Genomic DNA, 57,671 nt, shown 5'->3' on the forward strand with positions numbered 1-57,671 from the left:
GGTCTTTTATTTGATAAAAACTAACCAGATGCCGACAAGCAGCGCGCCGACCGAAAGACCAAAGTAGACGCCAATATAGCTCCAGTAAGCGCCAGGTTCCGCTGCGCGCTGAATTAAGCGCGGCGTTTGCGAACCTTTAACCGTTTTCTCAACGACGCCAGAGCGTAACCCTTTAATACCTTCCCGCAGGGTCCAGGCGACGATCATCAGTACGCCAATCACGATAAAAAGCGTTTTGTCTTCCATGCTTATTTTCCTTGTCTCTTTTGCAGTTCAAGCAATTGTTCCGGCGTTACGGCCGGATAGCCCTGGGCATCGTCGGGAACCTGATGCAGGGAGGGAATTGGCACTAACGGGCCGAGGAAACGGGGTTCACGTTTAAACAGATACAGATCGGCCAGCGCGCCAAAACGTGCGCCAAACTCGCGTACCCGAACCGTCAGCATATCTTTTGGCGACGGCACGGCGTAGCACTGCGCCTGAATCCCCATATGCAACGCGATAAACAGTGCGCGTTCGCAGTGGAAACGCTGGGTAATGATGATGAAGTCATTGGTGTCAAAGACTTTACGGGTGCGGACAATCGAATCGAGCGTGCGGAATCCAGCGTAATCTAACACAATATCGGCAGGATCGACGCCAGCGGCAATTAGATCTTTGCGCATCGTCATCGGTTCGTTATAGCTTTGCAGGGCGTTGTCGCCGCTGAGCAGCAGATAGTTAACTTTGCCGCTGTTATAGGCGTTCAACGCGCCCTGAATACGATAGCGATAATACTGGTTGATCACCCCAGTACGATAATATTTGGCCGTGCCGAGCACCACGCCAACCTGGCGGTAGGGCAGGTCCTGAAGCTCGTCGTAAATATAGGGGGCAGTTTTCCAGCTCATCCAGCGATCAAGGCCCAGCACGATCAACAGCAGCAAGCCGATCAGGACCAACAGGCTGTAGAGGGCGCGCTTTAGCATGAAGAAAACTCTGTCACTGGATGAAATTTCAATCAGGCTACTGTACCCGCTGGCGAAGCGCAAGAAACAGCAGTCTGATTGGGGGGATTTTCAGCAATACGTGAAACAAGCGTAGGTCTGATAAACGTTGCGCCATCAGGTGGTTAGACCGGATAGCGATGAAAACGCCTTATCCAGCCTGTGCGCGGACGCCATCAGACAATTAGCCCAAAAGTACGCGATCGATGTTGCTGCAGCCCAGCGCTTTCAGCGTGGCGGCGGTGGCATCCCACTGGATCAGCGGCGCGTCGGCTTTTTCCGCCAGCACCGCACGCTGAATATCGGCATAACCATAGCCGTTCAGATTCAACATAATCAGCGCGCCCTGTAGCGGTGGGATGGTCGGGTTAAATGCGGCGTTTTCGCCATAGCTTCCGCTAAAGATACGTCCATCTTTGCACTCCAGCGCTACACCGCTCGGTGACTGGCTGTACGGCATATGACTGCGGCTCGCGGCGGCAATGGCCGCTTGCGTCAGCGCATCTCCCTGAGGGGCGAAACCGTGATCCTGTTCGTCCATCAGCAGCGTTTTGATGTCGAGATCTTTCGGTCCAAACGCGTCCGGCAAATAGTCGCGCAGCGTATGCGGTTCCCGACCGGGCAGATGAATGCGCAGATCCAGCCCGCTGTTGAGTTCGTTCATAAACTGGCGGCAGTGGCCGCACGGGGTGTAGTTAACGGTGATTGCGGCGAGACCTTTCTCGCCGCGCAACCAGGCGTGGCTGATGGCGCTTTGTTCAGCGTGAACCGTTTGTTGCATCGTCGCGCCGAGGAATTCCATATTGGCGCCGAAATACCACGTTCCGCTCACGCCGCGCGCAATTGCGCCAACGTTAAAGTTCGACAACGGCGTACAGGCGCAGGCCGCCGCCAGCGGCAGCAGCGCAAATGCCAGTGCGTCTTCGTCCAGTCCCGTTGCGCTTTTAAGCATTGATACCTGCTCAGCCGTCAGCGACGCGGGGAAATGCGTATCTGCCAGAATGGGCGCCAGCGCGGATTGCAGGTTGTCCGCAAGTTGGCTAAACGCAGTGTGAAAACGTGGGTGCATGGCGTTGCCTCATAACAATGTATTGGGATCGTAGTGTACGGGCCTGTTATGGCTATATGTGTGATCTAATTCTCATTGTGTATGCAACTTATGAAACATAAATTAAAAATGCGCGACGTATCGCAAATTTTAGCCCACAACCGCGAGAATAACCGGAAACAGGAACGGGGCGATCAGCGAGGTAATAATCCCGCAAATCACCAGAGCCAGCGAACTGAATGCGCCTTCCTGATAATCCAGCTCCGCACAGCGGGCGGTGCCGAGGGCGTGGGACGCGGTGCCCATCGCCAGTCCGCGTGCGGCTTTGGTTTTAATGCGCATGGCGTTTAACAGGGTATGACCAAAGACGGCACCGAGTATACCGACGAAAATCACGCACACGGCGCTGACCGCCGGAATGCCGCCGATGCTGCCGCCCACGGCCATCGCAATCGGCGTAGTGACGGATTTCGGTAAGACGGAGGCGGCGATTTCAGGCGTGGCGCCCATCAACAGCGCCACTGTGGTGCCGGTCACCATCGCCACAACGCTGCCAACAAAACAGATAGTAATGATTGACTTCCAGCGGGCGCGAATCTGATGCAGCTGTTCATACAGTGGATAGGCCAGCGCCACGACCGCCGGTTGCAGCAGGTCATTCAGCACTTCGCTACCTTTAAAATAGCTGTCGTAGGAGATGCCGGTCAGCAGGAGGAACGGGATAATCACCACCATCGCCACCAGCAGCGGATTCAGTAAAGGAAATTTAAACCGTGTCGCCAGTTTGCGCGCGCCGAAAAAAACCGCCAGCGTCAGCGGTAAAGACCACCAGATTGACGACATCATTCTTTAGATCCTTCCTGACCCACCACTTTCCGTTCACCGTGAACCAGATGTGAACTCCAGCTCACGACCAGAAACACCACCAGCGTACTGATCGCACACGACACCACCACCGGGCCAAACTGCGCGCGCAGCAGATCGAAGTACTGCATCACGCCGACGCCAATCGGCACAAATAACAGCGCCATATAGCGAATCAGCACATAGCAGCCAGGATTCACCCATTTCGCCGGGATAATTTGCAGCGCCAGCAGCACAAACAGGATCAGCATCCCGATGATGCTGCCAGAAATGGCGACAGGCAGCAGGGACGCAATAAAAATGCCTGCATACAGACAGGCATAAATCAGCACGAAAGCGCGTAAGTATTGCCAGATGATATTCAGTGTCTTGCTCATGTTGAAATTCCTCGAAGCGACGGATTCATCATACAATTAAACTTTAAAACGTGCTATCGATCACATCATGAATTCTTAGCATACTGAACATAGACAGCGGGAACATTGGGCAATATCCCCAATACGTGATGCTAAACTTGTGCCAGCAGTTGCAGAAAACGACTCAGCGCGCTGGACGGCGTCTCATTATTGCGCCAGAACACGCCCACGCTGCCTTTTTGTTCAATCTTCGGCAGGTTGAGGATCACCAGCTGTCCCTGGCTGGCATAGCGCTGCGCCAGCCGTAAAGAAAGGATAGAGATCATATCGCTGCTTTGCAGCAGGTTAGTACTGACGTTCATCGATGCCGACTCGATGGTGTTCTCCGGCAACATCACTCCGTTATCGACCAGCGCGTTATCAATGCTCAGGCGGATAGGTGTTCCCGTCGGCCAGACGATCCAGCGCCAGTGCGCAAGATCGGCCCAGCTCAGGGTGTCAAACTTCGCTAATGGATGGTGGGGACGGGCGACAAAGCAAACGGGTTCGGTATACAGCACCTGATAATTGAGCGGAAGCTGCAGTGCCCGCCCACCGACGCGGCCGACCACGACATCCACGGAACCGGCAAGCAGGTCGTGCAGCAGCGGCGTCATGACCTTTTCTTCAATGTTAAGGTGCAGCGTCGGCATCTCCACGAGCAGATTGAGGATCGCCTGCGACACACAGTCGGTCGCCACTGGCGAGCAGCCAATCTTCAGGCTCCCTACCAGCCCGCCTTCTTTAAAGCGCGCCATTTCATACTGTGAACGCTCCATGTCATTGATTAAACGCTGGGCGTGTTGCAGCAGCAACTTGCCGCCTTCCGAGGGGCGCAGGCCTTTACTGTGACGTTCAAAGAGCGTGATCCCCATCTCATCTTCGAGCTGTGACAGCCATTTCGACAGCGCGGGCTGGGTGATATTCATCATTCGTGCAACGTGCGTGAGATTCCCTTGTTCGCCTAGCGCCACCAGCATTTGCAGATGGTGCAGCTTCAGTTTTTGCGCCCAGTTTGCCATCAGCGATAACCTCCAGGTTATGTCTCTGCATGAAATGCCATTGTACATTTTATCGCCCAGTCTACAAACTCGTAACATACCAAAAACAAAACAACATCTGTCCCTACCTGCACCGAGGCATTCACTATGACTCAACGACGTGAACTACAAGCCCTGATCGATGCTGCTCCTGTCAGCAAGACACAGTGGCGGGTGATCATCTGCTGCTTTCTGGTGGTCATGCTTGATGGTTTTGATACCGCAGCCATTGGCTTTATTGCACCCGATATTCGTACCCACTGGCAGTTAACTGCCGGAGACCTCGCTCCGCTGTTTGGCGCAGGTCTGTTAGGACTTACCGCCGGCGCCTTACTTTGCGGACCGCTGTCTGACCGTTTCGGTCGCAAACGAGTGATTGAGCTCTGCGTGGCGTTGTTTGGTGCGCTGAGCCTGATCTCCGCCTTTTCGCCGGATTTGCAAACGCTGGTTATCCTGCGCTTTCTGACCGGTCTGGGCCTCGGCGGTGCTATGCCCAACACCATCACCATGACCTCTGAATACTTGCCTGCCCGCCGCCGCGGTGCGCTGGTCACCCTGATGTTCTGTGGCTTTACGCTCGGTTCAGCGATGGGCGGAATTGTCAGCGCGCAGCTGGTGCCGGTTATTGGCTGGCACGGGATTCTGGTCCTCGGCGGCGTGTTACCGCTGATGCTGTTCTTCGTCCTGCTCGCGGTCCTGCCGGAATCTCCACGCTGGCAGGTCCGTCGCCAGTTGCCGCAGGCAACCATCGCCAGAACGGTCAGCGCGATCACCGGCGAACGTTACGACAATACCCAGTTTTACCTCCAGGAGGCGGCGGCGATAGCCAAAGGCAGCATTCGTCAGCTGTTTGTTGGCCGCCAGTTGCCCATTACCCTGATGTTATGGGTGGTGTTCTTCATGAGTCTGTTAATCATCTATCTGCTGTCGAGCTGGATGCCGACGCTGTTGAACCATCGTGGGATTGACCTGCAGCAGGCTTCCTGGGTGACGGCGGCGTTCCAGATTGGCGGTACGCTCGGCGCGCTGGCATTGGGCGTGCTGATGGATAAACACAATCCCTTCCGGGTGCTGGCTACGAGCTACGCGCTGGGAGCGGTATGCATTGTCATGATTGGCCTGAGCGAAAACGGTTTATGGCTGATGGCGCTGGCGATTTTCGGTACCGGGGTAGGTATCAGCGGATCGCAGGTGGGCCTCAATGCCTTAACCGCCACGCTCTATCCCACCCAGAGTCGGGCGACGGGCGTGAGCTGGTCCAACGCGGTGGGGCGCTGCGGAGCGATTGTCGGTTCGCTTTCCGGCGGCGTGATGATGGCGATGAATTTCTCTTTCGACACCTTGTTTTTCATTATCGCTGTTCCGGCGGCCATTAGCGCGGTGATGTTAGCCGTACTTACGGTAGTTGTCCGCCAGTCAGCCTCTGTCCCTGATGCTATGCCGCACGCAAGCGTCGTGAACGAATAAGGAGAATCCCTATGTCAGACCATAATCAGGATGTTAAAAACAGCCGTCAGCAGTTTTATCAGCATATTTCGGGGCAGAACCTGACCCCGCTGTGGGAATCGCTGCATCATCTGGTACCACAAACGCCGAATCCGACCTGTGCGCCAGCATACTGGAACTACCAGGAAATTCGTCCGCTGCTGCTGGAAAGCGGCAACCTGATTGGCGCGAAAGAGGCGATTCGTCGCGTGCTGGTACTGGAAAACCCGATGCTGCGCGGTCAGTCCTCAATTACGTCAACGCTCTATGCGGGACTGCAGCTCATCATGCCGGGCGAAGTCGCTCCCAGCCATCGTCATAACCAGTCGGCGTTACGCTTTATTGTGGAAGGGAAAGGGGCATTTACCGCCGTGGACGGTGAACGCACCCAGATGCACACCGGCGATTTTATTCTGACCCCGCAGTGGCAATGGCACGACCACGGCAACCCTGGCGATGAGCCGGTTGTCTGGCTGGACGGTCTGGATCTGCCGCTGGTGAACATTCTGGGCTGTGGCTTTGCCGAGGATTACCCGGAAGATCAGCAGCCAGTTTCACGCAAAGAGGGCGACTATCTGCCGCGCTATGCCGCCAATATGCTGCCGCTGCGCCATCAGAAAGGCAATTCATCGCCAATTTTCAACTATCGCTATGACCGCAGCCGCGACGCGCTGCACGACCTGACCCGTCTGGGCGATGCCGACGAGTGGGATGGCTACAAAATGCGCTATGTCAACCCGGTGACCGGCGGCTACCCGATGCCATCGATGGGGACGTTCCTGCAACTGTTACCAAAAGGCTTTACCTCGCGAGTGGCGCGTACCACTGACAGCACCATTTATCACGTGGTTGAAGGGGCGGGTGATGTCACCGTCGGCAACGAGACGTTCCATTTCTCAGCCAAAGATATTTTTGTGGTTCCGACCTGGCACGGCGTGTCATTCAAAACCACCGATGAGACCGTTTTATTCAGTTTTTCGGACCGACCGGTACAGGAAGCCCTCGGGTTGTTCCGCGAAGCCCGCTATTAATTTGGGAGAGAACCATGACTCAGTATGTATTTGCACCACAGGCCCCCGTTACTGTCCCGGTTGTCGGCAGCGATGCGCAGTTCCCCGTCCGTCGCGTGTACTGCGTGGGGCGTAACTACGCCGCCCATGCCCGCGAAATGGGGTTTGATCCGGACCGAGAGCCGCCGTTCTTTTTCTGTAAGCCTGCCGATGCGATTGTGCCGGTTGCCGCAGGCGAAACGTTAGCGCTGCCATACCCGGCGCAAACGGATAACTATCACTATGAAATTGAGCTGGTGGTCGCCATCGGCAAAAAGGGCAGCGATATCCCGTTAGAAAACGCTCATGAGTATATCTGGGGCTATGCCACCGGACTGGACATGACCCGCCGCGATCGCCAGATGGAGATGCGTCAGATGGGACGTCCGTGGGAAATCGGCAAAGCGTTCGATCTCTCTGCGCCCATCGCGCCGCTGCATAAAGCGGATGAAATTGCGGATATCACCTCTGCGCCCATCTGGTTACAGGTGAATGGCGACGATCATCAGCGCAGCGATATTCGCCATCTAATCTGGTCGGTAAATGAAACGATCAGCTATCTGTCCGGCTTCTTCGAACTGCAACCGGGCGACCTGATCTTCACCGGCACGCCGGAAGGCGTGGGTGCCGTAGTGAAAGGGGATGTGATCACCGGAGGCGTGGACGGACTGACGCCTATCGCTGTGAAGATTGTCTGAGGTGATGTATGAAGCTGTACAGTTTTTTTAACAGTTCGGCGTCGTACCGCGTGCGTATCGCGCTGGCATTAAAGGGCATCGACTACCACACGGTGGGCGTCAATATCCGTATTGGGCAGCAAAATGAACTGGCCTACCGGCGGATGAATCCGGTGGGGCTGGTACCAACGCTGGTAACCGATGATGGCGAAGCGCTGGGCCAGTCGCTGGCGATTATCGACTGGCTGGACCGGCATTTTCCGCAATCACGCTTGCTGCCCGTCAGCGATCCGGCGCGCACGCAGGTGCTGGAGATTGTCTATGCCATCGCTTGCGATATTCATCCGGTTAATAACCTGCGGGTGCTGCGCTATCTGAGCGAGGAACTGAAGGTCAGTGAAGAAGAGAAAAAACGCTGGTACGCGCACTGGATCCAGCAGGGGTTAAGCGCCGTTGAGCAGCTACTGCGTCAGAGTCAGTCGCAGAACTTCTGCGTGGGTAATGCACCGACGCTTGCCGACTGCTGTCTGGTCCCGCAATGGGCGAATGCGTTAAGAATGGGGTGCGATCTGAGCGGCTATCCGCGCTGCAAAGCCGTGTATGACGCCTGCACACAGCTCCCGGCGTTCATCGCCGCTGCCCCGGAAAATCAACAAGATAAAATCTCAGCCTGAGAAGGAGAATGACAATGGCTAAAGTGACGAGCGCAATTATTGTCGGCGGCGGAATTGGCGGGGCAGCCACCGCGCTTTCGCTGGCGCGTCAGGGTATCAAAGTGATGCTGCTGGAAAAAGCCCATGAAATTGGCGAGATCGGCGCGGGCATTCAGCTCGGTCCCAACGCCTTCTCTGCGCTGGACAGCCTCGGCGTCGGCGACGTCGCGCGTCAGCGTGCGGTGTTTACCGACCACATCACCATGATGGATGCCGTGAACGCGGAAGAAGTGGTGCACATCGAGACCGGGCAGGCCTTTCGCGACCATTTCGGCGGTCCGTATGCGGTCATCCACCGGGTCGATATTCACGCTTCCGTCTGGGAATCCGTACTGACTCATCCAAACGTTGAGTACCGGACCTCGACCAATGTGGTCGACATTCGCCAGACGGCGGACGACGTAACGGTGTTCGACGAGCAGGGGAATAGCTGGACCGCCGATATTCTGGTCGGTTGTGATGGCGTGAAGTCGGTGGTGCGTCAGAGTTTGCTGGGCGATTCGCCGCGCGTGACCGGACACGTCGTTTACCGTGCGGTGATTGACTGTGCGGACATGCCGGAAGACCTGCGCATTAACGCGCCAGTGCTCTGGGCCGGGCCGCATTGCCACCTCGTGCACTACCCGCTGCGCGGCGGCAAGCAGTACAACCTGGTTGTCACCTTCCACAGCCGCCAGCAGGAGGAGTGGGGCGTGAAAGACGGCAGTAAGGAAGAGGTGCTGTCGTATTTCGCCGGGATCCATCCGCGCCCGCGGCAGATGCTGGATAAACCCACGACCTGGCGTCGCTGGTCAACCGCCGATCGCGAACCGGTAGAGAAATGGGGCACTGAGCGCATCACGCTGGTGGGCGATGCCGCGCACCCGGTGGCGCAGTACATGGCGCAGGGGGCCTGTATGGCGCTGGAAGATGCTGTGACGCTGGGTAAAGCGCTGGAGCAGTGCGATGGCGATGCGGCGAAAGCCTTTGCGCTGTATGAGTCGGTACGCATTCCACGCACGGCGCGCATCGTCTGGTCGACGCGCGAAATGGGGCGCGTGTATCACGCAGCAGGCGTGGAGCGTCAGGTGCGAAACCTGTTGTGGAAAGGTAAATCGCAGGCGGAGTTTTATCGCGGCATGGAATGGCTGTACGGCTGGAAAGAAGATAACTGTCTTCTGCCACGCTGAGAATACAGGCGCTTTGCGTCGTCATCCGGCAAAAGGTTTTGCTCATCGCACAGAGGCGCTATGATAGCGCCTCTTTTTTTGCGGATAACGATATGCGTGTTTTACTGGCGCCGATGGAAGGCGTACTTGATTCACTGGTGCGCGAACTTCTGACGGAAGTGAATGACTACGATCTTTGCATCACCGAATTTGTGCGCGTGGTGGATCAACTCTTGCCAGTAAAAGTCTTTCATCGACTCTGTCCCGAACTGCTCAACGGTAGCCGGACCCCATCCGGCACCTTAGTGCGCGTGCAACTGTTAGGGCAGTATCCTCAGTGGCTGGCGGAAAATGCCGCCCGCGCCGTGGAACTCGGTTCTTACGGTGTTGATCTTAACTGCGGGTGTCCGTCAAAAATGGTCAACGGCAGCGGCGGCGGTGCGACGCTGCTGAAGGACCCGGAACTCATCTATCTGGGCGCGAAAGCGATGCGTGAAGCGGTGCCGGCGCATCTGCCGGTGACGGTGAAAGTGCGTCTGGGCTGGGACAGCGGCGACAAAAAGTTTGAGATTGCAGATGCCGTCCAGCAGGCCGGGGCGAGTGAACTGGTTGTACACGGGCGCACCAAAGAGCAGGGCTATAAGGCGGAACATATCAACTGGCAAGCGATTGGCGAAATTCGCGAGCGACTGTCTATTCCGGTGGTTGCCAACGGTGAAATCTGGGACTGGCAAAGCGCCCAGGAATGCCTGGCGGTCAGTGGCTGTGACGCGGTGATGATTGGCCGCGGGGCATTAAACATTCCCAACCTCAGCCGGGTGGTGAAGTATAACGAGCCGCGAATGCCATGGCCGCAGGTTGTCGAACTGCTGAAAAAGTATACCCGTCTGGAAAAACAGGGCGACACCGGTTTATATCATGTCGCGCGTATTAAACAATGGCTGGGCTATTTGCGAAAAGAATATGAAGAAGCCACGGACGTTTTCCAGTCGATTCGCGCCTTAAATAATTCACCGGATATTGCCCGCGCGATCCAGTCGATTGAAATTTAATATTATTGAGCTGCATATATTCTGCTTGGATATATTTTGCCAGGTGTGACTTTTCATTGCTGAAGATGTTATGCCACGCGTAACTAAAAAAGCGCGCACAACAACGGGTAAGCTCCGCGCACCTTTTCTTATCAGAATATTTTAATGACTCGTTACTCTTTTCACGCGCTGAAAGCGGGCTTTCCGCTGGTTATTCTGCTCGCGGGATGTGCTCCCATGCATGACACTCAACAGACGCTGACTCAACAACTTCCCGCTTCTCACGTAGATTCGGCGCTGCCGTCAGCGTTGAAGAACGGGTGGCCCGGAAGCCAGTGGTGGCAGGATTATCATGACGCACAGTTGAACGAGTTAGTGAAGAACGCACTTTCCCGTTCTCCGGATATGCAGGTGGCGGAACAGCGAATCAGACTGGCCGAAGCGCAGGCTAAAGCCGTTGAAGCCCAGGATGGGCCGCAGGTCGATTTCTCCGCCAATGCCGAACGGCAGAAAATGTCCGCGGAAGGCATCATGGGGCCGTTTGCCCTGAACGATCCGGCCGCAGGCACGACGGGGCCGTGGTACACCAACGGTACGTTTGGCCTGACGGCCGGTTGGGATCTCGATTTATGGGGCAAGAACCGCGCGGAAGTGACCGCGCGCATCGGGGCGGTGAAAGCGCGGGAAGCCGAGCGAGAGCAAACCCGCCAACTGTTAGCCAGCGGCGTGACGCGGCTTTACTGGGAATGGCAGACCGAGGCGGCGCTGAGCAAACTGCTGACCCAAATTGAACGGGAACAGCGCAACATCATTGATAGCGATCGCCAGTTGTACAATAACGGCATCACCTCTTCGGTAGAAGGCGTGGAAACGGATATCGATGACAGTAAAACCCAGCAGCAGTTGAATGAGGTTGCCGGGAAGATGAAGGTGATTGAGGCGCGTCTGAGCGCGCTGACCAACACGCAGTCGGCGGCGCTGAAGCTGCATCCGGTGAACCTGCCAAAAGTGGAAAGCCAGTTACCGACGCAGCTGGGCTACTCCTTACTGGCGCGCAGAGCGGATTTACAGGCGGCGCACTGGGTGATCGAATCGTCAATGAGCAGCGTGGAGGCGGCGAAGGCGGCGTTCTACCCCGACGTCAATCTGATGGCCTTTTTGCAACAGGATGCGCTGCATCTGAGCGATCTGTTCCGCCGTTCCGCCCAGCAGATGGGCGTGACCGCGGGCCTGACGCTGCCGATCTTCGACAGTGGCAGACTGAATGCCAACCTTGATATCGCTCAGGCGCAGAACAATTTGTCGATCGCCCGTTATAACAAAGCTGTCGTTGATGCGGTAAATGACGTGGCGCGCACGGCCAGTCAGGTGGCGACGCTGATGCAGAAAAATCAGCATCAGCAGCAGATTGAACATGACGCCGATCGAGTGGTCAGCCTGGCGCAGGCGCGCTATAACGCCGGGATTATCGCAGGCTCTCTCGTTAGCAAGGCCAGAATTCCCGCGCTGCGCGAGCAGAGTAACGGACTGATTTTGCAGGGGCAGTGGCTGGATGCCTCCATCCAGCTTACCAGCGCGCTCGGCGGCGGTTACCATCATTCCTGATTATTTCGGTTGCTTCGTAGAGAGTTTCTATACTTAAGGCTCAGTTCTGTTGCAACCGGAGGATGATATGGCAAAAGCAGCAATCGTGACGGCTTCCGATTCAGGTATTGGCAAGGCGTGCGCCCTTCAGTTAGCGAAAGCGGGATTTGATATCGGCATCACCTGGCATTCAGACGAGCAGGGAGCGCGTGATACCGCCCGTGAGGTGGAAAGTCATGGCGTCCGGGCGGAGACCCTTCAACTGGACCTGAGCCAGCTGCCGCAGGGTGCACAGGCGCTGGAACATCTGATTGCGCGCTTTGGCCGGATCGATGTGCTGGTCAATAACGCGGGAACGATGAGCAAATCCGCATTCCTGGAGACCTCCTTTGACGACTGGCGGCAGATATTTACGGTCGATGTCGATGGGGCGTTTCTCTGCTCACAGCTGGCGGCCCGCCAGATGGTGAAGCAGGGACAGGGGGGGCGCATTATCAATATTACCTCGGTGCACGAACATACCCCGTTACCTGAGGCCAGCGCCTACACGGCGGCGAAACATGCTCTCGGCGGACTCACCAAAGCCATGGCGCTTGAGCTGGTCCGCCACAACATTCTGGTTAACGCTGTGGCGCCTGGGGCGATAGCCACGCCGATGAATGATATGGATGACAGTGACGTTAAGCCGGGAACCGAGCCGTCAATCCCGCTGGGAAGACCTGGGTCGACGCGGGAAATCGCCAGTCTGGTCGCCTGGCTGTGCTCGGAAGAGGCGGGTTATACCACCGGGCAATCGTTTATTGTGGATGGGGGATTTATGCTGGCCAATCCCCAGTTCAGGCCGGAATAACCCGCTTACCCCACCTGTTTACGGCTGCGGCGTTTCAGCCACCAGCGAACGCCGATCACCAGCACCACTGCCAGAATCAGCCAGATCCAATGTTTGAGATGCTGATCGAGATGATGCAACCATGGCGCGACCACTTCACCTCCTGCATAACCCAGGGTGGTGAAGATCAGCGCCCAGACCAGCGCGCCAAGGATATTCAGCGGTAAAAAAATCTTTGGCGGCAGATGGCTGGCGCCAATCAACAGCGGGCCAATCACGCGAAACCCGTACATAAATCGGGTGCCGATCACGAACAGATACGGGCGACGCTGGATTATCTTCTGCGCCTGACGAATTTTGTCACGATGACGTGCAAAGCGGCGCAGGATCCTGCCACCAAAGCGGCGTCCCAGCAGATAGAGTAACTGATCGCCTATCATGCCGCCTAAGGCCACGGCCACGACCACGAGGGGGAACTTGAGTAATCCCTGATGCGCCGCTACGCCCCCCAGCAGAGTAATGGTTTCGCCTTCCGCCAGACTTCCAACCACCAGCGCGGCATAACCGTATTGCGCAATAAGACTGTTTATATCCATACGTATGTATGACCTCCACAATGGTAAGCATACACCCTCTGAATTCGTGATGCTCAAAAAGGGCCATCAGGCGCGGCGGCATTTCTTTATCTGTACAATAAATAATCGCAAAGCTGAATTATACTTGAAGTGTTAGGTTCACAGCTGACAACAAGGGGGCGGTATGAACCATGTCTGGGGGCTGTTTTCTCATCCCAATCGTGAAATGCAGGTGATCAACAGCGAGAACGAAACGGTTTCGCATCACTACACCCACCATGTGCTTTTGATGGCGGCCATCCCGGTCATTTGTGCCTTCATTGGTACGACGCAAATCGGCTGGAATTTTGGCGACGGCACTGTCCTGAAGCTTTCTCTGTTTACGGGCCTGGTGCTGGCTGTTCTGTTCTATGCCGTGATGCTGGCGGGCGTGGCGATCATGGGGCGCGTGATCTGGTGGATGGCGCGGAGTTATCCGCAGCGTCCGTCTTTGACGCACTGTATGGTGTTTGCCGGTTATGTGGCGACGCCGCTGTTTCTTAGCGGTCTGGTGGCGCTGTATCCGCTGGTGTGGCTTTGCGCATTTGTCGGGACGGTAGCGTTGTTCTATACCGGCTATCTGCTCTATGTGGGCATTCCGACATTCCTGAATATCAATAAGGACGAAGGGCTGAGCTTCTCCAGTTCAACCCTGGCTATCGGCGTACTGGTACTGGAAGTGCTGCTGGCGCTGACCGTCATCCTCTGGGGATACGGCTATCGCTTGTTCTGATTATCGTGCTGCGTTGCTGGTGCAAAAGCCAGCAACGCAGCCTTTCCTGACGATTCTCTTCTGGCGGCAAGGTCATTAGCTCGCTATGATTCCTCTGCTAGCCTGAGCCATCCTGACTTCGGCGGTGCGTGTCATCACGCGTGAATCATTTTCTGAAATCTCATCATGCTGAAATTCCGAGTTTCCATACTGAGCCTGGCGCTGATGCTGGCTGTGCCTTATGCGCCGCAAGCGCTGGCAAAAACGGCGGCGGCTGCCGCGGCGTCTCAACCTGAGATTGCCTCCGGTAGTGCGATGATCGTGGATCTGAACACCAATAAGGTGATCTATTCGAACCATCCGGACCTGGTGCGTCCGATTGCGTCGATAACCAAATTAATGACGGCGATGGTGGTGCTTGATGCACAGCTGCCGCTGAACGAAAAACTGAAAGTGGATATCAGCCAGACGCCAGAGATGAAAGGGATCTACTCTCGCGTGCGGCTGAACAGTGAAATCAGCCGTAAAGATATGTTACTGCTGGCGCTGATGTCCTCGGAAAACCGGGCCGCAGCAAGCCTGGCGCACCATTATCCGGGCGGCTATAACGCCTTTATTAAGGCGATGAACGCGAAGGCAAAAGCGCTGGGCATGACCCGGACGCGTTTTGTGGAACCAACCGGTTTGTCGATTCACAACGTGTCGACGGCGCGCGATCTCACCAAACTGCTGATCGCCAGCAAGCAGTATCCGCTGATTGGGCAACTGAGCACCACGCGTGAAGATATGGCGACCTTCGCCAACCCGGCGTATACGCTGCCGTTTCGCAATACCAACCATCTGGTGTATCGCGACAACTGGAATATTCAGCTCACTAAAACTGGTTTCACCAACGCCGCAGGGCATTGCCTGGTGATGCGCACGGTAATCAACAATAAACCGGTGGCGCTGGTGGTAATGGATGCATTCGGCAAGTACACCCATTTTGCCGATGCCAGTCGTTTACGCACGTGGATCGAAACCGGGAAAGTGATGCCGGTTCCGGCGGCGGCATTGAGCTATAAAAAGCAAAAAGCCGCACAGATGGCTGCAGCGGGCGGCAATGCGGGTGAGCAGACCGCGCAAAACGATTAATTACTCCGGCAGCGTCCAGTCACCTTCGTTGAGTGGGCGCTGCATAATCAACGTATCCCGCCAGTCTCCTTTCTTATACCCGACGCTACGCAATTGTCCGGCAATCTCGAAACCGTGTTTTTTATGCAACCGCAGCGACCCGGGATTGTTATGCCCGTCGCCAATCACCGCCACCATCTGCCGCCATGGTCCTTCCTCGCAGCGGGTGATTAACGTCTGCATCAGCAGGCTGCCGATGCCGCGTCCGGTCATGCTGGCATCGACATAAATCGACTCTTCCAGGGTATAGCGATAGGCCGGGCGTGGGCGATATTGTGTGGCGTAGCAATAACCGACAACCACGCCGCGATAGAGCGCCACCAGCCACGGCAGACCATACTGCGCGACCGTACGCATACGTCGGCGCATCTCATCGATCGTCGGAGGCGTTTCTTCAAAAGAGGCGCGGCCATTCAACACATGCCACGCATATAACGAGGAGATCGCCTCTACGTCGTCGGGCAGCGCGTCGCGCACCGCAATATCGTTATCAGAAAGCGTATCGGCAACAGACATGGTTCTCACCTTTGCGAAGAAAACCGGAGTCCTCACGACTCCGGTACATCTGCTTACTTTTGCACGATATTTCGTGCAAATCCAGCCTGCGCCATTAAGCAGTTTACTGGAGTTAATCAGAAGAGGGGACTTTCCAGAATTTCTGCTTACTGGTCTTGCCTATTCCGGGATTCATACTGTTGGTCGGGTCATTTTCGCGATAAAAACGGGTCAGCGCGGGCGGTGCTTCATACAGATGCCCGACGTTATGCTCTGCCGGATATTGCGCACCGCGCTGTTGCAGCAGTTCCAGCATTTGCTCTTTCAACGCGTGAGCATCCACGCCTTTCTTCACGATGTAATCCTGGTGGAAGACATAGCACATAAAGTGACCGTAATAGAGTTTATGTACCAGTTGGCTGTCGATTTCCGCCGGCAGATGTTCATACCATTCGGTGTCATTGCGGCGCAGGGCGATATCCAGCGCCAGAATATCCTCCACCTCATCGGCATGAACCGCCTGGTAGCGAATCGCCGCGCCAGCGGCTGCAAAGCGGTGCAGGAAAGCCTTGCTGCCTTCTTCCGGCGTGCAGGCAAAGAAGTCGCCTTCTGCGGTTTTAAAAAATTCCGTGAGCCAGTTTTGCGCTTCAGCGACGCCATCGCCCGCCATTTTTAACAGCAGATGATGTTCATATTTATCGCGCCAGCTTTTCATGCGCGGCGGCAGATGACTCGGGAACAAGTGACCAAACTTTTGCATCGCGCGGTCGGTAAAGTGCGGACGGAAGAATTTCACCTTTTCCAGCATCGCATCGGTGCGGCCCTTCAGCGTGAAGAAGAACGGCATTTTGTCGGTGCCGAGCTTGTCAATCATCAGGAAGGTGTCTTTGCCGTACTGTTCAGCAATGTCGTAGATATCGCGGTGCATGTATTCACCCGCGACCGGCAGATTGTCGAACGTCGACAGAATATGGCGACGGAGCGCTGTCAGCACCTCGGGTTGGTTGGTGCCAATGTAAAACACCTGCTGGTTTTTTTCCGCTTCAAAGGTGTCGAGACGCACGGCGAAGACCGCCAGTTTCCCGGCGCAGCCGGAGGACTCGAACAGGCGCTCCGGGTCAGCGTTATAGCGCGCGGGGGTGTCGGCATCAATGTCTCTGACGCGGGTGACGTAGTTGTGGTCATGCGCATGACGCCCGTCGTGGCGGACATTTTCCTCTTTGATCCGCTCATCGTCCAATTGACTCAGGATCTGCTCCGGCGTTTGCCCCAGATCGATCCCCAAATGGTTAACCAGTTGCAGCTTGCCGTTTTCATCAATGCGGGCAAACAGGGACATTTCGGTATACGCCGGGCCTCTTTGCACCAGCGAGCCACCGGAGTTATTACAGATCCCACCAATGACCGACGCGCCGATACATGATGAGCCAATCACCGAGTGCGGTTCACGCCCCAGCGGTTTCAGCGCTTTTTCCAGTGAGTACAGCGTGGTGCCGGGATATGCCAGCACCTGCTCGCCTTTGCCCAACACGTGCAGTTTGTCGAGGCGCAGGGTGCTGATAATCACAATCTCGCGGTCATAGTCATTGCCGTTCGGCGTGGAACCTTCGGTCAGGCCGGTATTGGCGGCCTGCATCAGGATAATTTTATCGGCGTTGACGCAGGCGTTCAGCACGCGCCAGAGTTCCAGCAGCGATCCGGGAAAGACCACCGCCAGGGCGTCGCCCTGACCGGAACGGAAGCCCTTGCGATAGCGGGCGGTTTTAGCCGGTTCGGTAAGCAGGTGTGAATGTCCCACCAGACGGGCGAGCTCATTCAGGAAGGTTTTATTATCAGTTGTTGTAATGGAAGACATTTTCCACTCCTTGTGGTGGGACAAAATATCAGGTTCAAGCATAGCGCTTTGTATGACAATACGCTTTCTCATTCACGCTGTCTTTGAATTGGCGGCGTTGAAAATTAAGAGAATAACCTTAGCTTTCTGCCGCGCTGCCGTTTAGGCTTATGGCAAAATGCGGTTTTTGCTATATTTTCGCTGCCACGTCGGGCTTTAGAGGAAGAGAGAATCAACATGAAATGGCTATGTTCTGTAGGTGTCGCAGTTAGTCTGGCATTGCAACCCGCGCTGGCGGAGGAGCTGTTCGGAAACCATCCGCTGACGCCGGAAGCGCGGGACGCGTTTGTCACCCAGTTGCTGACGAAAATGACTGTCGATGAAAAGATTGGTCAGTTGCGTTTAATCAGCGTCGGCCCGGATAACCCGAAAGAAGCGATCCGCGAGATGATCAAAGACGGCCAGGTGGGGGCAATTTTTAACACCGTTACCCGTCAGGATATCCGCAAAATGCAGGATCAGGTGATGGAACTGAGCCGCCTGAAAATCCCTCTCTTTTTTGCCTACGACGTATTGCACGGCCAGCGTACCGTCTTCCCGATTAGCCTCGGACTGGCGTCCTCTTTTAACCTCGACGCGGTGAAAACCGTCGGACGCATCTCGGCGTATGAAGCCGCCGACGACGGCCTGAACATGACCTGGGCGCCGATGGTCGATGTCTCCCGCGATCCGCGCTGGGGACGCGCCTCGGAAGGCTTTGGCGAAGATACGTATCTGACCTCCATCATGGGAAAAACGATGGTGGAAGCGATGCAGGGCAAAAGCCCGGCGGATCGCTATTCGGTGATGACCAGCGTTAAGCACTTCGCCGCCTACGGCGCCGTGGAGGGCGGTAAAGAGTACAACACCGTCGACATGAGCCCGCAGCGCCTGTTTAACGACTACATGCCGCCGTACAAAGCCGGTCTGAATGCAGGTAGCGGCGCGGTGATGGTGGCGCTGAACTCATTGAACGGCACGCCAGCGACCTCTGATGCCTGGCTGCTGAAAGACATTCTGCGCGACAAGTGGGGCTTCAAAGGTATTACCGTTTCTGACCATGGTGCTATCAAAGAGCTGATTAAACACGGCACCGCCTCCGACCCGGAAGATGCCGTCCGCGTGGCGCTCAAGTCCGGCATTAACATGAGTATGAGCGACGAGTATTACAGCAAATATCTGCCAGGGCTGATTAAATCCGGCAAAGTGACGATGGCGGAGCTGGATGACGCGGCGCGGCATGTACTCAACGTGAAATATGACATGGGGCTGTTTAACGATCCGTACAGCCATCTGGGGGCAAAAGAGTCTGATCCGGTGGATACCAACGCCGAAAGCCGTCTGCACCGGAAAGAGGCGCGTGAAGTGGCGCGTGAAAGTCTGGTGCTGTTGAAAAACCGCCTCGACACGCTGCCGCTGAAAAAATCGGGGACGATTGCGGTTGTCGGCCCGCTGGCGGACAGCAAACGCGACGTGATGGGCAGTTGGTCCGCCGCAGGCGTTGCCGATCAGTCCATCACGGTGCTGACCGGCATTAAAAATGCTCTCGGTACAAAGGGTAAAGTGGTGTACGCCCATGGGGCCAACGTCACTAACGATAAAGACATTGTCACCTTCCTCAATCAGTACGAAGAGGCGGTGAAGATGGATCCGCGTTCACCTCAGGAGATGATTGATGAAGCCGTCAAGGCGGCGAAGCAGTCTGACGTAGTTGTCGCCGTAGTGGGTGAGGCGCAGGGCATGGCGCATGAAGCGTCAAGCCGTACGGATATCACGCTGCCACAGAGCCAGCGCGATCTGATTGCGGCCCTGAAAGCGACCGGCAAACCGCTGGTGCTGGTGCTAATGAACGGTCGTCCGCTGGCGTTGGTGAAAGAAGATCAACAGGCCGATGCGATTCTGGAAACCTGGTTTGCCGGTACGGAAGGCGGCAACGCGATTGCCGACGTCCTGTTTGGCGACTACAACCCGTCGGGCAAACTGCCCATGTCTTTCCCGCGTTCGGTAGGGCAGATCCCGACCTATTACAGCCACCTCAACACCGGTCGTCCGTATAACGCCGACAAGCCGAACAAATACACCTCTCGCTACTTTGACGAAGCGAACGGTCCGCTCTATCCATTTGGTTATGGTCTGAGTTACACCACGTTTGATGTTTCTGACGTGACGCTCTCTGCGCCAACCCTGAAACGCGACGGCAGCGTGACGGCAAGTGTGAAGGTGACCAACACCGGTAAGCGTGAAGGTGAGACGGTGATCCAGCTGTACGTACAGGACGTCACGGCTTCCCTGAGCCGCCCGGTGAAAGAGCTGAAAGGCTTTAAGAAAGTGAATCTGAAACCTGGCGAAACGCAAACCGTTAGTTTCCCGATTGATATCAATGCGCTGAAGTTCTGGAATCAGCAGATGACGTTCGATGCCGAACCCGGAAAATTCAACGTCTTTATCGGCGTCGATTCTGCCCGCGTGAAGCAGGGATCGTTTGAATTGCTGTAACGGTTACAGGGGGAACTGACCAATGGGTTCCCCCTTGTTGGTCCCGTGAAAAAACGGAAATGTCGGGTTAACCGAATACTTTTCGACTATGCTTTCCCCTCAAGTCGCTGAAAAAGTCGGCAAAAAGATGAGGAAAGCTTCATGACAATCTCAAAGATTTGGGCCGGTTCGCTGGCGCTGTTAGCGGCAGTGAGCTTACCCTTGCAGGCGGCGTCGCCGGTAAAGGTCGGTTCGAAAATTGACACCGAAGGCGCGCTGCTCGGCAACATCATTTTGCAGGTGCTGGAAAGCCACGGCGTCAAAACGGTCAATAAAGTCCAGTTGGGCACCACGCCGGTCGTGCGCGGCGCGATCACCTCAGGCGAACTGGATATCTACCCTGAATATACCGGTAACGGCGCGTTCTTTTTCAAAGATGAAAACGATCCGGCGTGGAAAAACGCACAAGCTGGCTTTGAGAAAGTCAAAAAACTCGATGCGGAGCAAAACAAGCTGCTCTGGTTAACGCCGGCGCCAGCCAATAATACCTGGACTATCGCGGTGCGCAGCGATGTCGCCGAAAAAAATAAACTCACCTCACTGGCCGATCTCGGGCGTTATCTGAAAGAGGGCGGTACTTTCAAACTGGCCGCCTCCGCTGAATTTATCGAGCGTGCAGACGCGCTGCCCGCTTTCGAAAAAGCCTACGATTTCAAACTCAGTCAGGATCAGTTGCTGTCGCTGGCAGGGGGGGACACCGCCGTGACCATCAAAGCGGCCGCGCAGCAAACGTCCGGCGTCAATGCCGCGATGGCCTACGGTACGGATGGTCCGGTCGCCGCGCTGGGGCTACAGACCTTAAGCGATCCTAAAGGCGTTCAGCCCATTTATGCGCCAGCGCCTGTGGTGCGTGAGGCGGTACTGAAGGAGTACCCGCAGATGGCGGAATGGCTGCAACCGGTGTTTGCCAGCCTCGATGAAAAAACGTTACAACAACTTAATGCCAGCATTGCCGTTGAAGGGTTGGACGCCAAAAAAGTGGCGGCGGACTATCTGAAACAAAAGGGATGGGTGAAGTAAACGGACTGAAAAAGGTTGGGTGACGTGTCAAAAGTCAGTATTCAGCGCGTACTGTTGCTGCTGGTTATTCTTTCAGCCGCTGCTGTCGCGCTGCCGTTTGTGAACTATGCGCCGAATCGCCTGGTATCGGGAGAGGGACGCCAGCTCTGGACGCTCTGGCCAGGTTCGGTGTCGATGCTCACCGGCGCGGGTTGCGCCATGTTGACCTTGTGCTTTGTGCCGGGAAGAAAGGGGGCCGTGTGCACGCTGGTGGTGGCGCAACTGCTGGTGATCCTGATGTTGTGGAGCGTCGGCAAGGCGGCGACGTATCTGGCTGAAACCGGGACACCGCTGGCGCGAACCAGTGTGGGAAGCGGTCTGTGGCTGGGGCTTGCACTCGGATTGCTGGCCTGCAGCGATGCCATCCGACGGATCACCGCGCAACCTCTCTGGCGCTGGGTGTTACATACGCAGATAGCGATTGTTCCCCTCCTACTCCTGTTGACGGGAACGTTCGACGATCTCTCGTTACTCAAAGAGTACGCTAACCGCCAGGATGTCTTTGATGATGCACTGGCTCAACATTTGACGCTGTTGTCAGGTACCGTATTGCCCGCGCTGGTGATTGGCATTCCCCTCGGTATCGGATGTTATTTTTTCCCGTCCCGCCAGGTACCGGTGTTTACCGTCCTCAATGTGATCCAGACCGTTCCTTCCGTTGCCCTGTTTGGCTTGTTGATTGCGCCGCTTGCCGGACTGGTAAAAGCGTTCCCCTGGCTTGCCACGGTGGGCGTGGCGGGAACCGGTTTGACCCCGGCGTTGATCGCGCTGGTGCTGTATGCGCTTCTGCCGCTGGTTCGTGGCGTGGTGGCCGGGCTGAATCAGGTTCCCCGTGATGTTCTGGAAAGCGCACGTGCGATGGGCATGAGCACCGCTCAGCGTTTCCTTCACGTGCAGTTGCCGCTGGCGTTGCCGGTCTTTTTACGTAGCCTGCGGGTGGTGATGGTACAGACCGTCGGGATGGCCGTCATCGCGGCGCTGATTGGCGCTGGCGGTTTTGGCGCGCTGGTGTTTCAGGGACTGCTCAGCAGTGCCGTGGATCTGGTGCTGCTGGGGGTGATCCCGGTTATCGCGCTGGCGGTACTGATTGATGCGCTGTTTGATTTAGGGATCGCTCTGCTGAAGGTAACCCACCATGATTGAATTTAGCCACGTAAATAAAGCCTTTGGTGAGCACAACGCGGTTAGCAACCTGAACCTGCACATTCAGGAAGGCAGTTTCTCAGTACTGATTGGTACCTCGGGCTCGGGGAAATCCACGACCCTGAAAATGATTAACCGACTGGTGGAGCATGACAGCGGCAGGATCCGCTTTGCAGGCGAAGAAATCCGCAGTCTGCCGGTGCTGGAACTGCGCCGACGGATGGGCTACGCGATTCAGTCGATTGGCCTGTTTCCGCACTGGACGGTGGCGCAGAACATCGCCACCGTGCCACAACTGCTGAAGTGGCCGCGCAAAAAAATTGATGAGCGGGTGGCAGAATTAATGGCGTTGCTCGGGCTGGAAGAGGGATTGCGCGAGCGCTATCCGCACCAGCTTTCCGGTGGGCAGCAGCAGCGCGTGGGCGTGGCGCGGGCGCTGGCCGCCGATCCGCAGGTGCTGTTAATGGATGAACCGTTTGGCGCGCTGGATCCGGTCACGCGTGGGGCGTTGCAGCAAGAGATGACCCGCATCCACCGTTTGCTGGGGCGAACCATTGTGCTGGTGACGCACGACATTGATGAAGCGCTGCGACTGGCGGAGCATCTGGTGCTGATGGACGGCGGCGAGATAGTCCAGCAAGGGACACCGTTGGCGATGCTGACGGCCCCGACGAATGATTTTGTGCAACAGTTTTTCGGTCGTAGTGAACTGGGGGTGCGACTGCTGTCACTGCGCACCGTGGCGGACTATGTTCGCCGGGATGAGCGCATTGACGGAGAGGCGCTGACGGAAGCGATGACGCTGCGCGATGCGCTTTCAGCGTTTGTCGCGCACGGCCGCGATGTGTTACCGGTGGTCAACCGGCAGGGCATGGTTTGCGGGACGCTGCATTTTCGCGATCTGCTATCGGAGACGCTGACGCATGAAACGACTGCGTGACCCGCTGCTCTGGCTGATCGCACTTTTCCTGCTGATGCTGGCAGGTTTACCGCACAGTCAGGCGATTTTCGCCAGCCTGTTTCCCGAACTTCCACGTCCGGTCTATCAGCAGGAGAGCTTTCTCGCGCTGGCGCTGGCCCATTTCTGGCTGGTGGCCGTGTCGAGCCTGTTTGCGGTGGTGATTGGTGTCGGCGCCGGGATTGTGGTGACCCGACCATGGGGAAGAGAGTTTCGTCCGCTGGTGGAGACCATTGCCGCCGTTGGACAAACCTTCCCGCCCGTCGCGGTATTGGCGATTGCGGTGCCGGTGATGGGGTTTGGTCAGCAACCGGCCATTATTGCGTTGATTCTGTACGGCGTGTTACCCATCCTCCAGGCGACGCTGGCGGGGATAGGATCGATCCCGGAAAGTGTGCGCAGCATTGCCAGTGGCATGGGGATGAGTCCGGGACAACAGTTACGCAAGGTTGAGCTGCCGCTGGCGGCACCGGTGATTCTGGCAGGTGTGCGAACGTCGGTGATTATCAATATTGGCACTGCGACTATCGCGTCGACGGTAGGGGCCAGCACGCTCGGTACACCGATTATCATTGGTCTGAGCGGGTTCAATACGGCGTATGTCATTCAGGGGGCGTTGCTGGTTGCGCTGGCGGCGATCATCGTAGACCGCCTGTTCGAACGGTTAGTGCAGCACCTTAGCCGGCACGCAAAATGAAGGTATAGCCTGCAAGCATCACGCCGCCAATACCGCCGATGGCCATGAGTAAAAAGAGGGTGATGACACCGATTTTTGCTACGCTCATGATGTTCTCCTTATGTTAACCCAGAGATTATACAGAGAAGCGTAGCTGTTAATGAATCATTAAATGCCAAGCGGGTAAATATCGTGCCCTTCCGCACGCCAGGCATTCAGTTGCTGTTGCTGCGCCGATGTTTGATTTTCACCGCACCACACCAGTAAGGTGCGCCCTTCGAACAGGTCCGGGCGAAACTGGCTCAGCGAATGGGCCAGTACGTCAACCCGCCATCCCTGCTGACTGGCGACCCAGCCTTCCAGCCACAAACGCGTGGTATCGTGAATATTCCAGCCCACCACCAGCGCATCTTTCCCCTGTTTTTTTCTGGCTGAGGCGAGGCAAATGGCGACGTAGTTGATCAGTACGCCATCAAGGATCCCCAGTAGTGCCAGTAGCGTCGGCTGTTGGCACTGCAATCGTCGACGTAGCGGAAGAAAAAGATGGGTGGTCAGCGTTTGCGCGGGGAAATCCTGGCCACGCTCTTTCAGCCAGACCCGCAGGTTGTGCAGATTGTTGTTTTGCAGATAGTGCAACAGGATTTCCTGTTGTTCACGCCAGCCGTTTTGCAGGTCTACGTTCTCATTGCTCAACAGCATTTTGACTTTGCTGACCTGCACCCCGTTATCTATCCAGTGCTTGATTTCGCGGATCCTGTCGATATCCGAATCATTGAACAGGCGATGCCCCCCGTCGGTACGCTGGGGTTTCAATAATCCATAACGCCGTTGCCACGCGCGAAGCGTAACGGGGTTAATATCACAAAGCAAAGCCACTTCACCTATGGTGTAAAGCGCCATTATTTTATCCTTGCTCGCGAGGTCCCAGTCTAACTTTAGTCGCTCTTTTTCGAACCAGGTAGTTTTGTCTGTTTTTTGTTCAGGTGAGGGGGGGGTTTATCAGTACACCGGTACTTTTTGTGTGATATCCCTTACTAATTTCTCATTTTATGCAACAGTTCAAAGACAGATCCCGCGAGTCGATGTATGTTACGCGGTTTTAGTTGATGTGTGGTCTGCAGGTATGTACGAGTTTAATCTGGTGTTGCTGCTGCTTCAGCAGATGTGCGTGTTTTTGGTTATCGCATGGCTGATGAGTAAAACTCGTTTATTCATACCATTGATGCAGGTAACCGTTCGTTTGCCGCACAAACTGCTGTGCTACGTAACCTTCTCCATTTTCTGTATCCTTGGCACCTATTTCGGTCTGCATATTGACGACTCTATCGCCAACACACGGGCAATTGGCGCGGTGATGGGCGGTCTGCTTGGCGGGCCGGTCGTGGGTGGACTGGTGGGGCTGACCGGGGGTCTGCACCGCTACTCAATGGGCGGCATGACGGCGCTCAGTTGTATGATCTCCACCATCGTGGAAGGGTTGCTGGGTGGCCTGGTGCACAGCGTACTGACGCGGCGGGGACGCACGGATAAAGTCTTTAATCCGCTGACGGCCGGGGCGATCACATTTGTCGCCGAAATGGTACAGATGCTGATCATTTTGCTGATAGCCCGGCCGTTTGACGATGCTTACCGACTGGTCAGCAATATCGCTGCTCCCATGATGGTCACCAACACCGTCGGCGCGGCGCTGTTTATGCGTATTTTGCTCGACAAGCGGGCGATGTTTGAAAAATATACCTCTGCGTTTTCCGCTACTGCGCTGAAAGTGGCGGCCTCCACCGAGGGGATCTTGCGCCAGGGATTCAACGAAGTGAACAGCATGAAGGTGGCGCAGGTGCTGTACAAAGAACTCGATATCGGCGCGGTGGCAATTACTGACCGCGAGCGGCTGTTAGCCTTTACCGGGATTGGCGACGACCATCACCTGCCGGGCAGGCCGATCTCCTCCGGTTACACGCTGCGGGCCATCGAGACGGGCGAGGTGGTTTACGCTGACGGCAACGAAGTGCCGTATCGCTGCTCACTGCATCCACAGTGCAAGCTCGGTTCTACGCTGGTCATTCCCTTACGCGGAGAAAACCAACGGGTGATGGGCACCATCAAACTCTATGAAGCGAAAAACCGGTTGTTCAGTTCCATTAACCGAACGCTGGGTGAGGGGATTGCGCAGCTACTTTCCGCGCAGATCCTTGCTGGACAATATGAACGTCAGAAAGCGATGTTGACGCAGTCAGAAATTAAGCTGCTGCATGCGCAGGTCAATCCGCATTTTCTGTTTAATGCGCTCAACACCATCAAAGCGGTGGTGCGCCGCGACAGTGAACAGGCGAGCCAACTGGTACAGGATCTCTCTACCTTTTTCCGTAAGAACTTAAAGCGCCCGTCGGAGATCGTCACACTGGCCGACGAAATTGAGCACGTGAATGCCTATCTGCAAATTGAGAAAGCGCGATTCCAGACGCGGTTGCAGGTGAGTTTAAACGTGCCGGATGCGCTGGCGCATCAACAGTTGCCAGCCTTCACTCTGCAACCCATAGTCGAAAACGCCATTAAGCATGGGACATCGCAACTGCTGGGCACGGGGGAAGTGTCCATCACCGCCCGTCAGGAAGGGCAGTATTTGATGCTGGATATTGAAGATAACGCAGGGTTGTATCAGCCCTCCGCGAACGTCAGCGGCCTGGGCATGAATCTGGTGGATAAACGCCTGCGTGAACGGTTTGGCGATGATTATGGTATTAGCGTCGTCTGCGAACCGGATTGCTTTACCCGAATAACCCTACGACTGCCCCTGGAGGAGACGCATGATTAAAGTGCTGATTGTGGATGATGAACCGTTAGCGCGGGAAAATCTGCGGATCCTGTTACAGGAACAAAGTGATATCGAGATCGTTGGCGAGTGCGCCAACGCCGTGGAAGCGATTGGCGCGGTGCATCGACTGCATCCGGACGTGCTGTTTCTGGATATTCAAATGCCGCGTATCAGCGGGCTGGAAATGGTGGGTATGCTCGACCCGGAGCATCGGCCGTATATTGTTTTTCTGACCGCTTTTGACGAATACGCAATTAAAGCCTTTGAAGAACACGCTTTTGATTATCTGCTTAAACCGATAGAAGAGGCGCGGCTGGAGAAAACCCTTAGCCGCCTGCGTCAGGAGCGGAGCAAACAGGACGTATCGGTATTGCCGGAAAACCAACAGTCGCTGAAGTTTATCCCCTGTAGCGGCCATAGCCGGATCTATCTGCTGCAAATGGATGATGTCGCTTTCGTCAGCAGTCGCATGAGCGGTGTTTATGTCACCAGCAGCGACGGCAAAGAAGGCTTTACTGAACTGACGCTCAGAACGCTGGAAAGCCGCACGCCATTGCTGCGCTGTCATCGACAATATCTGGTTAACATGGCTCAGTTACAGGAAATTCGTCTGGAAGATAACGGTCAGGCGGAACTGATACTGCGTAATGGGTTAACTGTTCCGGTCAGTCGCCGCTATCTGAAAAGTTTGAAAGAGGCGATTGGCTTGTAAAACTGATACACTGCGCGCCATTGCATTATCGACAGTTGAAGGCTCTATGCTAAGTAACGATATTCTTCGTAGCCTGCGCTACGCCCTGAAAGCCAATAATAACGACATGGTGCGCATTCTTGCGCTGGCCGACATGGAATCCACCTCTGCGGGTTTCGACACCTGGATGACCAGGGAAGATGAAGAGGGGTTTGTCCGCTGCCCGGATATTATCCTCTCCGGATTCCTGAATGGCCTGATTTACGAGAAGCGCGGCAAAGATGAGTCAGCGCCTGAACTGGCGCTTGAGCGTCGGGTGAACAACAATACGGTGCTGAAAAAGCTGCGTATCGCTTTTTCACTGAAAACGGATGATATTCAGGCGATTATGACCCAGCAGAACGTTCGCGTTTCAATGCCGGAAATCACCGCCATGATGCGTTCTCCGGATCATAAAAACTACCGCGAGTGTGGTGATCAGTTTATGCGTTATTTCCTGCGCGGATTGACGGCGCGTCTGCACGGCAATAAAGGCTGATAGAAAGCGACGACCCGGCTGGATGCCAGGTCGTCGTCGTTTGATTATTTCACTTCTTTAAAGCCAGCGGTTTCCAGCATTTTCTGGCTCTGTTTCATGCTAATGCCGTTGCTTGGGTCACCCGAGAATTGCGTACCCATCACGCCCTGCAGCTTTTTAAAGTCAACTTTTTCCATGTCAACAGAAACGGTTTCTTCCGCGTAGCCATCCTTATAGGTCAGCTTCTCTTCCACGCCAGGAATGTTTTGATATTTTTCGCTGATCGGATCGAGGATTTTCGCCGCATCTTCTTTGGTTTTTACCCCGATAGAGGCGTAGTTGATTTTGTTCTCTGAGGTCTGCTTAATGACTTTGTCACCCTTGTAGGTATAGGTCATTACGATCTCAGTGCCATTGACGTCCGCTTTGAATGTTTTGCTTTCTTCCTTGTCGCCACATCCTGCCAGAGAGAAAACGAGAACTGACGCAAAAACGACCGAAAAAAACGTATTTAATGCTTTCATGTAAAACTCCATTTTATTAAACGTCTGCTGCTCAAAAATAAACCTTGCAGGGTATGTATACCAGAAATGAGGCAGGAGAGGGGAAAATGGCTACTGAATATGTCTGATAATGATCATTGAAAAATCTGAAATCATGCGAGTTATTGTCTGGATTAATATGACGCAAAAGAAAAAGCGCCGTGAGAGCGGCGCTTTAGAGAGGCTTATTTAACCTGGTGTCCAGGCTTTGCGCCTTCATCCGGGGTCAGCAGGAAGATGTCTGTCCCGCCAGGACCTGCGGCCATCACCATCCCTTCTGAGATGCCAAAGCGCATTTTACGCGGCGCCAGGTTTGCCACCATGACCGTATGACGACCAATCAGCACCTGCGGGTCCGGATAAGCAGAGCGAATGCCGGAGAAGACGTTACGCTTCTCGCCGCCCAAATCCAGCGTCAGGCGCAGCAGTTTATCGGAGCCATCAACGAATTCAGCGTTTTCAATCAACGCTACGCGCAGATCGACTTTCGCGAAATCGTCAAAGGTAATGGTTTCCTGAATCGGGAAGTCCGCCAGTGGGCCGGTTACCGGAGCTGCCATAGCTTTCACCTCTTCTTTAGAGGCTTCCACCAGCGCTTCCACCTGCTTCATATCGATACGGTTATACAGAGCTTTGAAAGTATTGACCTTATGGCCCAGAAGCGGTTGCGCAATAGCATCCCAACGCAGTTCGCTGTTCAGGAATGCTTCAACGCGCTCGCTCAGCGTCGGCAGCACCGGCTTCAGGTACGTCATCAGCACGCGGAACAGGTTGATGCCCATTGAGCAGATCGCCTGCAGATCGGCGTCGCGACCTTCCTGTTTCGCCACCACCCACGGTGCCTGTTCGTCAACATAGCGGTTCGCGACATCCGCCAGCGCCATGATTTCACGGATCGCTTTGCCGAACTCACGGCTTTCCCACGCCTCGCCAATCACAGCCGCTGCATCGGTAAAGGTTTTATACAGCGCAGGGTCAGCCAGTTCAGCCGCCAGTACACCATCGAAACGTTTGTTGATAAAGCCAGCGTTACGGGAGGCGAGGTTAACCACCTTGTTGACGATATCGGCGTTTACGCGCTGGACGAAGTCTTCCAGATTCAGGTCGATATCATCAATGCGCGAAGAGAGCTTCGCGGTGTAGTAGTAACGCAGGCTGTCGGCATCAAAATGGTTCAGCCAGGTGCTGGCCTTAATAAACGTGCCGCGGGATTTGGACATCTTCGCGCCGTTGACCGTGACATAACCATGCACGAACAGGTTCGTCGGTTTACGGAAGTTGCTGCCTTCCAGCATGGCAGGCCAGAACAGGCTATGGAAATAGACGATATCTTTGCCGATGAAGTGATACAGTTCGGCAGTAGAATCTTTCTTCCAGTATTCGTCGAAGCTGACGGTATCGCCGCGCTTATCGCACAGGTTTTTGAAAGAGCCCATGTAGCCGATTGGCGCATCCAGCCAGACATAGAAATATTTGCCTGGCGCATTCGGGATTTCAAAACCAAAGTAAGGGGCATCGCGGGAGATATCCCACTGCTGCAGGCCGGATTCAAACCATTCCTGCATTTTGTTCGCCACCTGCTCCTGCAGCGCGCCGCTTCGAGTCCACGCCTGCAGCATTTCGCTGAAAGAGGGCAGGTCAAAGAAGAAGTGTTCGGAGTCACGCATCACTGGCGTCGCGCCAGAGACCACAGACTTCGGTTCGATCAGCTCAGTCGGGCTGTAGGTCGCGCCGCACACTTCGCAGTTGTCGCCGTATTGATCCGGTGATTTACATTTCGGGCAGGTACCTTTCACAAAACGATCCGGCAGGAACATGCCTTTTTCCGGATCGTAGAGCTGAGAAATGGTGCGGTTCTTAATAAAACCGTTCTCTTTCAGACGGGTATAGATGAGCTCAGACAATTCCCGGTTCTCGTCGCTGTGCGTGGAGTGGTAGTTGTCATAGCTGATGTTGAACCCGGCGAAATCTGTCTGGTGCTCCTGACTCATTTCACCAATCATCTGCTCCGGGGTGATGCCAAGCTGCTGTGCTTTCAGCATGATCGGCGTGCCGTGGGCGTCGTCGGCGCAGATGAAGTTGACCTCGTGGCCGCGCATTCGTTGGTAACGGACCCAGACATCAGCCTGGATGTGCTCCAGCATATGGCCGAGGTGGATTGAGCCGTTGGCGTACGGCAGCGCGCACGTTACCAGAATTTTCTTCGCGACTTGAGTCATAGTAGGTGTTACTTCTTCTCTGTTGAAAGGGGGTTCTGATGTTACCTGAAAGGTAATAACTACGCCAAGAATTAAGGGCATCAAACCACAAATGAATAATTGTTACCGCTGGAGTACACTACCTCACTACAATTGACCTTTTCAGAACAACAAAAAGGAGTCGGGATGAACGCACAATCCCAGGCCAAATCACCAGAAACCCTGCGCGCCATGGTCGCCGGGACGCTGGCCAATTTTCAGCACCCCACCCTGAAGCATAACCTGACGACACTTAAAGCGTTACACCACGTCGCCTGGATGGATGACACGCTGCACGTTGAACTGGTCATGCCGTTCGTCTGGCACAGTGCCTTTGAGGTGTTAAAAGAGCAATGTAGCGCTGATCTGCTGCGAATTACCGGGGCGAAGGCGATCGACTGGAAGCTTTCTCACAACATCGCCACCCTGAAGCGCGTGAAAAATCAGCCAGGCGTGAACGGCGTGAAGAACATTATCGCCGTCAGCTCCGGCAAAGGCGGCGTCGGTAAATCGTCGACTGCGGTAAACCTGGCGCTGGCATTGGCGGCAGAAGGGGCGAAAGTCGGGATTCTGGACGCCGACATTTATGGTCCGTCGATCCCAACTATGCTGGGGGCGGAAAACCAGCGCCCAACCTCGCCGGATGGTACCCATATGGCGCCGATCATGTCTCACGGGCTGGCGACCAACTCCATCGGTTATCTGGTCACTGATGATAACGCGATGGTGTGGCGTGGGCCGATGGCCAGTAAGGCGCTGATGCAGATGCTACAAGAGACGCTGTGGCCGGATCTGGATTACCTCGTGCTGGATATGCCGCCGGGCACTGGTGATATCCAGCTGACGTTGGCGCAAAACATTCCGGTCACGGGGGCCGTGGTGGTCACCACGCCGCAGGACATTGCGCTGATCGACGCTAAAAAAGGCATTGTCATGTTTGAAAAAGTCGAAGTGCCGGTGCTGGGCATTGTCGAAAACATGAGCATGCATATCTGCAGCAACTGCGGTCATCATGAACCGATCTTTGGTACCGGTGGCGCGCAAAAACTGGCTGAGCAGTATCACACGCAACTGTTGGGACAAATGCCGTTGCATATTAGTCTGCGTGAAGATCTCGATCGTGGGACGCCAACCGTGGTCAGCCGTCCGGACAGTGATTTCACCGTGATGTATCGCGAACTGGCGGGACGTGTTGCCGCACAGCTTTACTGGCAGGGTGAAGTCATCCCCGGCGAAATTGCCTTTCGCGCCGTCTGATTTCGGCTAAACGGTTTTATTCTCTCTATTCACCGCATTGATTTTATATCGGTGTGGTGAATATCTAATTTGAATAACGCTATCTGAGTTATGCAGAGCCACTGAATAACGTGGGCGTTCTTCTTAAATCTGACCGCCTGTGCGGGGTTATCCTGATGACCTTAACGATAAAATAAGCGTTGAATTCCCCCTCAGCCCGAGGGGGGCGAACCTCAACGATGATAGAAAATCTCGCCGTCGTAAGCTTTAATAATTTTACCGTCAGCGTCATTGATCAGCACATAGGCACCGCCCATGTAGGTCCAGTGTGTCCCGGCATCTGGCGCAGGTAAATTACGCAGATTCCACTGTTTGATGGTGTACTCGTCAGTGCGATACATTTCTGGCACCGTATCGCCAGGCTTGAAGTGGGTGAAGTCGGCGATGAAACCACTGAGTTCATATTGATCAATCCCCTTCGCGGGGACGGCTGTAGCTGGTGCGGCCCAGACCGCGCTGGATGCGAGCAGCAGCGCGCCTACCACCAATTTATTCTTCATACTTCTACGCTCTCCACTGTTAGGACCCTCAAAATCAGTCGTGTATCTTTCCCGGCCTTCATGATAACTGACAAGCGCGGGTTTGTTAGATTCCCGAAAAATTCGTAAAAAATGTAAAATTTATTAGTCTGACATGCACTATAGAAGAAAATCGCCAAATACGGGGAGAGGGCGATGCATTTCGGAACACAGGCTAACAGTGGATTAGCCCCATATGCAAAAATGCAGACGTTCAGCGTACATCACGCCTGCAATAAAACCCGCACTGATGATAAGGGTGTGCAGGAAAAAATGAAAAATAATTAACTTCACTATCCGGAGGCTCATTTTTAAATACGTATTACAGACGATGTTGTTGAGAATTGTCTAGCTATAACAATTAATTAATGTCAACATATAAACAGATTGAAATAAAACTATGGATTATTCCTGGATTGTCAATATTGATAAAGATCATGGAAAACACGCTGAATAGTTATTAAGAATCATCGTTTTGATGACATTAGTCTTTTGTATTTGTTACGTTAATTAATTGCAAATTTGAAGACAGCGAATAACTATTTTCTTCGGATTTATCCTGGTGTCATGCATCCTCTAAGTTATTTGATCTTAATTTCCCTAAATTATATTGACAGATGAAAGCAGCCTAAATATTCTGCGCACTAAATAGTGATATAAAAACACGCTGCTTTTGCAGGGTGATATTATTTTGTTAATTAATGATGGTGATGGCAGTGATGAAACAGTTAACTATAAAAAAGGCGGTATTTTCGCTTTTGGTTGTCAGTATTCTGTCCGGCTGCGTGTCGGAAGAGCAGCGCCTGGCGCGCTGTGAAGCCAAAGGCGTCAGTCGTGATGTCTGCTATCAGGTAGAACAGTCTAATCAACAGATGATTATCAATAACGCGGAGCAAAACGCGTATGTGAATGCACGTGAAGCGATAAAGCAACACGCTCAGGCGGCAAAGAAAAAAAACATATATCACTTTGAAGGCATGGAAATTAAAAAGGTGAGCACCGGGCTTGATATTGATGGAGCTCATGCTGCGGTTATCGAGAAAGAGGAAAAAGCGACGGTCTATCAACAAGGGTTGCACTATTTTGTCGTGTACACCAACGGGCGGTTAGCCGTGCTGAACGAGCAGAGACAGTTTTTGGGGTGGGCGAAATGAGAGATTATCTGTTAGCGCTTATTCCGCTAACGTCCTTTTCCGCAGATGCTTCTGATATTGCGCAGGCACAACAAGCCGTTGCTCATGCCCAACTAATGGTTGACGCGGTATAAGAGGATGTTGCCGCCGTGCGGGTGGCGGCTTTCACTATTGATGTTCAGGCTGAACAGGTAAATGCAGAGTAGCGAAAGGGTTACAAATCGGGGCAGTGAGGGTATCATCACGCGAGTGACCTGACCGTCACGCAGAAAAATTTCGTTAATGACTCGGGGTGCCCCTTTTCACGAAGGGCTGAGAAATACCCGTACCACCTGATCTGGATAATGCCAGCGTAGGGAAGTCAGACACTGCTCGTGTCCCTTCTTCGCGCGGGCAGGAGCGTAACCATGCAGCCTGACCTGCACAGCCGCGAACATGCGGTTCGTACCTTACAAGATTTTCGTATCCTTTCTCCGTTAACACATTGTATGACCAATGACGTCGTGCAGAGTTTTACCGCCAATACGCTACTGGCGCTGGGGGCTTCTCCGGCGATGGTGATTGAGCCCGAAGAAGCTCGCCAGTTTGCAGCCCTTGCCAGCGCGTTGCTCATCAACGTCGGCACGTTGACACAACCGCGTGCACATGCAATGCGGGCGGCGGTTGAGCAGGCAAACAGCGCCAAAACTCCATGGACACTGGACCCGGTTGCCGTAGGCGCGCTTGAATACCGTCGCCGTTTCTGCCTGGAACTCCTTGCCTTAACACCGGCTGCCATTCGCGGTAACGCCTCTGAGATCCTGGCGTTAGCCGGTGAAAGCGCTGGGGGGCGTGGAGTGGATGCTACCGACCCGGTTGCAACGGCTCTGCCGGCGGCGCAGATTCTTGCCCGCCACACCGGCGCTGTTGTGGTAGTCACCGGCGAAGTGGATTACATCACCGACGGCGAGCGCACTCTGAGCGTCACCGGCGGCGATCCGCTGATGACGAAAGTCGTGGGCACTGGCTGTGCGCTTTCTGCCGTGGTCGCCGCCAGCTGCGCGCTACCCGGAAACCGGATCGAAAACATCGCGTCCGCCTGTGGATGGATGAAACTGGCAGGGCAGCACGCCAGCAAAATCTGTCACGGACCCGGCAGTTTTCTTCCGGCCTTTCTCGATGCGCTCTACACCCTGGATGCGGAGGTCGCAGCATGAAGCGGATTAACGCACTGACCATTGCCGGTACCGATCCCAGCGGCGGCGCCGGTATTCAGGCCGATCTGAAAACCTTCTCGGCGCTCGGCGCTTACGGCTGTGCGGTAATTACCGCGCTGGTGGCGCAGAATACACGTGGCGTGCAGTCGGTGTATCGCATTGAACCGGATTTTGTCGCCGCCCAGCTCGATTCGGTGTTCAGCGATGTGCGCATCGATACCACCAAAATCGGTATGCTGGCGGAAACCGATATCGTTGAGGCGGTGGCGGAGCGACTGGAACGCCATCAGGTGCAGAATGTCGTACTCGACACAGTCATGCTGGCGAAAAGTGGCGATCCGTTATTGTCGACTTCCGCCGTTGAGACATTGCGCAGGCGACTGTTGCCACAGGTTTCACTCATTACGCCTAATCTGCCCGAAGCGGCAGCGCTGCTGGATTGCCCGCACGCACGAACAGAAAAAGAGATGCTGGAACAGGGGCGGGCGTTGCTGGCGATGGGCTGTGGCGCAGTGTTGATGAAAGGCGGTCATCTGGACGATGAACAAAGTCCTGACTGGCTCTTTACTGCGACCGGTGAACAGCGCTTTACCGCACCGCGGGTGATGACCAAAAACACGCACGGCACCGGATGTACGCTCTCTGCGGCGCTGGCCGCGCTGCGTCCACGACATGCTGACTGGGCCGGGACAGTGCAGGAGGCGAAAGTCTGGCTGTCGGCGGCGCTCGCGCAGGCCGACACGCTGGAGGTTGGACACGGCATCGGGCCGGTTCATCATTTCCACGCGTATTGGTAGCGTATATACTGGCAGCAGACTGGCTGTCAGGAAAAAGACTCATGGAACAAGCGCATACTCAACTTATCGCGCAACTGAACGAACGTATTTCAGCGGTGGATAATACCCCGCTGTATATCAAGTTTGCCGAGACGGTGAAAAATGCCGTGCGCAGTGGCGTGATTGCGCATGGCAACATTTTGCCTGGCGAACGCGATCTCAGTCAGTTAACGGGCGTTTCGCGCATCACGGTGCGCAAAGCGATGCAGGCGCTGGAAGAAGAAGGCGTGGTGACGCGTGCTCGCGGCTACGGCACGCAGATCAACAACATCTTTGAATATTCGCTGAAAGAGGCGCGTGGGTTTTCTCAACAGGTGGTGCTGCGCGGGAAAAAACCGGACACCTTATGGGTCAACAAACGGGTGGTTAAGTGTCCGGAAGAGGTGGCGCAACAGCTGGCGATTGCCGCCGGCAGCGATGTGTTTCTGCTTAAGCGCATCCGCTACGTTGATGAGGACGCGGTTTCTATCGAGGAGTCGTGGGTGCCCGCGCATCTTATTCATGATGCCGATGAAATTGGCATATCGCTGTACGACTATTTCCGCAGCCAGCATATCCATCCCCAGCGCACGCGCTCACGGGTGAGTGCAAAGATGCCGGATGCTGAGTTCCAGTCGCATATCCAGATGGACAGCAAAGTGCCGGTGCTGGTGATCAAACAGGTGGCGCTTGACCAACAGCAGCGGCCCATCGAGTACAGCATCAGCTACTGCCGAAGCGATTTATACGTCTTTGTGTGCGAGGAGTAACGCCTCGCGAAACGGCGCACAGTCACCGCCGCGATGTCCTACCACCCACGATGCCACGGCGTTGCCGAGCAGCACGGCATCCGCCAGCGACCAGCCCGACGCCAGCCCGGCCAGCATGCCGCCCGCGTGGCTGTCACCGGCGCCAATCGTGTCAACGACCGTTGTCGGGAAGGCGGGTACGCATCCGGAAGATTGCGCGCTGAAATACCAGGCGCCTTCTTTGTCATGGCGCACGATTAACGGCGCAGAAAATTGCTTCACCCATTGCGCACCTAAGTCTTCCACATCCTGGCTGAGACCAAACCGCTCCGCCGCGATTTCGGCTTCCTGACGATTGAGCGACACCAGAGGGCGACAAGCCAGAATGCGTGACATCAGTGCATCAGGAATATCGCCAATGCGCGGGCCAAAATCGATAAACGGCATAACGCGATCCAGCCCTTCCAGCCACTGCACCAACAGCTCGCCGCAGGGTGAGGAGAGTTGATAGCCCGAAAGATAAATCAGGCTGTCAGGTGAGATGGTGAGCTGGGCCAGCCAGTCGGTATTCCACTGGTTCTCCACGCCGCTGAATGACATAAACGTGCGCTCGCCATCCGGTTCGACCAGCGCAAGGCACCAGCCGTTGTCACCTTGTGTGGTCTCGATGAGGCTGTGTAACCCTTCTTTCGCCATCCTGTTACGAATGATCTCGGCCCATACGCCCTGGCCCAGCGGCAGGGCGTTACCGGCATCAATACCCAGCCGTTTCAGCGCCACGGCGATGTTCAGCGCGCAGCCGCCGACGTTAACGCCTTGCTGTTTCAGTTCAATGTCACACCCGCGCCAGGGCAGGGCATAGGCATCAGCGATGACATCAATGACCGCCGCGCCGACAACCGTGACTGGCTGGCGAGTTGTTAAACCCGGCAACAGTTCGGCTAAACGTGAAGTGTTCATGACGCCTCCCGACGTTGGCGCAGACGAGCAAGCGCCGTCGCATAGCGGTTGAAATCGAGCTGATTGACCGTATCCAGCTCCTGTTTCCATACCGGATTGATGGCACCTATACCCTGCAACGCGCCGCAAATGGCCGTTGCCATTGCTCCAATGGTATCGGTATCGCCGCCGAGGTTGGCACACAAAATGGCGCAGCGATTGGGATCCGTTTGCGCCAGTTCGACCATCGCAATGGCGCAGGCCACCGATTCGATCGTGCTGGTTCCGGCGCCAATCACCTGATACAACTGTTCGCTGGCCGCTTCGGCTCCGTCAGCATTGCGCACAATTTTCAGCGCCATCTCCAGACGCGCACAAAGCGATGCACTGAACGTAGTAATGCGCTTTTGCTGGGCGTGCAGGGCGATAGCGGGAAGCGAGTCAACAATTGCGGCCCAGGAATCACCCTCAATCGCCCGTGAAATCGCCCATGCCACCACCACCGCACCGGCGATAGCCAGATCGGATTTGTGCGTCGGGCTGGAGGCCAGCGCGATATCCTCAATAAACGCATCCAGATCGCGGGCGGGTAGCAGGCATCCCAATGGCGATACGCGCATGGCCGCACCGTTGGTGACGCCGTTATTCTCCAGTTCTGCTACCGGTTTCCCGTCGCGAATCGCGTTCAGGGCGATTTTCGACGTCGGCCCGAGAACGTTTTTATTGAAGGCGTCAAAGCGCAACGCCCAGTCGAGAATGTTCCGTCCAATCAGGTCCGGGTCGATCTCGCCGTCACGTTCCAGCAGAGCATCCGCCAGACAGAGCGCCATTGAGGTATCGTCGGTAAATTCTGCGCGGCCAAAATAACAGGCCGCATTATTTTCTTTTGGGCCCGGCAGAAAGCGGTCAATCCAGCCAAAGTGTGCTTTGACGCGGGTTCTTGGCCACAGTTCTGACGGCATACCCATCGCATCCCCTAACGCCTGCCCGTAAAGAGCACCGAGAATACGTTCTGCTTTCATTTTACTTCCCCTTGTGTCAACGCAGTCTCGCGAACCTCAATAGCGGTAATTTCTTTGTCCGATTCGCGAAAGAAAATCATGAATAGTAGGGCTATCACGGCGATCATCACCGCCCCGAATGTCCACATGCCCGCCCAGTTGAAGGTCAGGCCATTGACCGGCTCCGGATAAGCAAACATTTTTTCCATCATCACGCCGCCGAGACGGTAGCCCAGCAGGCTGCCGAAGCCCTGACAGCAGAGCGTAATCAACCCCTGTGCGGCGGTACGCATATGCACTGGCGCTTTTTTATCGACGTAGATGTATGCCGTCACGTAATAGAAGTCATAGCTCACGCCGTGCAGCAAAATACCGAGGAACAGCAGGGCATAGGTGAAATATTCGTCTGCGCTGCCGTAGATGAAAAAGCCGTAGCGGATCGCCGCGGTGATAAGACCAAGTAGCAATACCTTCTTAATACCAAAGCGTTTCGTAAAGAAAGGCAGCGCCAGCATAAAGAAGATTTCGGAGAACTGACCGAGGGTCATCCAGCCGGTGGCGTTTTTCATCCCCACTTCGGTCAGATACCCATTGGCGAAGATGTAATAGAACGCCAGTGGCATCGCGAACAGGAACGAGCAGAAGAAAAAGACGAGGAAGTTTTTATCACGCAGCAGGATCAGCGCATCCAGGCCCAGCATGACTTTGACGTCCATCTTGCCGGTGCTTTTCGGCGGGGTATCCGGCAGAAAGAAGGCAAACACACCCAGCAGCGCAGAGCTGGCCGCCGTCACCAGCAGCGGGATGTTGGTTGGCGAGATGTCATTATAGCCCAGCATCTGTGGCAGAAATCCACAGGCGAGACCAGAGGCAATCCAGCCGATGGTGCCCATTACGCGGATGCGCGGGAAGTCACGCTCCACGTCCGGCACGTTAGCAAACGCGATGCTGTTGGTCAGCGCAATGGTTGGCATATAGGTGAGCGAATAGGCCAGCAGCAGCGGGAAGAATCCACCGAACGTCGTCTGCTGAGCGGCAAAATACATCAGTACCGCACCGGCGAACATCAGTACTGCCAGCACTTTTTGCGCCGAGAAGAAACGGTCGGTCAGCGAGCCCACGAGGATCGGCGACAGAATTGCGGCGATCGCCGTACAGGCATAAGACCAGCCAATCTCACCGGCGGTAAAACCACTTTTACTCAACCAGAGCCAGAGCGGAACAAACCAGGCTCCCCAGATAAACCATTCAACGAACATCATGAACGACAGTTTCACTGTAGTTTTCATCTTTAAATCCTTCATGACAGGTAAGGTACGCCATGACAGTACCACTTAATAATACCTTTTAAATACCTTTAAGGTGAAACCTTGACCGTCTTAACACTTTATCGTCAGTGAATCGTGCCAGCAGATAGCGCTGAAAAATCCCCGAAAGATGGAAAAAATGGCCGGTCGGTACCAGACTTATGGCTGCCCGCAAAACGCGGGTCAGGACAATCCACATTCCGACGCATTCGGAACTTACGGGAGCATAACTATGACTGATATTGCGCAGTTGCTTGGCAAAGACGCCGACAGCCTCTTACAGCATCGTTGCATGACCATACCCTCAGACCAACTCTATCTGCCCGGACATGATTACGTCGACCGCGTGATGGTGGACAACAACCGTCCGCCTGCGGTACTGCGTAACATGCAGACGTTGTATAACACCGGGCGTCTGGGTGGAACGGGTTACCTGTCCATTTTACCGGTCGATCAGGGAGTGGAACACTCGGCAGGGGCGTCGTTTGCCGCCAACCCGCTCTATTTCGACCCGAAAAACATCGTTGAACTGGCGATCGAAGCCGGATGTAACTGTGTGGCCTCAACCTATGGCGTACTGGCTTCCGTCTCGCGTCGTTACGCGCATCGCATTCCGTTTCTGGTGAAACTCAACCATAACGAAACCCTCAGCTATCCGAATACCTACGACCAGACGCTGTATGCCAGCGTAGAGCAAGCGTTTAATCTGGGGGCGGTGGCCGTAGGCGCAACCATCTACTTTGGTTCAGAAGAGTCACGTCGGCAGATTGAAGAGATTTCCGCCGCCTTTGAACGGGCGCATGAGCTGGGTATGGTCACCGTACTGTGGGCCTATCTGCGAAATGCCGCGTTCAAAAAAGAGGGCGTCGATTACCACGTCTCCGCCGACTTAACCGGGCAGGCGAACCATCTGGCGGCAACGATTGGTGCGGATATCGTCAAACAGAAAATGGCGGAAAATAACGGCGGATACAAAGCCGTGAATTATGGCTACACCGACGATCGCGTCTACAGCAAACTGACCACAGAGAACCCGATCGATCTGGTGCGCTATCAACTGGCAAACTGCTATATGGGGCGTGCCGGGTTGATTAACTCCGGCGGCGCGGCAGGCGGCGAAACTGACCTGAGCGACGCGGTACGTACGGCGGTAATCAACAAACGTGCAGGCGGGATGGGGTTGATTCTGGGTCGTAAAGCTTTCAAAAAATCGATGGCTGACGGCGTGAAATTGATCAACGCCGTGCAGGATGTCTATCTCGATAACAAAGTGACGATTGCTTAACGCAGTAGCGGGCAATCCGGCGGCAGTCGACACCGCAACGCGGCGGGCAGGATTTCGATATGAAATTCCTGTCCGCTCAGCGGTTCGCCATCAAGGTTAAAGGTAATGTCATGCGGTGCCCGGATATCAAACCAGGCAGAAGCGCCGTCGATGATATTGGGGTTTTCCTCCTGTGGTTTCAGGGTGGAAAATAGCGCGGGCAGGATCTCTTCCCCGGTGAAAATCCGCAGTTGCAGCAAACCGTCGTTGATCAACGCATTCGGACACAACTGCTGACCGCCGCCAGCCTGACGCCCATTACCAATCCCAATCACCAGCGCATCACCCTGCCAGTGGAAGTTCTCACCACGGATTTCGCAACGGTCCGGTTTTAGCGTATCCATGCGCATCAGGCCGTGAATGATGTATGACACGCCGCCCAGCGCCGCTTTCAGTTTTTCCGGCGTCTCGGTGGTGATGCGCGTACCAAAACCACCGGTTGCCATATTGATAAAACAGGTTTTATCGTTGACTTGCGCCATGTCAATCTCAATGGCGTTACCGACAATCGCCAGCTTCAGCGCCTTATCTAACTCCTCGGGGATCCCGACGCTGGTGGCAAAGTCATTGGCGGTGCCCAGTGGCAGAATGCCCAGCGCGGGAATATCGGCCCCCTCACACTGGATCAGCGCCGTCGATACTTCGTTAATCGTGCCGTCACCGCCGCCGGCGATCACCGTTTCAACGCCCAGACGACGAGCCTCTTCGACATAGCGCTGCGCATCGCCTTTTTCCCAGGTAACGCGAACGTGAATCTCTACTCCTTCGTCACGGAGCAGCCCAATGGCGTCCCGCAGTACGGGGTTATCAGCACTTTTACCATTCAGAATCAATACGCTGGAGGGAAAATGATCCATTCCTTTTTTGCCTGTTTGTTTTTGGAATCTATGAAGAAAGTGTATAGCAGAAACGAAAAGGGGAGGTCAGAACAGGCTTAAAATACGCACACAATATACGATTCAGGCCGCAAAAAAATAAGCCTGCGTAAGGGAGATTACGCAGGCTAAGGAGGTGGTTCCTGGTACAGCTAGCATTTATGGGTTATGTTTTTCAGCGAAACGGATAATACCCTTAATGAACGAAGCGGTATGTGATCGGTTTCTAAGATTCCTCCTGGCGTGAAAAAATAACCCTGATTAACTATTTAGCGTGCGGATTTCGCGTCGATTCGCCGGAAAAATTGCGCATTAACAGTGCATAATCCAGCATCAGATCCTGTGGAACAGGGATCCATACGGTATAACCGTCCCCCGGCGCCACTGGCATTGGCTCGCCTTTGGCGTTTTCCATCTGCGCTAACGTGAAGTTCACGTTGCCCTGTGGGGTCATCAGTTCCAGGCTGTCGCCGACGGAGAATTTATTTTTCACTGCCACGGCCGCGAGGTCGCCATTGCGCTCACCGGTAAACTCCCCCACGAACTGCTGACGCTCGGATACCGAGTAACCGTATTCGTAGTTCTGATAATCGTCATGGGTGTGGCGACGCAGAAAACCTTCGGTGTAACCACGGTGCGCCAGACCTTCCAGCGTTTCCAACAACTGCGGATCAAACGGCTTACCGGCAGCGGCGTCGTCAATCGCTTTACGATAAACCTGTGCGGTACGCGCGCAGTAGTAGAAGGATTTGGTGCGGCCTTCAATTTTCAGCGAGTGCACGCCCATCTGCGTCAGGCGTTCAACGTGGGCAATGGCACGCAGATCTTTCGAGTTCATGATGTAAGTGCCGTGCTCGTCTTCGAACGCGGTCATGTATTCGCCCGGGCGCTGGGCCTCTTCAATCATAAACACTTTATCGGTTGGCGCGCCGATACCCAGCGTCGGCTCCACGTTTTGTACCGGGATCGGCTCGTATTTGTGGACGATATTACCGACCACATCTTCTTTGCCTTCCTGTACGTTATATTCCCAGCGGCAGGCGTTGGTACAGGTGCCCTGGTTCGGGTCGCGCTTATTGATGTAACCGGAAAGCAGGCAGCGACCAGAATAGGCCATGCACAGTGCGCCGTGAACGAAGATCTCAATCTCCATCTCCGGTACCTGGTTGCGGATCTCTTCAATCTCTTCCAGCGACAGTTCGCGCGACAGAATCACACGGGTCAGCCCCATCGATTGCCAGAATTTTACCGTCGCCCAGTTCACGGCGTTGGCCTGGACCGAGAGGTGAATCGGCATTTCCGGGAAATTCTCACGTACCAGCATGATAAGACCCGGATCGGACATGATCAGGGCATCCGGACCCATTTCCACCACTGGCTTCAAATCGCGGATAAAGGTTTTCAGCTTCGCATTGTGCGGGGCGATGTTGACCACCACATAGAATTTTTTCCCTAGCTCATGGGCTTCATTAATGCCGCGCTGCAGATTCTCGTGGTTGAATTCGTTATTGCGCACGCGCAGCGAGTAGCGCGGCTGGCCCGCATAGACGGCATCTGCGCCATAGGCGAAAGCGTAACGCATATTTTTCAGCGTTCCCGCCGGGGAAAGGAGTTCCGGTTTAAACATAATGTTCTCGTTCTGATGACAGGTCAGATCCGCTTCACCTGATGAAGCGGCTAGAGGAGAGTCCTCACGTTAAGGGCGGGCATTGTAGCGCTGCGGGTAAACGAGGTAAAGGAAAACGCCGGGCCCGATAACGCGGCGTTATCGGGCCACTATTTGCGCTACCGTGTCAGACAATCCGGCAGGCATCCGCTTCCCAGCGATACCCGACGCCATACACCGCACGGATAAACGACTGCTCTTCGTCAAGCGCTTCCAGCTTGCGACGCAGGTTTTTGATATGGCTGTCGATGGTGCGGTCGGTCACCACGCGATAATCATCATAGAGATGATTCAGCAACTGCTCACGGGAAAACACTTTCCCCGGTTCGTGAGACAGCGTTTTCAGCAGGCGGAACTCCGCAGGCGTCAGGTCGAGCATTTTATTGCGCCAGGAGGCTTGGAAACGGCTTTCATCGACGATCAGCGGGCTTTCGGCGTCCAGTTGCTGTAATTCACGCTGCGGCTTACAGCGGCGCAGAATGGTCTTCACGCGGGCGACCACTTCGCGCGGGCTGTAGGGTTTGCAGATGTAATCATCCGCACCAATTTCCAGCCCCAGCAAGCGGTCGATCTCCTCAATTTTGGCGGTGACCATCACGATTGGCACCTCGGAGAAACGACGGATTTCGCGACACAGGGTCAGGCCATCAGTACCCGGCAGCATCAGATCCAGCAGGATTAAATCCGGCGGCGTCTGGCGCACATAAGGCAGTACCTGATCGCCATGGCTAATCAGCGTCGGGGCATAGCTCGCGGCGCGCAGATAGTCGATAAGTAACTGTCCCAGCTTGGGTTCATCTTCCACAATCAGGATGCGTGGCGTGTTTTCATCAATGGGTAACTCAGTCATACGTCTCTCTGTAAATCGCGTTCCAGCGGTAATTCTACTGTAATGCTTACCCCGCCAAAAGGCGAATGGGCAGCGTGGATGCGGCCATTGTGGGCCTCGACGATGTTGACGCAGATCGCCAGACCCAGTCCGGACCCTCCGCTGGCGCGGTTACGTGAACCTTCGGTGCGGTAGAATCGCTCGAACAGTTTTTGTAGCTGATCGTCACTGACGCCCGGCGCGGAGTCGGCGAAGGTGATGAGAACTCGCTTGTCGCGCTGCTCTGCGCTGATACGTAAGCTGCCGCCGCAGTCGGTGTAACGAAGGCTGTTTTCTAACAGGTTGTTGAATAACTGCATCAGGCGATCGCGATCGCCGAACACGGTAACGCTATCGGGCAGGGAAAACTGTAGCGTCAGACCCCGGCTGGCAAAACGTTCGCGGAATGCGCCGCCCGCCACTTCCAGCAGTGGGATCACGTCGACGGTATTTTTTTGGTAGGCCAGCGCGCCTTCGTCAGACATCGAAAGCTGGTGCAGATCGTCGACCAGTTTGGTCAGTGTCCCCACTTCCGCCTGTAACGAGGCCACCGATTCCGGCGTGAATTTTCGTACACCGTCCTGAATCGCTTCCAGTTCACCGCGCAGGACTGCCAGCGGTGTGCGCAGCTCATGCGAGATATCGGCCATAAAATCGCGACGCATCTGCTGATTCTTTTCCAGGGTACTGGCGAGCTGGTTAAAGTCCTGCGCCAGTTTGCCCAGCTCATCGGCGCTGGTGGCGGCAACACGGGTGGTGAAATCCCCCGCCGCCAGTTTGTGCGTGCCTTCGACCAGCCGTTTGACCGGGGCCAGCAGTCCGCGCGCGAGTGGAAAGGTCGCCAGCGCTGCCAGCAGGGTTGAGAGCGCCACAATCAGCCAACTGGTGCGCCGCTGCTGTTTATCGAAATTAATGTCGGTGTTACGCGTCAGACGTTCAACAGGGGAGGCAATGACGGCGCCGACCTCCTGACCGTTAACCAGAATGGGCCGCCGCGTGCCGTCTGCGGGAACCGGACCGCGCGGGCCAACCATGACATGCGCATCCTGGTCCACCACCCAGAACTGCGTGCGCCAGCCGTGCGGCGGCATACCTGGGCCTTGTTTATCATCGTCTTTGTCATGTTCAAAGGAGCGGAGGATCTGAAACACAAAGCGGTCATTATTGCGCAAAAAGCGCCAGCTGCCATGCTGTTGGTACTGTTCACCTAACGCGTCGCTGAGCATGGTCAGACGCTGCTCGTTGCCGTTTTTGATGTAGTCAATGAACCCTCGCTCGAAGCTGATGCGTACCGCCCAATGCATACTGATCAACAACACGATGCAGGTGGCGAAAATCGCCAGAAACAGTTTGCCGGTAATGCCGGGTCGCCAGAGCTTCATCAGGTTCTCCTTTTGCGTCGCGCAATGACGACATTTTTATGGGTATCGTTTGGGACGCGGGCAAAGATCACGGCGGGCAACGCAATGATAAAAGCCATGCACAGCCAGGTGTACATAAAGACGGTATGCGACGTTCCGCTATCCACCGTAAACTGTTGTTGTCCGAACATCCCTAGCAGCAGACCGGCAACGGTGACGCCGATACTCATTGAAAGTTGCATAATCATCGACAGCAGGCTGTTCCCGCTGCTGGCCAACTCATCCGGCAGATCTTTCAGGGTCAGGGTGTTCATGGAGGAGAAACGCGTCGAGTTGACCATGCCCTGAACAAACAGCACCAGCGGCAGCACGTAATACCAGCCCAGCAGCGCAGTGGACATAAACAGCAGGGTTACCACCGACAACCCAAGCGTCGTGGCGACCAGCACCCGACGGTAACCAAAGCGGTTAACCACCTGTACGACAATGCGTTTCATGCCCATGCTACCCAGCACCATCGGGATCATCATCAGCCCGGCGTGAAACGGGGAAAAGCCGAGACCAATCTGCAAAAAGACCGGCGTCATGAAAGGCAACATGCCGCTGCCGATGCGTCCGGCAAAGCTGCCGAACAGCCCCAGCGAGAAGGTTGGCGTGCGGAACAGGTGGAGACTGAACAGCGCTCGTGGGTTAGCTTTGGCGTGTTTCAGGTAGAGCAAAATGGCCGCCACGCCGCCCACTACCAGCGCGCCGAGCGCGAACGACGACATCCCCATCCCTTTGCTGCTGTCCAGCGCGATGGTCAGAACCGCCATCCCCGTCGCCAGTAGCAGAAAACCCGAGAGATCAAAGCGTCGGGTTTGCATGGTGTAGTTGGGCATCAGCAGCAGCGTGGCGATCGCGCCGACAATACCGACCGGCAGATTAATCAGGAAAATCCAGTGCCAGGAGGCATATTCCACGAGGACCCCGCCCAGCGCCGGGCCCAGCAACGGGCCTATCTGACCCGGCAGCGTGACAAACGTCATCGCCGCCATGTACTGTTCGCGCGGGACAATCTTCATCACCGTCAGTCGACCGACCGGTACCATCATGGCACCGCCAACGCCCTGTAACACCCGCGCCATGACCAGTTCATTGAGCGTGCCGGAACCGGCACAAAACAGCGAGCCCAGGGTAAACAGCACAATGGCGGTAAAGAAAATATTCCGCACACCGATTTTGTCTGCCAGCCACCCGCTGGCAGGCAGCATGACCGCTACGGTCAACACATACGAAACCACGACCATGTGCATATGCAGCGGGCTTTCCCCGAGGCTTTTTGCCATCGAGGGAAGCGCGGTATTGACGATGGTGGTATCCAGCGACTGCATAAAGAAGCCGAATGCCACAATCCACAGTTGCCAGCGGGTGCTGTTGGGAAGTTCTGTCATGTCTCTGTTATCGGTTTACGGTGTTTACGCGAAAAACGCAGCCGCAGACGGTCGAAGAAGAGGTACACCACCGGAGTGGTATAGAGCGTTAACAACTGGCTCATCACCAGACCGCCGACAATGGTAATCCCCAGCGGCTGACGCAGTTCAGAACCGTCACCGCCGGAAAGCACCAGCGGCAGCGCGCCAAACAGCGCGGCCAACGTGGTCATCATAATCGGGCGAAAACGCAGCAGACAAGCCTGGAAAATCGCCTGTTCTGGCGTGAGGTTGCCATGCCTTTGCGCCTCCAGCGCAAAATCGACCATCATGATGGCGTTTTTCTTCACGATGCCAATTAAGAGCATGATCCCTATCAGGGCGATGAGGCTGAACGGGGCATCGAAAATCTCCAGCGCTAAGAGCGCGCCCACCCCCGCGGAGGGAAGCGTGGAGAGGATGGTTAGCGGGTGGACATAACTTTCATACAGCATGCCAAGCACAATATAGACCGTGGCGATCGCGGCAATAATCAGGATCACCTGGGAATTCATGGTTTCCTGGAAGACCTGCGCGGTCCCGGCAAAGCTGCCGCGCACGGTAGACGGCACGCCCAGTTGGGTCATCGCCCGATTAATGGCGTCACTGGCTTCTGACAACGAGGAGCCCGTAGGCAGGTTGAAAGAGACGGTGGACGCTGCCGACAGCCCCTGATGATTCACCGACAATGGCGCGTTCGCCGGTTGCCATTTGGCAAACCAGGAGAGCGGAATCGCCTTACCGTCACTGTTAATGACGTACATTTTCTCCAGCGCGCTGATGTCCTGGGTGTAGCGCGGATCGACTTCCATCACCACTTTATATTGGTTCATCGGCTGATAGATGGTGGAGATCTGCCGCTGACCAAAAGCGTTGTTTAACAGGCTGTTTGCCGCCTGCACGTCAATACCCAACCGCGCCATGGTTTCACGATCGTAGGTAAGATTCATCTCCGCGCCGTTATCCTGTTGATCAGAGTTGACGTCCGCCAGTTGGGGCAGGGCGGCTAAGGCTTTACGAATCTTCGGTTCCCATCCGCGCAGCGCCGCCAGATCGTCTGACAGCAAGGTGTACTGATAACTGGCATTGGACTGGCGTCCGCCGACACGAATATCCTGCACCGCCATCAGGAACAGATTGGCACCGGGCTCTTTTGCCAGTTTCACCCGCAGACGGTCGATCACCTGCTGCGCGGTCTCCCGGCGTTCATCGCGGGACTTAAGGGTGATAAACATCATCCCGCTGTTGACTCGCGAGCCGCCGGTAAATCCGGTGACATTATCCACTGCCGGATCATCGCGAATAATCTTCATAAAGTCCTGAAGCTTACCGCGCATCGCCTGAAACGAGATGCTCTGGTCAGCCTGAATCCCGCCCATCAGTACGCCGGTGTCCTGTTCCGGGAAGAAGGTTTTCGGAATCGAAATGTAGAGCCAGATATTCAGCGCAATAGTGCCGAGCAGCACCACGCCGACCAGTCGCGTATGGTTGAGCACCCATTTCAGCGACTTACCGTAGCCCTGTTGCAGCGCGACCAGCATGCGGCCAAATCCGCGCAGCCGCTTCTGCTCCCGTGGCTGGCTGGATTTTAGCATCCAGCCGCACATCATCGGGGTGAGCGTGAGCGACACCAGCAGCGAGATACCAATCGCCACCGACAGCGTGACGGCAAATTCACGCAGTAATCGTCCCGGCAACCCGCCCATCAGCAGCAGCGGCAGGAACACGGCGACCAGTGACAGGCTCATGGACAGCACAGTAAAGCCCACTTCACGCGTGCCCTGAAGCGCGGCCTGCAAAGGTTTCATTCCGGCTTCCAGGTGGCGCGAGATATTTTCCAGCACCACGATGGCGTCATCGACCACAAAGCCGGTGGCGATGGTCAGCGCCATCAGCGACAGGTTATTGAGACTGAATCCGCACAGATACATCGCGGCAAAGGTGCCAATTAACGAAACCGGAACCGCCACGGCGGGGATCAGCGTGGCGCGTCCGGATCGCAGGAACAGAAAGACCACCAGAATGACCAGCGCCACGGAAATGACCAGCGTCTGCTCAACTTCCTCCAGCGAGGCGCGGATGGTCGGCGAGCGATCCTGCGCGATTTGCATATCAATCGACGCCGGGATGGTGGACTGCAACTCCGGGAGTCTGGCCCGAATGCTGTCGACCGTCTGGATAATGTTGGCTTCCGGCAGTTTACGGATCATCAGCAAAATCGCCGGCTTGGCGTTGGTCATCCCGGCGTTGCGGACATCCTGTACCGAGTCCGTCACCGTGGCGACATCACCCAACCGTACGGCGCCGCCATTATTGTAGTGAATCACCAGTGGCTGATATTCCGCCGCCGTTTTGAGTTCGTCATTGGTCTGGATCTGCCAGCGATGCGTGGTATCTTCCAGCGCCCCTTGCGGTTTGCGCACGTTGGCGTTGCTGATAGCGGTGCGTACCTCATCCAGCGAGACGCCCTGATTAAACAGCGCCTGCGGATTCAACCCGACGCGCACGGCGGGCAGCGAGCTGCCGCCTACGTCGACGTCGCCGACACCGTCGATTTGCGCGATGGTCTGCGCCAGTTGGGTTGAGGCGAAGTCGTAGAGCTCACCTTGTGAGTATGTCTCCGAGGTTAGCGTCAGAATCATGATCGGCGCGTCGGACGGATTGGCTTTGCGGTAAGTTGGGCGGCTCGGCATGCCACTTGGCAGCAGACTTTGCGCCGCATTTATCGCTGCCTGCACATCTCGCGCCGCGCCGTTGATATCGCGATCGAAGTTAAATTGTAAAATGATGCGCGTGCTGCCGAGGGAGCTGCTTGAAGTCATCTCACTGACGCCGGCAATGCGCCCCAGTGAGCGCTCCAGCGGCGTTGCGACGGATGACGCCATGGTCTCCGGCGAGGCTCCCGGCAGCGAGGCGCTGACCATAATCACCGGAAAATCAACCTGCGGCAGCGGGGCGACAGGCAACAGTCGAAATCCCAGCACGCCGCAGAGCGTGATGGCGAGAGAAATTAAAATCGTCGCCACCGGGCGGTAAATGAAGAGAGCGAAAAACTTCATTTACGCCTCCTCTTCCCGGTGAGAGAAGCGGTTTTTCATATACAGTGACAGGCGGTCAAACAGCAGATAGATAACCGGGGTGGTGAACAGCGTCAGCACCTGGCTGACCAGTAAGCCGCCCACCATACCGATCCCCAGCGGACGGCGCAGTTCTGCACCCACGCCGGTGCTCAGCATCAGCGGTAGTGCGCCCAGCAGTGCCGCAAGCGTGGTCATCAGGATCGGACGAAAACGCAGCAGACAGGCCTGGAAAATCGCCTCGCGCGGCGCCATCCCCTGTTCGCGCTCAGCGGCAAGGGCAAAGTCGATCATCATGATGGCATTCTTCTTTACAATGCCGATCAGCAAAATAATGCCGATAATGGCGATCACGCCGAGTTCACTACCGGCAATCATTAGCGCCAGCAGCGCGCCGACTCCAGCCGTGGGCAGCGTAGAGAGAATGGTGATTGGGTGAATAAAGCTTTCGTACAGCACGCCGAGCACGATATACATCGCCACCACCGCCGCGACAATCAGCCAGATGGTGCTGCTCAGCGCCGCCTGGAAGGCGAGGGTGCTACCCTGGAACTGAGTGGTGATATCCACTGGCAGATTCAGCGTTTTTTCGCTGTCCAGAATCGACTGGACCGCATCGCCCAGCGAATAACCGTCCGGAACGTTGAACGAGATAGTGGTGACCGGGAACTGATCCAGATGGTTAATCGAGAGCGGCGCAAAGCGTTGTTCAACCTTAGCGATCGCGCTGAGCGGCACCATGCCGCCGTCGCTGCTGGTCAGACGGATTGAATCCAGCGCCGCCAGTCCAGGCGTCATTTCCGTATTGTGTTCCAGTACCACGCGATACTGATTCGCCTGAGTGTAGATCGTGGAAATCAGGCGCTGACCGAAAGCGTTATACAGTGCGTTATCGACATCCGCCATGCTGATCCCCAGCCGACTGGCGCTGTCGCGATCGACATTCACATACGCCACCAGACCCTGATCCTGCCAGTCACTGCTGACGTCAGAAAGCTGCGGCAACGCCTGTAGTTTTTCCATCAGTTGCGGCACCCAGGTGCTGAGGGCATCCAGCGAGGTGGCCTGCAGCGTGAACTGATACTGCGTGCGGCTGACCTGTGTATCGATCGTCAGATCCTGCGTCGGTTGCAGATACAAGTCGACGCCCGGCACTCTCGCCACGGCGTCCTGCAAACGGGCGATCACCTTCTGGACGCGGTCATCACGTTCGTCGAGCGGCTTCAGGTTGATTTGCAGACGCGCGCTGTTCAGCGACGGGTTGGTGCCATCGACGCCCACGAAGGCGGTCAGGCTCTCAACCGCCGGATCTTTCAGTATCACGTCCGATACCTGCCGCTGGCGCTGGGCCATACTGGTAAAGGAACTGGACTGCGGTGCCTGCAACGTGCCCTGAATGATGCCGTTATCCTGGATCGGGAAGAAGCCCTTCGGAATAAACACCCACAGCATGATGCTTAACAGCAGGGTGCCGAGCGCCACGCTCAACGTCAGCCACGGATGGTTCAGCACCTTCGCCAGCCAGTGTCCGTAACCGGCAATCACCCGGTCAAACATTTTCTCCGACGCGCGGGAGAAGCGGTTTTGCTTACGCAGTGACTCCTGGCTCAGCATTCTGGCGCACATCATCGGCGTCAGGGTTAACGACACCACGGCAGAGATTAAAATCGCCACTGCCAGCGTCACGGCAAATTCGCGGAACAGACGTCCGACGATATCACCCATGAACAGCAACGGGATCAGGACCGCAATCAGCGAGAAGGTCAAGGAGATGATGGTAAAGCCGATTTCTCCGGCCCCTTTCAGCGCGGCTGTCAGCGGTTTTTCCCCTTTTTCGATATAGCGCGAAATGTTTTCGATCACCACAATCGCATCATCCACCACAAAGCCGGTGGCAATGGTCAGCGCCATAAGCGTCAGGTTGTTGATGGAGAAATCGAGAAACACCATTACCGCAAACGTGCCGATCAGCGACAGCGGGACAGCGACGCCCGGAATAATGGTGGCGGGAATATTGCGCAGGAACAGATAGATAATCATCACGACCAGCGCGATGGCCAGCATGAGCTCAAACTGCGTGTCGCTGACCGAGGCGCGGATGTTGGTCGTGCGGTCAGACAGTACCGTCACGTTTACCGATTTTGGCAGGCTCTCTTTAAGCTGTGGCAACATCTGATGAATGCTGTCCGCCGTTGAGATGATGTTCGCGCCAGGCTGGCGCTGGACGTTCATCACAATAGCCTGTTCTTTATTTGCCCATGCGCCGAGCCAGCTGTTTTCCGCCCCTTGTTCTACGGTCGCGACATCGCCCAGACGAACCGGCGCGCCGTTCTGGTAAGCAATAATGAGCTGACGATATTCGTCGGCAGACTGCATCTGATCGTTAGCCGAGAGCGTCACCGCGCGGGTGGGGCCATCAAGGCTACCTTTGGCGGAGTTGACGTTTGCGCCGGTAATCGCCGTGCGGACGGTTTCACTGGTCAGGCCCAGCGCGGCAATGGCCTGAGCATTGAGCTTCACGCGGACCGCCGGACGTTGACCGCCGGAGAGCGTCACTAACCCGACGCCCGAGACCTGGGAGATTTTCTGCGCCACGCGGGTTTCGACCATGTCTTCGACCTGGGTCATCGGCATGGCGGTAGAGGTCACCGCCAGCGTCATGATCGGCGGATCGGCAGGGTTGACCTTGCTGTAGACCGGCGGGTTCGGCAGGTCGCTCGGCAGCAGGTTGGTGGCGGCGTTAATGGCCGCCTGAACTTCCTGTTCGGCCACATCCAGCGGCAGGGTCAACTGGAACTGGAGCGTCACCACCGACGCGCCGCCAGAACTTTGCGACGACATCTGTTTCAGCCCGGACATCTGGCCGAACTGCCGTTCCAGCGGCGCGGTGACCGCAGAGGTCATCACATCCGGGCTGGCGCCAGGATACAACGTCACCACCTGAATGGTGGGATAGTCCACCTCCGGCAGCGCGGAGACGGGCAGAAAACGATAGCCGATGATTCCGGCGAGGAGAATCGCCACCATCAGCAGCGTGGTGGCGACAGGACGCATAATAAACAGACGCGACGGGCCGCCTGTGCTGCTCGGAGGTAACACCTGCATCAGGAGTGCGCTCCTTTCTGACCGTATTCACGGCTGGTGGCTTTTGTATCGGTGGTGGCGGCTTGCGCTTCCACCACTTCCACTTTCGCCCCTTCCGTCAGGCGGTCAATCCCGTCGGTGACGACGCGGTCACCGGCCGAAATCCCGGCGCTGATCACCACCTTCTGACTGTCCTGAATGCCCGTTTTGACCAGATGCTTACTGACTTTGTTTTCATCGTTCAGCACCCAGACGAAGTGTCCTTCGTTGCCCATTTGTAGAGCGGCTGTCGGGATCACCACGGCGTTTTGTTCCGTGTCGACCAGCATCCGGGCATTCACAAACTGATTCGGGAACAGCGCGTCATCCTGGTTAGCAAAGCGAGCTTTTACTTTGATCGTCCCGGTCGTGACGTCGATCTGGTTGTCCAGACTCAGCAATACGCCCGCGCTGAGCTTTTTCGAATTGGTGCGATCCCAGGCTTCAACAACCAGCGGTTGTCCGCTTTTTTGCGCCTGCACGACGGTGGCGATATCGCTTTCCGGTAGGGTGAAAATCAGGTCGATGGGATGCGTCTGGGTGATCACCACAATACCGTTGGTATCACTACTGGAAATCTGATTGCCGACATCTACCTGTTTCAGACCAACCCGACCATCAACCGGTGCGGTGATGCGGCTCCAGTCAAGTTGTAGCTGCGCGCTGGCGACGCTGGCCTCATCGGCCTTAATCGTGCCTTCGGATTCGCTCACCAGCGCCTGCTGGGCGTCCAGCTCCTGGCGGGAGACTAAGTTGCTTTTGACCAGTTGCTGGTAACGAGCCAGATCGCGACGCGCGTTAGCGAGGGTGGCTTTGTCTTTCGCAAGGACGCCCTGCGCCTGTGCCAGTGCCACTTTAAACTGGCTGGGATCGATCTCCGCCAGCAGGTCACCGGCTTTAACCTGTTGACCCTCCTGGAAATGAAGCGCCAGTAGTTGTCCATCCACGCGGCTACGTACGGTGACGGTGTTGGCGGCGGTCATCGTGCCCAGACCGGTGAGATAACGCGGAACGGCCTGCTCCGTGGCGGTCGCGGCCTGCACTGGCGCGAGTGGACCTGAGCGCATACCACGACGACCTGCGCCAGCCGTGGGTTTCGCTTGTCCGGTTGCGCCGGGCGCGCTGCTCTGCGGTTCGCTCCGGTTCTGCCAGAACCCGTATGCGGCGATGGCGGCGATGACCACCACGATGGTGATTACCCAGCGGGATTTGTGACTGCCTTTCATCGTTATGAGTTTCTCATCCTGAAACGTTTCGCGGAATGATACTAGTTTAGCCAGCCATCAAGGGAGAAAAATGGAGGAATTATGAAACCCTGTACGGATTCATCCGAATGGCGGCGCGCTTTGCGAGGCGTTACGCAGCAATCATCGCTGAAAAAGGCGCATGTGAAATTGCGCGCTACAGTGGCGGCACGACAAAAAGGAGGTAAGCCACGGATTTCAGCAGGACGCTGAAACGGGAAAGCCCCTCCCGAGGAAGGGGCCAAAATAAGGAAAGGGTTATGATGAAGGTAGTCATCATACTGGTGATACTCTTAGTCATTAGCTTACCGGCTTACTAAGACACCAGGGGGAGGGGAAACCCTCCCTTACCCTCACTCCTGAAACTAAGCCACATGAACCTTAATGTCAATCCATCCGCGTTCAGCTTGCGAGGCGTTTAGCGGAATACCACTTCAGCCCAGCGGGCCAGACCGGCGGTGACGGAGCCGAAGTCATCGCCACCGGCAATGGGAATACCCGGCAGTTTGGCGGCCAACGCTTTTTTGATCAGCGGCGAGCGTGCGCTGCCACCGGTCAGATAGATGACGTCTGGCTTTTCCTGGGCGTTATCCAGCGCCAGTTGCACCTGTTCCAGTATCCGGGAAAGCGGCTGATCCAGCGCGCTCTCCAGCCCCTGTTGGCTGATGACGGTGGCCAGATCGTCGCGGATAAACGGGAGCGCTGCGTTAACTTCGGCTTGTGCAGACAGCGTAATTTTGCTCTCTTCGGCGCTGCGGACCAGCCGATAACCGAGACGCTGACGCCAGACTTTCAGCAGCAGCGCCACCTGCTCCGGTTCGCGGGCATCGCGTACCAGGTCGTTCAGCAGACGCCCCGTGGCGCTGCTGTAGAAATCGCTTTGTGCCGGAACGTCGTTGATCGCCACCGCGTTCCACCACGGCAGCACCGGTAGGGCGATCCCTTTCTCGGTTTCGCCCCCCATCCCCAGCAGCGGCATCAGGTGTTTAAACGCCAGCGCGATATCCAGATCGTTCCCGCCAACGCGACAGCCGCTGTGACCCAGCAGGCTGGATTCGCGGTCAGCGCGGTGATGCCATTGTGGCCCCATCAGCAGTAACGAACAGTCGGTGGTCCCCCCGCCGATATCCACCACCAGGACGCGTTTCTCTTCCTGTAATGTCGCTTCGTAATCCAGTCCCGCCGCCACCGGCTCATACTGGAAAATGACATCCTGAAAGCCAGCTCGTTTTGCCGCTCGTTCCAGAATACCCTGCGCCTGGCTGTTCGCCTCATCGCCGCCTAATCCCTGGAAGTTAATGGGACGTCCGATCACGGCCTGGGTGATGGCTTCGGGGAGCTGGTTTTGTGCCTGTTGACGAATGTGCAGCATCATTGCGCAGACTAAATCTTCGAACAGCGCGACCTGTTGCGGTTTTAGTCCGCTGGCGCCGAGGAAGGATTTTGGCGACTTAACGAAGTACACCTCTTCCGGGTCGTCAATATAGTGTCCAAGCGATGACAGGCCAAACTGTACGCTGCTGGCGTGAACGTCAATGTCCTCGTCGCGATTGAAGCGAATGGCCCGACGCAACAGCGCCTGCGTTTCATCGTCTGGTGTCGGAACATCATGATGGCGGTAGAGCCATTCGCTCACCGATTCACGCGTCGGCGCGCAAAGCATGGAAGGCAGCAGCGTACTGCCATTTTCCATTTTCAGCAGTTGCGGCTTGCCGTCGCGCATGATGGCGACAGAACAGTTAGCGGTACCGTAATCAAATCCAATAAACACCTTGAAAATCCCCATGCCAGTGAAGAAGGGGCGTGACTTTAGCGAAATGTCGTCGTCGCGACAACTGGAATATGAAAGCAAAGCACAACGCCTGAATAGCGATTATGCTGAAGGTTTGCAGAAAAAGGAGAGGATGATGTTTACCCTGAACTGGCAACCGCCTTATGACTGGTCATGGATTCTGGGTTTCCTTGCCGCCCGTGCGGTCGACGGGGTGGAAACCGTCGAGGCGTTACGCTACACGCGAAGCCTGGCGATAGGACAACATAAGGGAATCATCGCCGCCGTTCCCGACACCGCGACGAACACGCTTCAGGTAACGCTGAGTGAAGGGCTGTTGCCGGTCGCGGATATCTGCCTTGAAAAAATGGAGCGACTGTTTGATTTGCGCTGTAAACCACAGCAGATCAGCCATGCGTTAGGTGAACTGGGCGCAGCGCGTCCGGGACTGCGCCTGCCCGGTTCGGTGGACGCCTTTGAGCAGGGCGTCCGGGCGATTCTGGGCCAACTGGTGAGCGTGGCGATGGCGGCAAAGCTGACGTCGAAGGTTGCACGATGGTATGGCGACGTGTTAGCGGACAGCCCGGAGTACGTCTGTTTCCCAACGCCTGAACAGCTAGCCGCAGCCGATCCGCTGGAACTGAAAGCGTTGGGCATGCCGCTGATGCGCGCCAACGCGCTTATCCATCTGGCGCAGGCCGCCCGGGATGGAATACTGGTAACCCAGCCGCCGGAAGATATTGAACAGGGAATTAAAATGCTACAGGGATTTCCGGGGATTGGTCGCTGGACGGCAAACTATTTTGCCCTGCGCGGCTGGCAGGCGAAGGACGTGTTTTTGCCTGACGACTATCTGATCAAACAACGTTTCCCGGGGATGACTCCCGCGCAGATCCGTCGCTATGCGGAGCGCTGGAAACCCTGGCGCTCCTACGCGTTATTGCACATCTGGTATACCGAGGGATGGCAGCCGTCAGTTGATCGCGAAATAACTGGTGTTGAGTAGCAGATCCAGCGGTTGCGCTTCGGCGATGATATCGCCATAAATCTGGTCGATACCAATACCTGACA

Annotated in this window: 53 protein-coding genes and 1 riboswitch (1 of these 54 only partly in view); of the genes, 26 read left to right on the top strand and 27 right to left on the bottom strand. The window is 55.7% G+C overall.

Translation table 11 applies throughout. From position 1 onward, the window contains the following. Positions 1-6 precede the first annotated feature (6 nt). The 6 genes from JTI98_RS12335 to JTI98_RS12360 all read right to left on the bottom strand — a co-directional run bounded on the left by JTI98_RS12335 (position 7) and on the right by JTI98_RS12360 (position 4,315). Positions 7-246, bottom strand: coding sequence for a DUF2542 family protein (locus JTI98_RS12335; protein ID WP_044258646.1), 240 nt, complete (start codon positions 244-246; stop codon positions 7-9). 2 nt (positions 247-248) lie between these two features. Then, a complete protein-coding gene (gene sanA / locus JTI98_RS12340) occupies positions 249-968 on the bottom strand; it encodes an outer membrane permeability protein SanA (protein WP_043000129.1) in 720 nt (239 codons plus the stop codon). Positions 969-1,170: 202 nt separating this feature from the next. Then, positions 1,171-2,055 (bottom strand): cytidine deaminase, encoded by an 885-nt coding sequence (gene cdd / locus JTI98_RS12345; protein ID WP_043000130.1) that lies wholly within the window; start codon positions 2,053-2,055, stop codon positions 1,171-1,173. Between the two features lie 129 nt (positions 2,056-2,184). After that, positions 2,185-2,880: a CidB/LrgB family autolysis modulator gene (locus tag JTI98_RS12350; RefSeq protein ID WP_044258648.1), complete on the bottom strand. Its 696-nt coding sequence runs from the start codon at positions 2,878-2,880 to the stop codon at positions 2,185-2,187. Continuing rightward, positions 2,877-3,275, bottom strand: a complete 399-nt coding sequence (locus JTI98_RS12355) for a CidA/LrgA family protein (RefSeq protein WP_043000132.1) — start codon at positions 3,273-3,275, stop codon at positions 2,877-2,879. Before JTI98_RS12355 ends, JTI98_RS12350 begins: the two co-directional genes overlap by 4 nt. Before the next feature lie 131 nt (positions 3,276-3,406). Further along, entirely contained in the window at positions 3,407-4,315 is a 909-nt protein-coding gene (locus JTI98_RS12360; RefSeq protein WP_042317990.1) for a LysR substrate-binding domain-containing protein, read from the bottom strand. A 126-nt stretch (positions 4,316-4,441) separates the two neighbouring features. On the opposite strand from JTI98_RS12360, the gene JTI98_RS12365 reads away from it, so the two are divergent. From JTI98_RS12365 to JTI98_RS12400, 8 genes are all read left to right on the top strand, one after another. Beyond that, positions 4,442-5,800, top strand: a complete 1,359-nt coding sequence (locus JTI98_RS12365; RefSeq protein WP_043000133.1) for an aromatic acid/H+ symport family MFS transporter — start codon at positions 4,442-4,444, stop codon at positions 5,798-5,800. An 11-nt stretch (positions 5,801-5,811) separates the two neighbouring features. Further along, positions 5,812-6,849: a gentisate 1,2-dioxygenase gene (gene gtdA / locus JTI98_RS12370; RefSeq protein ID WP_043000134.1), complete on the top strand. Its 1,038-nt coding sequence runs from the start codon at positions 5,812-5,814 to the stop codon at positions 6,847-6,849. Positions 6,850-6,863: 14 nt separating this feature from the next. Further along, on the top strand, positions 6,864-7,565 hold the full coding sequence (locus JTI98_RS12375) for a fumarylacetoacetate hydrolase family protein (protein ID WP_044258653.1): 702 nt from the start codon (positions 6,864-6,866) through the stop codon (positions 7,563-7,565). 8 nt (positions 7,566-7,573) lie between these two features. Beyond that, positions 7,574-8,218, top strand: a complete 645-nt coding sequence (gene maiA, locus JTI98_RS12380) for a maleylacetoacetate isomerase (RefSeq protein ID WP_043000136.1) — start codon at positions 7,574-7,576, stop codon at positions 8,216-8,218. Between the two features lie 14 nt (positions 8,219-8,232). Beyond that, entirely contained in the window at positions 8,233-9,426 is a 1,194-nt protein-coding gene (locus JTI98_RS12385; RefSeq protein ID WP_043000137.1) for a 3-hydroxybenzoate 6-monooxygenase, read from the top strand. A gap of 92 nt (positions 9,427-9,518) precedes the next feature. After that, positions 9,519-10,457, top strand: a complete 939-nt coding sequence (gene dusC / locus JTI98_RS12390) for a tRNA dihydrouridine(16) synthase DusC (RefSeq protein WP_043000138.1) — start codon at positions 9,519-9,521, stop codon at positions 10,455-10,457. Positions 10,458-10,601: 144 nt separating this feature from the next. Continuing rightward, positions 10,602-12,041, top strand: coding sequence for a multidrug resistance outer membrane protein MdtQ (mdtQ, locus tag JTI98_RS12395; protein ID WP_216081308.1), 1,440 nt, complete (start codon positions 10,602-10,604; stop codon positions 12,039-12,041). Positions 12,042-12,108: 67 nt separating this feature from the next. Further along, the gene (locus tag JTI98_RS12400) at positions 12,109-12,870 is read left to right on the top strand and encodes an SDR family oxidoreductase (RefSeq protein ID WP_044258656.1); all 762 of its coding nucleotides are present in this window, start codon (positions 12,109-12,111) and stop codon (positions 12,868-12,870) included. A gap of 5 nt (positions 12,871-12,875) precedes the next feature. On the opposite strand, the gene JTI98_RS12405 is transcribed toward JTI98_RS12400, so the two are convergent. Continuing rightward, positions 12,876-13,445: a DedA family protein gene (locus JTI98_RS12405; RefSeq protein ID WP_216081309.1), complete on the bottom strand. Its 570-nt coding sequence runs from the start codon at positions 13,443-13,445 to the stop codon at positions 12,876-12,878. A gap of 163 nt (positions 13,446-13,608) precedes the next feature. Here JTI98_RS12405 and JTI98_RS12410 point away from each other — a divergent pair, with 163 nt between their 5' ends. After that, positions 13,609-14,196 carry a Yip1 family protein gene (locus JTI98_RS12410; protein ID WP_043000142.1) on the top strand — a complete coding sequence of 196 codons (588 nt, stop codon included), beginning with the start codon at positions 13,609-13,611 and terminating at the stop codon, positions 14,194-14,196. 165 nt (positions 14,197-14,361) lie between these two features. Beyond that, positions 14,362-15,309 (top strand): D-alanyl-D-alanine endopeptidase, encoded by a 948-nt coding sequence (gene pbpG, locus JTI98_RS12415; protein WP_216081310.1) that lies wholly within the window; start codon positions 14,362-14,364, stop codon positions 15,307-15,309. Here pbpG and JTI98_RS12420 read toward each other — a convergent pair whose 3' ends face one another. After that, entirely contained in the window at positions 15,310-15,864 is a 555-nt protein-coding gene (locus JTI98_RS12420) for a GNAT family N-acetyltransferase (RefSeq protein WP_043000144.1), read from the bottom strand. 112 nt (positions 15,865-15,976) lie between these two features. Beyond that, on the bottom strand, positions 15,977-17,698 hold the full coding sequence (gene dld, locus JTI98_RS12425; RefSeq protein ID WP_046401795.1) for a D-lactate dehydrogenase: 1,722 nt from the start codon (positions 17,696-17,698) through the stop codon (positions 15,977-15,979). Between the two features lie 216 nt (positions 17,699-17,914). Between dld and bglX the strand changes: the two genes are divergently transcribed. From bglX to JTI98_RS12450, 5 genes are all read left to right on the top strand, one after another. Next, entirely contained in the window at positions 17,915-20,212 is a 2,298-nt protein-coding gene (bglX, locus tag JTI98_RS12430; RefSeq protein WP_216081311.1) for a beta-glucosidase BglX, read from the top strand. Between the two features lie 141 nt (positions 20,213-20,353). Further along, positions 20,354-21,271, top strand: coding sequence for an ABC transporter substrate-binding protein (locus tag JTI98_RS12435; protein ID WP_216081312.1), 918 nt, complete (start codon positions 20,354-20,356; stop codon positions 21,269-21,271). 15 nt (positions 21,272-21,286) lie between these two features. Continuing rightward, entirely contained in the window at positions 21,287-22,453 is a 1,167-nt protein-coding gene (locus JTI98_RS12440) for an ABC transporter permease (protein WP_216081313.1), read from the top strand. After that, positions 22,446-23,393, top strand: coding sequence for an ABC transporter ATP-binding protein (locus tag JTI98_RS12445; RefSeq protein WP_043000149.1), 948 nt, complete (start codon positions 22,446-22,448; stop codon positions 23,391-23,393). The genes JTI98_RS12440 and JTI98_RS12445 overlap by 8 nt, the downstream gene beginning before the upstream one ends. Continuing rightward, positions 23,377-24,108, top strand: a complete 732-nt coding sequence (locus JTI98_RS12450) for an ABC transporter permease (RefSeq protein WP_043000150.1) — start codon at positions 23,377-23,379, stop codon at positions 24,106-24,108. The genes JTI98_RS12445 and JTI98_RS12450 overlap by 17 nt, the downstream gene beginning before the upstream one ends. Here JTI98_RS12450 and JTI98_RS12455 read toward each other — a convergent pair. Together JTI98_RS12455 and mlrA are read right to left on the bottom strand one after the other, a co-directional pair. After that, entirely contained in the window at positions 24,089-24,196 is a 108-nt protein-coding gene (locus JTI98_RS12455; RefSeq protein ID WP_042318015.1) for a protein YohO, read from the bottom strand. The genes JTI98_RS12450 and JTI98_RS12455 overlap by 20 nt on opposite strands. 59 nt (positions 24,197-24,255) lie before the next feature. Then, the gene (mlrA, locus tag JTI98_RS12460; protein WP_043000151.1) at positions 24,256-24,987 is read right to left on the bottom strand and encodes an HTH-type transcriptional regulator MlrA; all 732 of its coding nucleotides are present in this window, start codon (positions 24,985-24,987) and stop codon (positions 24,256-24,258) included. A 223-nt stretch (positions 24,988-25,210) separates the two neighbouring features. Between mlrA and JTI98_RS12465 the strand changes: the two genes are divergently transcribed. Genes JTI98_RS12465 through JTI98_RS12475 form a run of 3 tightly spaced genes read left to right on the top strand, consistent with a single transcriptional unit; the run spans position 25,211 to position 28,128 of the window. Then, positions 25,211-26,899, top strand: coding sequence for a sensor histidine kinase (locus tag JTI98_RS12465; protein ID WP_216081314.1), 1,689 nt, complete (start codon positions 25,211-25,213; stop codon positions 26,897-26,899). Beyond that, on the top strand, positions 26,892-27,611 hold the full coding sequence (gene btsR, locus JTI98_RS12470; RefSeq protein WP_043000153.1) for a two-component system response regulator BtsR: 720 nt from the start codon (positions 26,892-26,894) through the stop codon (positions 27,609-27,611). The genes JTI98_RS12465 and btsR overlap by 8 nt, the downstream gene beginning before the upstream one ends. Positions 27,612-27,657: 46 nt before the next feature. After that, entirely contained in the window at positions 27,658-28,128 is a 471-nt protein-coding gene (locus tag JTI98_RS12475; protein WP_043001885.1) for a DUF1456 family protein, read from the top strand. A 44-nt stretch (positions 28,129-28,172) separates the two neighbouring features. On the opposite strand, the gene JTI98_RS12480 is transcribed toward JTI98_RS12475, so the two are convergent. Together JTI98_RS12480 and metG are read right to left on the bottom strand one after the other, a co-directional pair. Further along, positions 28,173-28,631 (bottom strand): YehR family lipoprotein, encoded by a 459-nt coding sequence (locus tag JTI98_RS12480; protein WP_043000154.1) that lies wholly within the window; start codon positions 28,629-28,631, stop codon positions 28,173-28,175. Positions 28,632-28,834: 203 nt separating this feature from the next. After that, positions 28,835-30,868: a methionine--tRNA ligase gene (metG, locus tag JTI98_RS12485; protein ID WP_044266118.1), complete on the bottom strand. Its 2,034-nt coding sequence runs from the start codon at positions 30,866-30,868 to the stop codon at positions 28,835-28,837. A gap of 165 nt (positions 30,869-31,033) precedes the next feature. On the opposite strand from metG, the gene apbC reads away from it, so the two are divergent. Further along, positions 31,034-32,143: an iron-sulfur cluster carrier protein ApbC gene (gene apbC, locus JTI98_RS12490; RefSeq protein ID WP_043000156.1), complete on the top strand. Its 1,110-nt coding sequence runs from the start codon at positions 31,034-31,036 to the stop codon at positions 32,141-32,143. 212 nt (positions 32,144-32,355) lie between these two features. Here the strand turns inward: apbC and rcnB are convergent, their stop codons facing one another. Beyond that, positions 32,356-32,682 (bottom strand): Ni(II)/Co(II) efflux transporter accessory subunit RcnB, encoded by a 327-nt coding sequence (rcnB, locus tag JTI98_RS12495; RefSeq protein ID WP_043000157.1) that lies wholly within the window; start codon positions 32,680-32,682, stop codon positions 32,356-32,358. 737 nt (positions 32,683-33,419) lie between these two features. Between rcnB and JTI98_RS12500 the strand changes: the two genes are divergently transcribed. The 4 genes from JTI98_RS12500 to JTI98_RS12515 all read left to right on the top strand — a co-directional run bounded on the left by JTI98_RS12500 (position 33,420) and on the right by JTI98_RS12515 (position 36,614). Next, positions 33,420-33,854, top strand: coding sequence for a hypothetical protein (locus tag JTI98_RS12500; protein WP_044326954.1), 435 nt, complete (start codon positions 33,420-33,422; stop codon positions 33,852-33,854). A 257-nt stretch (positions 33,855-34,111) separates the two neighbouring features. Continuing rightward, positions 34,112-34,209, top strand: a riboswitch (TPP riboswitch). Between the two features lie 31 nt (positions 34,210-34,240). Beyond that, a complete protein-coding gene (gene thiM / locus JTI98_RS12505) occupies positions 34,241-35,029 on the top strand; it encodes a hydroxyethylthiazole kinase (protein ID WP_216081315.1) in 789 nt (262 codons plus the stop codon). Beyond that, a complete protein-coding gene (gene thiD, locus JTI98_RS12510) occupies positions 35,026-35,826 on the top strand; it encodes a bifunctional hydroxymethylpyrimidine kinase/phosphomethylpyrimidine kinase (RefSeq protein WP_044326945.1) in 801 nt (266 codons plus the stop codon). Before thiM ends, thiD begins: the two co-directional genes overlap by 4 nt. Before the next feature lie 41 nt (positions 35,827-35,867). Then, positions 35,868-36,614, top strand: coding sequence for a GntR family transcriptional regulator (locus tag JTI98_RS12515; protein ID WP_043000160.1), 747 nt, complete (start codon positions 35,868-35,870; stop codon positions 36,612-36,614). Here JTI98_RS12515 and JTI98_RS12520 read toward each other — a convergent pair. The 3 genes from JTI98_RS12520 to JTI98_RS12530 are packed head-to-tail and all read right to left on the bottom strand — an operon-like array spanning position 36,588 to position 39,822. Then, on the bottom strand, positions 36,588-37,553 hold the full coding sequence (locus JTI98_RS12520; RefSeq protein ID WP_058588275.1) for a carbohydrate kinase family protein: 966 nt from the start codon (positions 37,551-37,553) through the stop codon (positions 36,588-36,590). The two genes, JTI98_RS12515 and JTI98_RS12520, sit on opposite strands and share 27 nt — an antisense overlap. After that, entirely contained in the window at positions 37,550-38,554 is a 1,005-nt protein-coding gene (locus JTI98_RS12525) for an ADP-ribosylglycohydrolase family protein (RefSeq protein ID WP_043000162.1), read from the bottom strand. Before JTI98_RS12525 ends, JTI98_RS12520 begins: the two co-directional genes overlap by 4 nt. Next, positions 38,551-39,822 carry a nucleoside permease gene (locus tag JTI98_RS12530; protein WP_044258683.1) on the bottom strand — a complete coding sequence of 424 codons (1,272 nt, stop codon included), beginning with the start codon at positions 39,820-39,822 and terminating at the stop codon, positions 38,551-38,553. Before JTI98_RS12530 ends, JTI98_RS12525 begins: the two co-directional genes overlap by 4 nt. Positions 39,823-40,072: 250 nt before the next feature. Here JTI98_RS12530 and fbaB point away from each other — a divergent pair, with 250 nt between their 5' ends. Then, positions 40,073-41,125 (top strand): class I fructose-bisphosphate aldolase, encoded by a 1,053-nt coding sequence (fbaB, locus tag JTI98_RS12535; RefSeq protein WP_043000164.1) that lies wholly within the window; start codon positions 40,073-40,075, stop codon positions 41,123-41,125. On the opposite strand, the gene yegS is transcribed toward fbaB, so the two are convergent. The 8 genes from yegS to JTI98_RS12575 all read right to left on the bottom strand — a co-directional run bounded on the left by yegS (position 41,122) and on the right by JTI98_RS12575 (position 54,811). Further along, on the bottom strand, positions 41,122-42,021 hold the full coding sequence (yegS, locus tag JTI98_RS12540) for a lipid kinase YegS (protein ID WP_043000165.1): 900 nt from the start codon (positions 42,019-42,021) through the stop codon (positions 41,122-41,124). The two genes, fbaB and yegS, sit on opposite strands and share 4 nt — an antisense overlap. Before the next feature lie 283 nt (positions 42,022-42,304). Further along, the gene (gene yegQ / locus JTI98_RS12545; RefSeq protein WP_043000166.1) at positions 42,305-43,666 is read right to left on the bottom strand and encodes a tRNA 5-hydroxyuridine modification protein YegQ; all 1,362 of its coding nucleotides are present in this window, start codon (positions 43,664-43,666) and stop codon (positions 42,305-42,307) included. 166 nt (positions 43,667-43,832) lie between these two features. Further along, complete coding sequence (gene baeR / locus JTI98_RS12550; protein ID WP_044266109.1) at positions 43,833-44,555, bottom strand: two-component system response regulator BaeR; 723 nt, start codon at positions 44,553-44,555, stop codon at positions 43,833-43,835. After that, on the bottom strand, positions 44,552-45,955 hold the full coding sequence (baeS, locus tag JTI98_RS12555; RefSeq protein WP_216081316.1) for a two-component system sensor histidine kinase BaeS: 1,404 nt from the start codon (positions 45,953-45,955) through the stop codon (positions 44,552-44,554). The genes baeR and baeS overlap by 4 nt, the downstream gene beginning before the upstream one ends. Beyond that, a complete protein-coding gene (locus JTI98_RS12560; RefSeq protein ID WP_216081317.1) occupies positions 45,955-47,367 on the bottom strand; it encodes an MFS transporter in 1,413 nt (470 codons plus the stop codon). The genes baeS and JTI98_RS12560 overlap by 1 nt, the downstream gene beginning before the upstream one ends. Next, entirely contained in the window at positions 47,364-50,444 is a 3,081-nt protein-coding gene (mdtC, locus tag JTI98_RS12565; RefSeq protein WP_216081318.1) for a multidrug efflux RND transporter permease subunit MdtC, read from the bottom strand. The genes JTI98_RS12560 and mdtC overlap by 4 nt, the downstream gene beginning before the upstream one ends. Then, the gene (mdtB, locus tag JTI98_RS12570; protein WP_054176018.1) at positions 50,445-53,567 is read right to left on the bottom strand and encodes a multidrug efflux RND transporter permease subunit MdtB; all 3,123 of its coding nucleotides are present in this window, start codon (positions 53,565-53,567) and stop codon (positions 50,445-50,447) included. Next, a complete protein-coding gene (locus JTI98_RS12575) occupies positions 53,567-54,811 on the bottom strand; it encodes an MdtA/MuxA family multidrug efflux RND transporter periplasmic adaptor subunit (RefSeq protein WP_216081319.1) in 1,245 nt (414 codons plus the stop codon). The genes mdtB and JTI98_RS12575 overlap by 1 nt, the downstream gene beginning before the upstream one ends. 278 nt (positions 54,812-55,089) lie before the next feature. Between JTI98_RS12575 and JTI98_RS12580 the strand changes: the two genes are divergently transcribed. Next, positions 55,090-55,149, top strand: a complete 60-nt coding sequence (locus tag JTI98_RS12580) for a type I toxin-antitoxin system Ibs family toxin (RefSeq protein WP_105887528.1) — start codon at positions 55,090-55,092, stop codon at positions 55,147-55,149. 98 nt (positions 55,150-55,247) lie between these two features. Here the strand turns inward: JTI98_RS12580 and yegD are convergent, their stop codons facing one another. Further along, positions 55,248-56,600, bottom strand: coding sequence for a molecular chaperone (gene yegD, locus JTI98_RS12585; protein ID WP_216081320.1), 1,353 nt, complete (start codon positions 56,598-56,600; stop codon positions 55,248-55,250). A gap of 136 nt (positions 56,601-56,736) precedes the next feature. Between yegD and alkA the strand changes: the two genes are divergently transcribed. Further along, a complete protein-coding gene (gene alkA / locus JTI98_RS12590; protein ID WP_058588270.1) occupies positions 56,737-57,606 on the top strand; it encodes a DNA-3-methyladenine glycosylase 2 in 870 nt (289 codons plus the stop codon). On the opposite strand, the gene JTI98_RS12595 is transcribed toward alkA, so the two are convergent. Then, positions 57,574-57,671 carry the end of a diguanylate cyclase gene (locus JTI98_RS12595; RefSeq protein WP_216081321.1) on the bottom strand. 3,232 nt of this gene lie beyond the right edge of the window, so the window shows 98 of its 3,330 coding nt (coding positions 3,233-3,330); its start codon lies off the right edge, out of view — the gene reads right to left on this strand; its stop codon occupies positions 57,574-57,576. The genes alkA and JTI98_RS12595 overlap by 33 nt on opposite strands.

This window comes from Citrobacter sp. MGH 55 (genome assembly GCF_016906145.1).
GTDB lineage: Bacteria > Pseudomonadota > Gammaproteobacteria > Enterobacterales > Enterobacteriaceae > Citrobacter_A > Citrobacter_A amalonaticus.

Excerpts from the sequence above, each read along its gene's own strand:
- alkA (WP_058588270.1), top strand. The coding sequence starts at position 56,737 with ATGTTTACCCTGAACTGGCAACCGCCTTATGACTGGTCATGGATTCTG.
- JTI98_RS12560 (WP_216081317.1), bottom strand. The coding sequence starts at position 47,367 with ATGACAGAACTTCCCAACAGCACCCGCTGGCAACTGTGGATTGTGGCA.
- JTI98_RS12435 (WP_216081312.1), top strand. The coding sequence starts at position 20,354 with ATGACAATCTCAAAGATTTGGGCCGGTTCGCTGGCGCTGTTAGCGGCA.
- yegQ (WP_043000166.1), bottom strand. The coding sequence starts at position 43,666 with ATGTTTAAACCGGAACTCCTTTCCCCGGCGGGAACGCTGAAAAATATG.
- JTI98_RS12375 (WP_044258653.1), top strand. The coding sequence starts at position 6,864 with ATGACTCAGTATGTATTTGCACCACAGGCCCCCGTTACTGTCCCGGTT.
- fbaB (WP_043000164.1), top strand. The coding sequence starts at position 40,073 with ATGACTGATATTGCGCAGTTGCTTGGCAAAGACGCCGACAGCCTCTTA.
- JTI98_RS12455 (WP_042318015.1), bottom strand. The coding sequence starts at position 24,196 with ATGAGCGTAGCAAAAATCGGTGTCATCACCCTCTTTTTACTCATGGCC.
- JTI98_RS12500 (WP_044326954.1), top strand. The coding sequence starts at position 33,420 with ATGAAACAGTTAACTATAAAAAAGGCGGTATTTTCGCTTTTGGTTGTC.
- dusC (WP_043000138.1), top strand. The coding sequence starts at position 9,519 with ATGCGTGTTTTACTGGCGCCGATGGAAGGCGTACTTGATTCACTGGTG.
- JTI98_RS12530 (WP_044258683.1), bottom strand. The coding sequence starts at position 39,822 with ATGAAAACTACAGTGAAACTGTCGTTCATGATGTTCGTTGAATGGTTT.
- JTI98_RS12410 (WP_043000142.1), top strand. The coding sequence starts at position 13,609 with ATGAACCATGTCTGGGGGCTGTTTTCTCATCCCAATCGTGAAATGCAG.
- cdd (WP_043000130.1), bottom strand. The coding sequence starts at position 2,055 with ATGCACCCACGTTTTCACACTGCGTTTAGCCAACTTGCGGACAACCTG.
- JTI98_RS12475 (WP_043001885.1), top strand. The coding sequence starts at position 27,658 with ATGCTAAGTAACGATATTCTTCGTAGCCTGCGCTACGCCCTGAAAGCC.
- JTI98_RS12335 (WP_044258646.1), bottom strand. The coding sequence starts at position 246 with ATGGAAGACAAAACGCTTTTTATCGTGATTGGCGTACTGATGATCGTC.
- JTI98_RS12360 (WP_042317990.1), bottom strand. The coding sequence starts at position 4,315 with ATGGCAAACTGGGCGCAAAAACTGAAGCTGCACCATCTGCAAATGCTG.
- JTI98_RS12355 (WP_043000132.1), bottom strand. The coding sequence starts at position 3,275 with ATGAGCAAGACACTGAATATCATCTGGCAATACTTACGCGCTTTCGTG.
- JTI98_RS12350 (WP_044258648.1), bottom strand. The coding sequence starts at position 2,880 with ATGATGTCGTCAATCTGGTGGTCTTTACCGCTGACGCTGGCGGTTTTT.
- pbpG (WP_216081310.1), top strand. The coding sequence starts at position 14,362 with ATGCTGAAATTCCGAGTTTCCATACTGAGCCTGGCGCTGATGCTGGCT.
- JTI98_RS12445 (WP_043000149.1), top strand. The coding sequence starts at position 22,446 with ATGATTGAATTTAGCCACGTAAATAAAGCCTTTGGTGAGCACAACGCG.
- yegS (WP_043000165.1), bottom strand. The coding sequence starts at position 42,021 with ATGGATCATTTTCCCTCCAGCGTATTGATTCTGAATGGTAAAAGTGCT.
- JTI98_RS12365 (WP_043000133.1), top strand. The coding sequence starts at position 4,442 with ATGACTCAACGACGTGAACTACAAGCCCTGATCGATGCTGCTCCTGTC.
- JTI98_RS12480 (WP_043000154.1), bottom strand. The coding sequence starts at position 28,631 with ATGAAAGCATTAAATACGTTTTTTTCGGTCGTTTTTGCGTCAGTTCTC.
- mdtC (WP_216081318.1), bottom strand. The coding sequence starts at position 50,444 with ATGAAGTTTTTCGCTCTCTTCATTTACCGCCCGGTGGCGACGATTTTA.
- thiM (WP_216081315.1), top strand. The coding sequence starts at position 34,241 with ATGCAGCCTGACCTGCACAGCCGCGAACATGCGGTTCGTACCTTACAA.
- mlrA (WP_043000151.1), bottom strand. The coding sequence starts at position 24,987 with ATGGCGCTTTACACCATAGGTGAAGTGGCTTTGCTTTGTGATATTAAC.
- bglX (WP_216081311.1), top strand. The coding sequence starts at position 17,915 with ATGAAATGGCTATGTTCTGTAGGTGTCGCAGTTAGTCTGGCATTGCAA.
- apbC (WP_043000156.1), top strand. The coding sequence starts at position 31,034 with ATGAACGCACAATCCCAGGCCAAATCACCAGAAACCCTGCGCGCCATG.
- JTI98_RS12450 (WP_043000150.1), top strand. The coding sequence starts at position 23,377 with ATGAAACGACTGCGTGACCCGCTGCTCTGGCTGATCGCACTTTTCCTG.
- JTI98_RS12515 (WP_043000160.1), top strand. The coding sequence starts at position 35,868 with ATGGAACAAGCGCATACTCAACTTATCGCGCAACTGAACGAACGTATT.
- mdtB (WP_054176018.1), bottom strand. The coding sequence starts at position 53,567 with ATGCAGGTGTTACCTCCGAGCAGCACAGGCGGCCCGTCGCGTCTGTTT.
- rcnB (WP_043000157.1), bottom strand. The coding sequence starts at position 32,682 with ATGAAGAATAAATTGGTGGTAGGCGCGCTGCTGCTCGCATCCAGCGCG.
- JTI98_RS12385 (WP_043000137.1), top strand. The coding sequence starts at position 8,233 with ATGGCTAAAGTGACGAGCGCAATTATTGTCGGCGGCGGAATTGGCGGG.
- maiA (WP_043000136.1), top strand. The coding sequence starts at position 7,574 with ATGAAGCTGTACAGTTTTTTTAACAGTTCGGCGTCGTACCGCGTGCGT.
- sanA (WP_043000129.1), bottom strand. The coding sequence starts at position 968 with ATGCTAAAGCGCGCCCTCTACAGCCTGTTGGTCCTGATCGGCTTGCTG.
- btsR (WP_043000153.1), top strand. The coding sequence starts at position 26,892 with ATGATTAAAGTGCTGATTGTGGATGATGAACCGTTAGCGCGGGAAAAT.
- gtdA (WP_043000134.1), top strand. The coding sequence starts at position 5,812 with ATGTCAGACCATAATCAGGATGTTAAAAACAGCCGTCAGCAGTTTTAT.
- dld (WP_046401795.1), bottom strand. The coding sequence starts at position 17,698 with ATGTCTTCCATTACAACAACTGATAATAAAACCTTCCTGAATGAGCTC.
- metG (WP_044266118.1), bottom strand. The coding sequence starts at position 30,868 with ATGACTCAAGTCGCGAAGAAAATTCTGGTAACGTGCGCGCTGCCGTAC.
- thiD (WP_044326945.1), top strand. The coding sequence starts at position 35,026 with ATGAAGCGGATTAACGCACTGACCATTGCCGGTACCGATCCCAGCGGC.
- JTI98_RS12405 (WP_216081309.1), bottom strand. The coding sequence starts at position 13,445 with ATGGATATAAACAGTCTTATTGCGCAATACGGTTATGCCGCGCTGGTG.
- JTI98_RS12400 (WP_044258656.1), top strand. The coding sequence starts at position 12,109 with ATGGCAAAAGCAGCAATCGTGACGGCTTCCGATTCAGGTATTGGCAAG.
- JTI98_RS12520 (WP_058588275.1), bottom strand. The coding sequence starts at position 37,553 with ATGAACACTTCACGTTTAGCCGAACTGTTGCCGGGTTTAACAACTCGC.
- baeS (WP_216081316.1), bottom strand. The coding sequence starts at position 45,955 with ATGAAGCTCTGGCGACCCGGCATTACCGGCAAACTGTTTCTGGCGATT.
- mdtQ (WP_216081308.1), top strand. The coding sequence starts at position 10,602 with ATGACTCGTTACTCTTTTCACGCGCTGAAAGCGGGCTTTCCGCTGGTT.
- baeR (WP_044266109.1), bottom strand. The coding sequence starts at position 44,555 with ATGACTGAGTTACCCATTGATGAAAACACGCCACGCATCCTGATTGTG.
- JTI98_RS12575 (WP_216081319.1), bottom strand. The coding sequence starts at position 54,811 with ATGAAAGGCAGTCACAAATCCCGCTGGGTAATCACCATCGTGGTGGTC.
- JTI98_RS12420 (WP_043000144.1), bottom strand. The coding sequence starts at position 15,864 with ATGTCTGTTGCCGATACGCTTTCTGATAACGATATTGCGGTGCGCGAC.
- JTI98_RS12465 (WP_216081314.1), top strand. The coding sequence starts at position 25,211 with ATGTACGAGTTTAATCTGGTGTTGCTGCTGCTTCAGCAGATGTGCGTG.
- JTI98_RS12525 (WP_043000162.1), bottom strand. The coding sequence starts at position 38,554 with ATGAAAGCAGAACGTATTCTCGGTGCTCTTTACGGGCAGGCGTTAGGG.